Source organism: Shewanella sp. MBTL60-007 (assembly GCF_019654915.1).
Taxonomy (GTDB): domain Bacteria; phylum Pseudomonadota; class Gammaproteobacteria; order Enterobacterales; family Shewanellaceae; genus Shewanella.
Map to the genome: position 1 here is coordinate 1 of NZ_BPET01000023.1, position 57671 is coordinate 57671.

55 protein-coding genes and 1 riboswitch (1 of these 56 running past the window's edge) are annotated in these 57671 nt (G+C 46.5%); of the genes, 44 read left to right on the forward strand and 11 right to left on the reverse strand.

The window, feature by feature from the left end; all coding sequences use genetic code 11:
* Nucleotides 1-48 precede the first annotated feature (48 nt).
* The 3 genes from K5Q92_RS10260 to K5Q92_RS10270 form a co-directional block, all read right to left on the reverse strand.
* Entirely contained in the window at nucleotides 49-789 is a 741-nt protein-coding gene (locus K5Q92_RS10260) for a sulfite exporter TauE/SafE family protein (protein ID WP_220768910.1), read from the reverse strand.
* A gap of 240 nt (nucleotides 790-1029) precedes the next feature.
* Nucleotides 1030-1662: a DUF3157 family protein gene (locus K5Q92_RS10265; RefSeq protein ID WP_220768911.1), complete on the reverse strand. Its 633-nt coding sequence runs from the start codon at nucleotides 1660-1662 to the stop codon at nucleotides 1030-1032.
* Nucleotides 1663-1930: 268 nt separating this feature from the next.
* Nucleotides 1931-2467 (reverse strand): porin family protein, encoded by a 537-nt coding sequence (locus K5Q92_RS10270; RefSeq protein ID WP_220768974.1) that lies wholly within the window; start codon nucleotides 2465-2467, stop codon nucleotides 1931-1933.
* 193 nt (nucleotides 2468-2660) lie between these two features.
* Here K5Q92_RS10270 and K5Q92_RS10275 point away from each other — a divergent pair, with 193 nt between their 5' ends.
* On the forward strand, nucleotides 2661-3914 hold the full coding sequence (locus K5Q92_RS10275) for a mechanosensitive ion channel family protein (RefSeq protein ID WP_220768912.1): 1254 nt from the start codon (nucleotides 2661-2663) through the stop codon (nucleotides 3912-3914).
* Between the two features lie 108 nt (nucleotides 3915-4022).
* Here the strand turns inward: K5Q92_RS10275 and K5Q92_RS10280 are convergent, their stop codons facing one another.
* Together K5Q92_RS10280 and K5Q92_RS10285 are read right to left on the reverse strand one after the other, a co-directional pair.
* The gene (locus K5Q92_RS10280; protein WP_220768913.1) at nucleotides 4023-4649 is read right to left on the reverse strand and encodes a LysE family translocator; all 627 of its coding nucleotides are present in this window, start codon (nucleotides 4647-4649) and stop codon (nucleotides 4023-4025) included.
* Nucleotides 4650-4713: 64 nt separating this feature from the next.
* A complete protein-coding gene (locus K5Q92_RS10285) occupies nucleotides 4714-5265 on the reverse strand; it encodes a lysophospholipid acyltransferase family protein (protein WP_220768914.1) in 552 nt (183 codons plus the stop codon).
* 141 nt (nucleotides 5266-5406) lie between these two features.
* Here K5Q92_RS10285 and K5Q92_RS10290 point away from each other — a divergent pair, with 141 nt between their 5' ends.
* On the forward strand, nucleotides 5407-5829 hold the full coding sequence (locus K5Q92_RS10290) for an SgcJ/EcaC family oxidoreductase (protein WP_220768915.1): 423 nt from the start codon (nucleotides 5407-5409) through the stop codon (nucleotides 5827-5829).
* Nucleotides 5830-5946: 117 nt separating this feature from the next.
* Here K5Q92_RS10290 and K5Q92_RS10295 read toward each other — a convergent pair whose 3' ends face one another.
* Both K5Q92_RS10295 and K5Q92_RS10300 read right to left on the reverse strand, forming a co-directional pair.
* Nucleotides 5947-6717 (reverse strand): NRDE family protein, encoded by a 771-nt coding sequence (locus K5Q92_RS10295; RefSeq protein ID WP_220768916.1) that lies wholly within the window; start codon nucleotides 6715-6717, stop codon nucleotides 5947-5949.
* A gap of 86 nt (nucleotides 6718-6803) precedes the next feature.
* Nucleotides 6804-8432 carry a metal transporter gene (locus K5Q92_RS10300; RefSeq protein WP_220768917.1) on the reverse strand — a complete coding sequence of 543 codons (1629 nt, stop codon included), beginning with the start codon at nucleotides 8430-8432 and terminating at the stop codon, nucleotides 6804-6806.
* A 217-nt stretch (nucleotides 8433-8649) separates the two neighbouring features.
* Between K5Q92_RS10300 and K5Q92_RS10305 the strand changes: the two genes are divergently transcribed.
* The 4 genes from K5Q92_RS10305 (at nucleotide 8650) to K5Q92_RS10320 (ending at nucleotide 14841) form a co-directional block, all read left to right on the forward strand.
* On the forward strand, nucleotides 8650-9246 hold the full coding sequence (locus K5Q92_RS10305; RefSeq protein WP_220768918.1) for a YhgN family NAAT transporter: 597 nt from the start codon (nucleotides 8650-8652) through the stop codon (nucleotides 9244-9246).
* Nucleotides 9247-9421: 175 nt separating this feature from the next.
* Nucleotides 9422-11593, forward strand: a complete 2172-nt coding sequence (locus K5Q92_RS10310; protein WP_220768919.1) for a trehalase family glycosidase — start codon at nucleotides 9422-9424, stop codon at nucleotides 11591-11593.
* Nucleotides 11594-11729: 136 nt separating this feature from the next.
* Complete coding sequence (locus tag K5Q92_RS10315) at nucleotides 11730-12032, forward strand: hypothetical protein (RefSeq protein ID WP_220768920.1); 303 nt, start codon at nucleotides 11730-11732, stop codon at nucleotides 12030-12032.
* A gap of 1 nt (nucleotide 12033) precedes the next feature.
* Entirely contained in the window at nucleotides 12034-14841 is a 2808-nt protein-coding gene (locus tag K5Q92_RS10320; protein WP_220768921.1) for an immune inhibitor A domain-containing protein, read from the forward strand.
* 92 nt (nucleotides 14842-14933) lie between these two features.
* On the opposite strand, the gene K5Q92_RS10325 is transcribed toward K5Q92_RS10320, so the two are convergent.
* Nucleotides 14934-15491, reverse strand: a complete 558-nt coding sequence (locus K5Q92_RS10325) for a chorismate lyase (protein ID WP_220768922.1) — start codon at nucleotides 15489-15491, stop codon at nucleotides 14934-14936.
* A 159-nt stretch (nucleotides 15492-15650) separates the two neighbouring features.
* Between K5Q92_RS10325 and K5Q92_RS10330 the strand changes: the two genes are divergently transcribed.
* Both K5Q92_RS10330 and rlmF read left to right on the forward strand, forming a co-directional pair.
* Complete coding sequence (locus tag K5Q92_RS10330) at nucleotides 15651-16052, forward strand: flagellar basal body-associated protein FliL (protein WP_220768923.1); 402 nt, start codon at nucleotides 15651-15653, stop codon at nucleotides 16050-16052.
* Between the two features lie 38 nt (nucleotides 16053-16090).
* Nucleotides 16091-17197 (forward strand): 23S rRNA (adenine(1618)-N(6))-methyltransferase RlmF, encoded by a 1107-nt coding sequence (gene rlmF / locus K5Q92_RS10335; protein ID WP_374758449.1) that lies wholly within the window; start codon nucleotides 16091-16093, stop codon nucleotides 17195-17197.
* A gap of 116 nt (nucleotides 17198-17313) precedes the next feature.
* Here the strand turns inward: rlmF and K5Q92_RS10340 are convergent, their stop codons facing one another.
* Both K5Q92_RS10340 and K5Q92_RS10345 read right to left on the reverse strand, forming a co-directional pair.
* Complete coding sequence (locus K5Q92_RS10340) at nucleotides 17314-18219, reverse strand: helix-turn-helix transcriptional regulator (protein WP_220768925.1); 906 nt, start codon at nucleotides 18217-18219, stop codon at nucleotides 17314-17316.
* Between the two features lie 44 nt (nucleotides 18220-18263).
* Complete coding sequence (locus tag K5Q92_RS10345) at nucleotides 18264-19106, reverse strand: formate dehydrogenase accessory sulfurtransferase FdhD (protein WP_220768926.1); 843 nt, start codon at nucleotides 19104-19106, stop codon at nucleotides 18264-18266.
* A gap of 284 nt (nucleotides 19107-19390) precedes the next feature.
* On the opposite strand from K5Q92_RS10345, the gene K5Q92_RS10350 reads away from it, so the two are divergent.
* The 21 genes from K5Q92_RS10350 (at nucleotide 19391) to K5Q92_RS10450 (ending at nucleotide 44336) form a co-directional block, all read left to right on the forward strand.
* Entirely contained in the window at nucleotides 19391-19858 is a 468-nt protein-coding gene (locus tag K5Q92_RS10350) for a DUF3305 domain-containing protein (RefSeq protein ID WP_220768927.1), read from the forward strand.
* Nucleotides 19855-20502 (forward strand): DUF3306 domain-containing protein, encoded by a 648-nt coding sequence (locus K5Q92_RS10355; RefSeq protein WP_220768928.1) that lies wholly within the window; start codon nucleotides 19855-19857, stop codon nucleotides 20500-20502. The genes K5Q92_RS10350 and K5Q92_RS10355 overlap by 4 nt, the downstream gene beginning before the upstream one ends.
* A 144-nt stretch (nucleotides 20503-20646) precedes the next feature.
* Nucleotides 20647-22326 carry a 4Fe-4S binding protein gene (locus K5Q92_RS10360; RefSeq protein WP_220768929.1) on the forward strand — a complete coding sequence of 560 codons (1680 nt, stop codon included), beginning with the start codon at nucleotides 20647-20649 and terminating at the stop codon, nucleotides 22324-22326.
* A gap of 10 nt (nucleotides 22327-22336) precedes the next feature.
* Nucleotides 22337-23011: a molecular chaperone gene (locus K5Q92_RS10365; RefSeq protein WP_220768930.1), complete on the forward strand. Its 675-nt coding sequence runs from the start codon at nucleotides 22337-22339 to the stop codon at nucleotides 23009-23011.
* Nucleotides 23012-23183: 172 nt separating this feature from the next.
* Entirely contained in the window at nucleotides 23184-23384 is a 201-nt protein-coding gene (locus K5Q92_RS10370) for a twin-arginine translocation signal domain-containing protein (protein WP_012157326.1), read from the forward strand.
* Nucleotides 23385-23399: 15 nt separating this feature from the next.
* Complete coding sequence (locus K5Q92_RS10375; protein ID WP_220768931.1) at nucleotides 23400-26249, forward strand: formate dehydrogenase subunit alpha; 2850 nt, start codon at nucleotides 23400-23402, stop codon at nucleotides 26247-26249.
* 26 nt (nucleotides 26250-26275) lie between these two features.
* A complete protein-coding gene (gene fdh3B, locus K5Q92_RS10380; protein WP_220768932.1) occupies nucleotides 26276-26863 on the forward strand; it encodes a formate dehydrogenase FDH3 subunit beta in 588 nt (195 codons plus the stop codon).
* Nucleotides 26864-26916: 53 nt separating this feature from the next.
* Nucleotides 26917-27924 (forward strand): formate dehydrogenase subunit gamma, encoded by a 1008-nt coding sequence (locus K5Q92_RS10385; protein WP_220768933.1) that lies wholly within the window; start codon nucleotides 26917-26919, stop codon nucleotides 27922-27924.
* Between the two features lie 535 nt (nucleotides 27925-28459).
* Nucleotides 28460-28657, forward strand: a complete 198-nt coding sequence (locus K5Q92_RS10390) for a twin-arginine translocation signal domain-containing protein (protein ID WP_220768934.1) — start codon at nucleotides 28460-28462, stop codon at nucleotides 28655-28657.
* An 18-nt stretch (nucleotides 28658-28675) separates the two neighbouring features.
* On the forward strand, nucleotides 28676-31531 hold the full coding sequence (locus tag K5Q92_RS10395) for a formate dehydrogenase subunit alpha (protein ID WP_220768935.1): 2856 nt from the start codon (nucleotides 28676-28678) through the stop codon (nucleotides 31529-31531).
* A 29-nt stretch (nucleotides 31532-31560) separates the two neighbouring features.
* The gene (fdh3B, locus tag K5Q92_RS10400; RefSeq protein ID WP_220768936.1) at nucleotides 31561-32130 is read left to right on the forward strand and encodes a formate dehydrogenase FDH3 subunit beta; all 570 of its coding nucleotides are present in this window, start codon (nucleotides 31561-31563) and stop codon (nucleotides 32128-32130) included.
* Between the two features lie 80 nt (nucleotides 32131-32210).
* The gene (locus tag K5Q92_RS10405) at nucleotides 32211-33194 is read left to right on the forward strand and encodes a formate dehydrogenase subunit gamma (protein WP_220768937.1); all 984 of its coding nucleotides are present in this window, start codon (nucleotides 32211-32213) and stop codon (nucleotides 33192-33194) included.
* 819 nt (nucleotides 33195-34013) lie between these two features.
* A complete protein-coding gene (locus tag K5Q92_RS10410) occupies nucleotides 34014-34211 on the forward strand; it encodes a twin-arginine translocation signal domain-containing protein (protein ID WP_220768938.1) in 198 nt (65 codons plus the stop codon).
* A gap of 18 nt (nucleotides 34212-34229) precedes the next feature.
* Nucleotides 34230-37103, forward strand: a complete 2874-nt coding sequence (locus tag K5Q92_RS10415; protein WP_220768939.1) for a formate dehydrogenase subunit alpha — start codon at nucleotides 34230-34232, stop codon at nucleotides 37101-37103.
* A gap of 29 nt (nucleotides 37104-37132) precedes the next feature.
* Nucleotides 37133-37702, forward strand: coding sequence for a formate dehydrogenase FDH3 subunit beta (fdh3B, locus tag K5Q92_RS10420; protein ID WP_220768940.1), 570 nt, complete (start codon nucleotides 37133-37135; stop codon nucleotides 37700-37702).
* A gap of 75 nt (nucleotides 37703-37777) precedes the next feature.
* A complete protein-coding gene (locus K5Q92_RS10425; RefSeq protein WP_220768941.1) occupies nucleotides 37778-38761 on the forward strand; it encodes a formate dehydrogenase subunit gamma in 984 nt (327 codons plus the stop codon).
* Nucleotides 38762-39020: 259 nt separating this feature from the next.
* Nucleotides 39021-40349: a coproporphyrinogen III oxidase family protein gene (locus K5Q92_RS10430; RefSeq protein WP_220768942.1), complete on the forward strand. Its 1329-nt coding sequence runs from the start codon at nucleotides 39021-39023 to the stop codon at nucleotides 40347-40349.
* Between the two features lie 234 nt (nucleotides 40350-40583).
* A complete protein-coding gene (locus K5Q92_RS10435; protein ID WP_220768943.1) occupies nucleotides 40584-41426 on the forward strand; it encodes a PfkB family carbohydrate kinase in 843 nt (280 codons plus the stop codon).
* A gap of 275 nt (nucleotides 41427-41701) precedes the next feature.
* Nucleotides 41702-43159 (forward strand): sensor domain-containing diguanylate cyclase, encoded by a 1458-nt coding sequence (locus tag K5Q92_RS10440; RefSeq protein ID WP_220768944.1) that lies wholly within the window; start codon nucleotides 41702-41704, stop codon nucleotides 43157-43159.
* Between the two features lie 99 nt (nucleotides 43160-43258).
* The gene (locus tag K5Q92_RS10445; protein ID WP_220768945.1) at nucleotides 43259-43954 is read left to right on the forward strand and encodes an MOSC domain-containing protein; all 696 of its coding nucleotides are present in this window, start codon (nucleotides 43259-43261) and stop codon (nucleotides 43952-43954) included.
* 31 nt (nucleotides 43955-43985) lie between these two features.
* A complete protein-coding gene (locus tag K5Q92_RS10450; protein ID WP_220768946.1) occupies nucleotides 43986-44336 on the forward strand; it encodes a DUF4870 domain-containing protein in 351 nt (116 codons plus the stop codon).
* A 140-nt stretch (nucleotides 44337-44476) separates the two neighbouring features.
* Here the strand turns inward: K5Q92_RS10450 and K5Q92_RS10455 are convergent, their stop codons facing one another.
* On the reverse strand, nucleotides 44477-46126 hold the full coding sequence (locus K5Q92_RS10455; RefSeq protein ID WP_220768947.1) for an electron transfer flavoprotein-ubiquinone oxidoreductase: 1650 nt from the start codon (nucleotides 46124-46126) through the stop codon (nucleotides 44477-44479).
* A gap of 256 nt (nucleotides 46127-46382) precedes the next feature.
* A riboswitch (molybdenum cofactor riboswitch) is annotated at nucleotides 46383-46519 on the forward strand.
* On the opposite strand from K5Q92_RS10455, the gene moaA reads away from it, so the two are divergent.
* From moaA to K5Q92_RS10530, 15 genes are all read left to right on the forward strand, one after another.
* Nucleotides 46507-47487: a GTP 3',8-cyclase MoaA gene (gene moaA, locus K5Q92_RS10460; protein ID WP_220768948.1), complete on the forward strand. Its 981-nt coding sequence runs from the start codon at nucleotides 46507-46509 to the stop codon at nucleotides 47485-47487. (Overlaps the previous riboswitch by 13 nt.)
* Before the next feature lie 82 nt (nucleotides 47488-47569).
* Nucleotides 47570-48094: a molybdenum cofactor biosynthesis protein B gene (moaB, locus tag K5Q92_RS10465; RefSeq protein ID WP_220768949.1), complete on the forward strand. Its 525-nt coding sequence runs from the start codon at nucleotides 47570-47572 to the stop codon at nucleotides 48092-48094.
* A gap of 86 nt (nucleotides 48095-48180) precedes the next feature.
* On the forward strand, nucleotides 48181-48657 hold the full coding sequence (gene moaC / locus K5Q92_RS10470; RefSeq protein ID WP_202287363.1) for a cyclic pyranopterin monophosphate synthase MoaC: 477 nt from the start codon (nucleotides 48181-48183) through the stop codon (nucleotides 48655-48657).
* Nucleotides 48658-48665: 8 nt separating this feature from the next.
* Nucleotides 48666-48917, forward strand: coding sequence for a molybdopterin synthase sulfur carrier subunit (gene moaD / locus K5Q92_RS10475; protein ID WP_202722920.1), 252 nt, complete (start codon nucleotides 48666-48668; stop codon nucleotides 48915-48917).
* Between the two features lies 1 nt (nucleotide 48918).
* A complete protein-coding gene (moaE, locus tag K5Q92_RS10480; RefSeq protein WP_220768950.1) occupies nucleotides 48919-49371 on the forward strand; it encodes a molybdopterin synthase catalytic subunit MoaE in 453 nt (150 codons plus the stop codon).
* 33 nt (nucleotides 49372-49404) lie between these two features.
* Nucleotides 49405-50184, forward strand: a complete 780-nt coding sequence (modA, locus tag K5Q92_RS10485; protein WP_220768951.1) for a molybdate ABC transporter substrate-binding protein — start codon at nucleotides 49405-49407, stop codon at nucleotides 50182-50184.
* Entirely contained in the window at nucleotides 50184-50864 is a 681-nt protein-coding gene (gene modB, locus K5Q92_RS10490) for a molybdate ABC transporter permease subunit (RefSeq protein WP_220768952.1), read from the forward strand. Before modA ends, modB begins: the two co-directional genes overlap by 1 nt.
* The gene (locus K5Q92_RS10495) at nucleotides 50845-51951 is read left to right on the forward strand and encodes an ABC transporter ATP-binding protein (RefSeq protein ID WP_220768953.1); all 1107 of its coding nucleotides are present in this window, start codon (nucleotides 50845-50847) and stop codon (nucleotides 51949-51951) included. The genes modB and K5Q92_RS10495 overlap by 20 nt, the downstream gene beginning before the upstream one ends.
* A 130-nt stretch (nucleotides 51952-52081) precedes the next feature.
* Nucleotides 52082-52432: a NirD/YgiW/YdeI family stress tolerance protein gene (locus K5Q92_RS10500; RefSeq protein WP_220768954.1), complete on the forward strand. Its 351-nt coding sequence runs from the start codon at nucleotides 52082-52084 to the stop codon at nucleotides 52430-52432.
* 42 nt (nucleotides 52433-52474) lie between these two features.
* Complete coding sequence (locus K5Q92_RS10505) at nucleotides 52475-52996, forward strand: hypothetical protein (protein WP_220768955.1); 522 nt, start codon at nucleotides 52475-52477, stop codon at nucleotides 52994-52996.
* A gap of 3 nt (nucleotides 52997-52999) precedes the next feature.
* Nucleotides 53000-53677, forward strand: coding sequence for a response regulator transcription factor (locus K5Q92_RS10510; protein WP_012275265.1), 678 nt, complete (start codon nucleotides 53000-53002; stop codon nucleotides 53675-53677).
* Between the two features lie 82 nt (nucleotides 53678-53759).
* Nucleotides 53760-54983 (forward strand): HAMP domain-containing sensor histidine kinase, encoded by a 1224-nt coding sequence (locus K5Q92_RS10515; protein WP_220768975.1) that lies wholly within the window; start codon nucleotides 53760-53762, stop codon nucleotides 54981-54983.
* Nucleotides 54984-55032: 49 nt separating this feature from the next.
* Nucleotides 55033-55707, forward strand: a complete 675-nt coding sequence (locus tag K5Q92_RS10520; RefSeq protein WP_220768976.1) for a TIGR01621 family pseudouridine synthase — start codon at nucleotides 55033-55035, stop codon at nucleotides 55705-55707.
* A gap of 197 nt (nucleotides 55708-55904) precedes the next feature.
* Complete coding sequence (gene coaD, locus K5Q92_RS10525; RefSeq protein ID WP_220768956.1) at nucleotides 55905-56384, forward strand: pantetheine-phosphate adenylyltransferase; 480 nt, start codon at nucleotides 55905-55907, stop codon at nucleotides 56382-56384.
* 6 nt (nucleotides 56385-56390) lie between these two features.
* Nucleotides 56391-57671: the 5' portion of a capsule assembly Wzi family protein gene (locus tag K5Q92_RS10530; protein WP_220768957.1), read on the forward strand. The gene runs 219 nt beyond the window's last position; only the first 1281 of its 1500 coding nucleotides appear in the window; its start codon is at nucleotides 56391-56393; its stop codon lies beyond the right edge, outside the window.

Sequence of the window (57671 nt, forward strand, 5' to 3'; positions counted from 1 at the left end):
TTAATTTTACTGTTTGCTTTTAATTGTTATTAACTTAAAGGCTTTGCTTTATATATTTATTAAGATGTTTATTCCGCTGCCAAATAAAACGACCAGAGTGATCTTTTTAAATAAGTTTGGATTGATGAACTTAGAAATATAATCTCCAAAAAATGCGCCGATAAAGGTTGCAGGAATTAGCATCATGGCTGTTTTAAGTGTTTGTGTTTCAATTCCAACAACGGAAGCTTGTAAGCCCAAAGCCACAATGTAAGACAGGGTAGAGCAAGTGATTACCGTGGCTCGGATTTGGTCTTTCGACAGTACGCTACGTGTTAGGTATGCTACGACCACTGGGCCTGGCATTGCCATTGCGCTAGCCATGACACCAGACATGGTGCCTACTCCGAAGCAGGAGCCTTTACCCATGCTAGCAGGAGTCGTTTCATGTCCTTTATGAGATTTAATCATCTCTAAGATGGTTTGGACGGTAATCGCCAGAATAAGTAGGGCGACAGAAACTTTAAGTGCGGTAAGATCGAAGTTACTAAAAATAATGATTCCGATAGGGTAACCAAGGGCGCAACCTAGCATTATTTTTTTAACTAGTTCCATGGGCGCTATCTTGCGAATTTTAACCCAGTGAACAAGCGACATGGCTAAGGTTAATATAATGACAATTTGAACGGCTGAATTAGATTGCAATAAAATAAGTAAGAAGCTGACGCCAATTAATCCAAATCCAAATCCAGTTGCAGCTTGTAATGCTGCTGCGAAAAACACTGTCATTAATAATAATGAGAGTTCCATGAAATAACCAAAGTAATATATTTAATCTATGAGTGGATTATATGTTTAGTCCCCCTATTTGGGTCAATTGACTAAATAGTCCTCAGCTATAACTAAATGTTATGCTGGAAACTAGGCGAGGTTAGGTTTATTGAAAAAAGGCGAGCTAGAGCGATATATTTTTTGTTTTTACAAGATGCTTAAATGAAAAAAGCCGCAAAGGTAGGACCCTTACGGCTTTGTTTAACTTATTTTTTGAGGTTACATGCGTGAGTCCATCTCACCCATTTTTAAGCTCATTAACTGTTTTGTCCATTGAGCCTTGTCGATGCCTTCAATCCAGAATATGCGGCTATCGCGGGTTTGGCCTTTACGCAGATAGGTGTCAGGCATTCTGAATATCGCCTGCCAGACTTTCACTTTCTCTTTGGACATTAGCGCGCCAGAGTCGGCAAATAAGCTGATCTCTAGCTCGATCATCACATAATGTTCGGGGCTGTTGCTATTTAGTTCGAAGGTCAGTCCCAGACGACCATCTTCATCCCACTGACTATTTAGCAGGCTGACTTTTACGCCCCCCTTAGCCGTCGACTTTAGCAGTGCCGATTGGGCGATAGCATTAGCAGTTAGTGTTTCTGTAGTTGCTTGCTCTGCTGTGGTTACTGCAGTGCTGTCAGTCGCAGTAACTGCGCCGACCGTTGCCGGTAGGGTGACTGGCACTGCTGTGTCGGGCTTGTTTTGGCTCTCAAGGATCACATACTCCCAGGTGAAGTCATCGTTTAGTTTAACGGTTGCACCATTTTCTAGGGTTACCCGCGCCACCTCTTCGGCGAGGGCTGGGATAGAAAACATCAGTAACGCGATAGTGGCGTAGGTTCGCAGAGCTTTATACATGGCAATTAACCTATTTAAGTTGATTGCCCTAGCATAGACAAAGAATTACTCGATTCATACTCATGCTGATAAATATGTGATCTTTCGGTGCGCTAATTCAATGCCTTATAGAGAAATTCTATGGAGTAAGCGGATAAGATGGAGTAGCCGATACTGGCTACGAAATAGAGCAGACTCGGTGGCTGGTAATAGTGAGTGATAGCCTGCGCCTCCCATAAGGCGCATAGTGGTCAGCTAGGCTGACTGGAACCTCTTATCAAATAGCAGGTTACATCGAGTAGCCAATGCTGATCACGGCAGATTCAGTAGCAGAGTTATAGCCTGCGCCTAGCATAAGGTGTTTGCCTATAACGTAACGTAGGCCGACTTCGGCTCCCCAGCTAGTATCTTTTTCAGTTTCCCAAACGGGTTCTGCGCCAACAACATAGGGGACGATATTGGTGGTTGAGGAGTACTCGGTAGTATAGGCAGCTGCGCCACCATAAAGGCTTAAATCACGAGTAAGACTGTAGCTAATACCAAAGCGCCACAGTGAGTCTTGGGTATAAGCTTCTCCCGGCGGCTCAACATATACGTCCTCTTTTTTACTCTGGGCATAGCCTATGTAGTAGCCCCAATCGGCGTAGTCGCGGTCATAATGACGGGGAGCCAAGGTGATACCGTACATATCTTCTGCGGCTGGTATATAGTCTACAGTTATAGCCATAACTGGGGCTGGCTTAGTGTCGGCTTCTAGATTGAAGTCATTTGCTATGACGCTGTGAGGGCTTAGCGCAATTAAGCTGGCTATCAAGTATCGAGTCATCATCGCCTCAATTTAATGGCTAACAGATGCTAGAGATTGTTCTAAAACTTTGGTTTACAGTCAACCAACAGTGCTAAAATGACTGATATAATAGCGTTTTGTAGCGTTAATGTTTCTACCTTAGTGTATTTGTGTTGGGGTGGTTTTAACGTATTGGTTGCTTATTTGAGCGCTTAAGAATTGGAGAATAGCTTTGGATCAGGAATTACGGGCTGTGATTGCTCAGTGGTTAACTAATATGGGTATAGACACTCAGCCGTCTGATGGTGTTTCGAGTGCAATTATGCTGTTTGCGTGTTTTGTGGTGGCCTTTATTGGTTATTACTTTGTGAAGCGCGGTGTTGTGACCACAATGAATCTAGTGATCCAGCGTTCCAAAGCCCACTGGGATGACATCTTCATGCGTCATCAAGTATTGGAGAAGATGGCGATACTGGTGCCTATTCTGATCTTAAATATTTTGATGCCCCTAGCGTTAACAGATCACAAGCTTCTTAGCAGCCTGACCGACCGTCTCCTCGACGTCACTATTGTGGTGTTATTTATCCGCGCCATATACAGCGCCCTAGACGCCGCCAATGAGATCGCGGATTACAACTTGGTCAGCCGTAGATTACCTATAAAGAGCTTTGTACAGCTGGCGAAGCTGTTCATGTTTTTTGTCGCCATTATCATCTCAATATCGGTTCTAGCCGACCAATCTCCGATCTACTTTCTTAGTGGTTTAGGTGTTGCGACCGGTTTAGTGATGTTGGTATTTAGAGATACCATCTTAGGCTTTGTGGCTGGGATCCAACTAGCGGCCAATCGCATGGTGAGCCCAGGAGACTGGATCGAGATGGATAACTATGGCGCAAATGGTACTGTCGAGGAGGTGTCATTAACTACGGTTAAGGTGCGCAACTTTGACCAAACCTTGACTATGCTGCCTGCCTATTCCTTAACTTCAGGTTCTTTTAGAAACTGGCGTGGCATGTCAGAATCTGGCGGCCGTAGAATTAAGCGTGCACTACAGATCGATATTCAATCGGTGCGATTTTTAACTGAAGAAGATATGCATAGTTTAAGCAAGATCAATTGTCTTAAGGACTATTTCTCTGCAAAATCGGCGGAGATCATTACATATAACGCCCAAGTTGAAGATGCGGAGATGTATGTGAATAGTCGCCACCTAACGAATTTAGGTACTTTTAGGGCCTATGTTCAAGAGTATCTGCAGCGGCATGATAAGATCCGCAAAGATATGACCTTGATGGTGCGTCAGCTTGCGCCCACAGAGTTGGGAGTGCCCCTTGAGCTGTATATCTTTACAAACGATACCCGCTGGGAATTCTACGAGGGGATCCAAGCCGATATCTTCGACCATTTGTTTGCCATATTGCCAGAGTTTGGCCTAAGGGTATTTCAAGGTCCGACAGGAGCGGATGTACGCAGCTTGAAACACTAGTGCGGAGTCAGCTATACAGCAAAAAGCCAGCTTTCAAGCTGGCTTTTTGATTTTCTCCCCTAAACCACCAATTTCAGAAGGTGAATCTTTACTTTCAAACCTCGCAAACTAGTTTTCGCGGCTGACTAAGATGGCAGCTAGAGCCACAAATACCCCACCACTGGTCCTATCGAACCAATGTAGCTTATTGCTGGATTTCAATGTAGGGGCAAGCACATTGGCCATGCTGGCGTAGATCATCACGAAGCTGAAATCTACCACGGCCCAAGTTGCAGCCAAGATGACGAGCTGTGGCCCTTGAGGCGCAGTGATGTCGATAAATTGTGGAAACAGAGCGGCAAAAAATAGCAGATCCTTGGGATTGCTGATCCCGACGAGAAAAGCTTGTTTAAATAGCTGCTTTGGCGTGCCTTTACCTTCGGTGGTTTTTAGATCTAGTCCTTTGCCATCGCCTTTAGTGAGGAGTAATTTGATGCCTAGAAATAGTAGGTATGCCGCACCACACCATTTCAATACCGTAAAGCCATATTCAGTGGCACTTAGCAGTGCCCCTAGGCCTGCTGCAGAGGCCATCATCAGTAGCAGTGCCGATGTTACGCTACCAAATGCTGTTGCGATGCTACGGCTCTTACCGTAGTGAATGCCGTGGCCCATAGACAATACGGCCATGGTGCCGGGAGAGACCGCAATCAACAAGATGGCGAATAGGTAGAGTAACCAGGTATCGAAGCTCATAGATTTTATACAATTTGGGATGTCTGGCTGCACTATAGCCGCCAGACATTATTTAGGCAATAAGCTAGGGGGTATAGTCAGGAATAGCCTTTGGATGACGGCCTTGAATTGAGCGATAAAAATCAACTATCTCATTCATCTCTTGTCGAATGTCGCCAGTGGGGAGTTTTCCTTCGGCGATCACTATGGTTTTTTTCCCGAAATCGAGCCCCACGGTAATGATCGGTACCTGAGCTTTATTGGCAATATGATAAAAGCCTGTTTTCCAGCGAGATACTGGACTACGGGTCCCCTCTGGTGCCAAGGCTAGGCAGAAATTGGGGTCGGCTTTAAATAGCTCGGCCACAGCATCGACCAGATTATTACTTTTGCGTCTATCGACTGGGGTTCCGCCAATGGCTTTGAAAAACCAGCCCCAAGGGGGAATAAACAGTTGATGTTTACCTAGAAAGTTCACTTTAGCACCAAGCGCGCCGCGAGCGATAACCCCTATGATGAAGTCCCAGTTACTGGTATGTGGCGCAACAATGGCAATAAATTGTTTATTTTTTGGCAGCTCGCCGGATATTTTCCAGCCGATGAGTTTTAGCAGCCCTTTCCAAAATAGTTGAAACATATAACGAAAACCTTCCGGCCTTTTTTATGAGTATTGATGTTTTCTGCGGCTTTAGCCAATCATTTGCTAGGATTGGTGACAAGACGTCAGTGAGATATTTGAGTTATAGTACACCTAATAAAGCCCGATCGGAGAGAGGCAATGTTTAAAAAAGGAATCAGTGTCTTATTGTTGTGCATGGCATTTAACGTAAATGCTGTACCAACCGATGATATTGCTAATATTTTGGCTGAACAGCAAGCTGCATGGAATCGCGGTGACTTAGATGCTTATATGCAGGGTTATTGGAATGATGACAAGATGCGTTTCGTCTCCAATGGTAAATTTCGCTACGGTTGGGAGAAGACCTTAGCCGCCTATAAGAAGCATTACCCCGATAAAGCGACCCTAGGCACGCTGACTTTCACCATTAAAGAGATCAAGATGCTCAGCAACTATGCAGCGGTTGTTGTCGGTCGTTGGTCACTGGAGCGCACCAAAGATAACCCGAATGGCGTGTTTACGTTATTGGTCGAGAAAATCGATGATCGTTGGGTGATCACCCACGACCACACCTCTGATTAGCCTTTAAGGAGAAAGTTATGGTTTTTCTTATCCCCGCAGTAGTGTTGGCTGCAGGTTCACTTTATCTGATCAAGCACGCTAAAAAATAAGATTAATATGGGCGCTGTGTGAGTCTGTTTACTCACTTGCTGCAATCGTAAACTCATCGCGACCTAAGTTGCGCCCCTTACCGTCATATCTCACCTCAGTGAAGTGTATCTTGCCCTGTTTGTCTTTAAGGATGATGCTGGTTGAACGAGTGCCATATTCTTCATGCCTAATGTAGATTGAAGATAGATGCCGCTCCCACTCTAAACTCACCCCTGTCTGGGGCAGCTCCTCATCCGGTGCTTGGGTGTTATCTGTCATGATGCCGAGCAGAACATCGATATCGGGACTCGTATTGTCGGCAATATGCTGCTCGATCGCTAACGTACCGCGGGCCATTTTGGGCCAAATATCATCGAGTGCACCATTGCTGATGGAGTGAAACCCTGGGCTAAGTCGGGTGAGTGTCTGACTACGGCTATTGAAACACTGAAGCAGTTCTTCATCGCCAAAGAGTAAATTAAATGGGTTGTAGAAACGGCTATGGAGTTGTAACCAATCATGATCGATTGCATCGTCTTCTAAGGCTTTTAATACTAGCTCACCGCGGCTTCTCATATCATTTTGGTTGAGCTCTGGCGCTCGGATATTGGTCAAGCCTGCTATCTTGCCTAGTTGATTCACACCTAGCCAGGTACCACCGGCTTCTAGATCTTTTCCGGCTAATAGTGTGTTGGACTTATTTGAGGTTGGCCAAAAATGAGCGGCTTCAGTGGGGCGATGATGAAACTCATCGCGATTGGCGCAGATGATTAACGGAAATTGTGGGTGAGTCTGCAACGCGACAAATAGGATGCACATAAACATAGCTCATATCTAAGTCATGGATACAGGGTAATGCCCATGACTTAGAAAAGCTAGCCAGAGTCGATTAGACGAAGCAGCCGTTAATGGTGGTGCTTATGGTCATGCCCATGCTTATGGCTCTTTTCATGACTGTTTACTGGCTCATTGCTACTATCTGGCCCATGGTTGTGATCGTCACCATGGGGGTGTCCGTGGTCATGATTATGAGCTTTGGGGTTAAGCAGCATGAGTCGGCTTAAGAATTTACGAGGGCCAAGGCGAAGTAAGCTGGTAGCGAATAAGATAGCCACAATTACTAGGCAGAAGCTGTTGAGTGTGGCGGGTAAATGAACCATGGCTTGCCATTTAGGGTGCAGTAACTCAATTGCTCCAAGTAATGCAATTAGCAGGGCAAACAGGCTAGTTCTTTGGCTCCAGTTCATCATTTTTAGCTGGGCCAAGTTAAATATTGGTGCGGCGATTAACGGTAAGATCACCGCCGTGGTTGTCCAGCCACTGTAAGCTAAAGATAAGGACAATACCGCTGCGCCGAGATTACAAAAGCGCATTGGCAGGAATACCAACAACAGCACGATGACTTGTACCAGTGGGCTTGAAAGTGGCACCGCTGGGTGACCAATCAGGTTAGCTAACACTAAACTTAGCAAGATCCATGGTGCACTGCGGTCAACGAGGTGAGCGAAGCCAAAGCGCCAAGCGGATTTGGGCAGCTCATCATGGGGATCGGTAGGCTCGACATTGCAGCGAGTGAGCTGCCAACCAATAATCGCGACAGAGACCGCTTGGATCAGGGCGAACATGGGGCCAAGCAGTAAGCCGGTAATGATGATTGCCTCTGGTCCAAGCAATCGCTGTAACCAAAGTTTACCCAGTTGGTCGTTGTGGGGCGTGAGTCCATAGTGGAAGCGCAGGCTCGCCACGGCATAGCTCAGTAATAAAACGGGCGCGATAGTCAGCATCCAGTCGAGTAGATGCTCGGTTGAGTGGCTATGGCTGTGGTGATGGTCGTGGCCACCAGAGTCCATCATTAGCAGTAAAAATAGCAGGGCGATACCGAGTAAACTGCCGATCCCGGCTTGGTATTCATACTTACCTTGTTTGTCGGCTACTGGTGTGCCATGGGGTTGATGTAACACCACATGTAGAATGGATCCGGTAACAAACGCTTGTAAGTAAACTGTATTTTCAAGGCTTAAATGAGACAGCAGCTGCTCTCCGGCAAAGTAACCCACGGAGGTTAATAGCATCATAGCTGCCAGAACTGCCATGGCCCAGCGTCCACCCACTTGTGGTTTTAGCAGCCACCAGATGGCCACGCCGACGGGCAGTCGATGCAGGATTATCCCCAGTGCGAGTAGAGGCGAGTTGCCGTCTTGTTGGGCTAATATCATCGCTCCACCATCTGTGATGGTGTGTAGTAGTAATCCGCCAATACCTAAGATTAAGGTGAGGTTGTGAGTGACTTCGGAGTATCGGTGGAATAACCGCTCACTCAGTGTCGGCCCCCAGATCCCGATAATCACAAATACAATCGCTAGAAATCCACCATGTTCTAATAGCTCTGGCAGAATATGAACCAACACTAGGCCGCCCAGAGACACGAATATAAATCCGTCTAGGCCTTTTTGTAACCCGTTGCCTGTCGAAAAGAATCGATAAAACAGTGGGCCTAATAATAGTGCTATGCAGCTAGCTAATAGATACAGCATGGATTTCCAATTTAAACCACGAGAGCGAAAAAAGCGCCATAGTATACCAGCCTTGTGGGTAATTAGCAGAGTACTGTGTTGAATTTACATTGATACGCAGTTGCCGTTAAATACACACTTTTTGTGAACAGGTATGGTGTTTGTTGACATTGGTTTGTTAATTTGTCGGTTAAGGTAATAGAATAGTATTTTTTACGGCAAATAGAAGCATTTATCTATGGATACTTTCTCAGCGGCAGTCATGTTGTTTCTCATTATGGATCCACTTGGTAATTTGCCTATATTTGCCTCTATATTGCGCCATATCGAGCCGAAGAAGCGCCGTCGCGTGCTGATCCGTGAGCTAATGTTTGCCCTAGTGATCATGATGTTGTTTCTGTTTGCAGGTGAGGCGATCCTTAACTTCCTTAATTTACGCACTGAGTCGGTGAGTATTGCCGGCGGTATTATTCTGTTCTTAATTGCGATTCGAATGATTTTCCCTCAGCCTGGTGGTGTGGTTGGCCTCGCTGCGGGTGAAGAGCCATTTATCGTGCCGATGGCCATTCCCTTGATGGCAGGTCCTTCGGTGTTGGCGGCGCTTATTTTACTGGCTCACACCGATAATGATCGCATGTTTGATTGGACCATAGCGCTAGTCTCTGCATGGGGAGCAAGTGCGGTGATCTTACTCTTCTATAAGGTCTTTACTAAGGTGTTAGGTGAGAAGGGGTTAACCGCAGTTGAGCGTTTGATGGGCATGGTACTGGTAATGATCTCGGTACAGATGTTCCTTGATGGAGTTGCCAACTATATCAGTCACACTGGGCTATAGGTATATAGATTAAAGCGCATCTTGTGATGAGCTTTGAGTTGCATCTGGCTAGCTGTTTGCGACGTTAACTAGCCTTGATGGCTTTTTTGGAGCGTGAGCTAAAATTAAACTCACTTGCAGAACAAATTTTAGCCTGTAATACTTGGGATATAATATTCAAAAATAACAATAACTCATGCTAACTTGTCTTCTATTGTGTGCCGCTAGCTTTTCTTCGCTCGATTCTACTGATTATCAGAACCTACTGCCTTACCAAGGTACGCCGACTTCGATGGAGCAGCGTGATAGTAAGGGTAATCTTACTATTGGCTCAGTGTATACCGATCAGGGGGCTTGGCATGGCTTCCACTTGCCCGATAATGCGGATTATTATGGCAGTTTTACTGGCCCATTGTTTATTGCTCAAGAATACAGTTTGCACTTGAGCGACAGTTTGCAACGCTTGCAGTTGATCGATGTAGATAAAGATGAATTTGTCGCATTAGATAGTGCGAGTCGCATCGAGATCTATAGCAGACCTGACGCCTTGGTGCAGACGTTTACTTGGTCCGATTTTCAGCTTAACTTGACCCTGAGTTATAGTGATAATCGTACGGCGGTGATTCATACAGAGCTGATTAACCTCTCCCCGAAAGCACAAACCTGGCAGCTGGTTTGGCATGGCACTCCCTTTAACTCGCACCCATCGTTGCCGGATTACAGCCTTATTAAGCAGGCAGAAGTAACTGCTAATCACATCAGTTGGCAACTCAAACCGATAATGGATACTTGGCGAATTCAGCTGGCCGATGCCGAGTATGAGCTGTGGTTCGATACCGATATGAAGATCATCCTCAATGAGCAATCGGGTTATCGTGCCTTTGCCGAGCCCGTGACTCTGGTGGCTGGGCAGAAACATACCTTGGTATCGGCGCAGCGATACTTTCATACTCAGGCCGAGCGCGGCGCGCATCAGGCACCCGACTGGGACAAGGTTGGCGATCTGGTCACTGATAATCGTGCTAAGTGGCAAGCCAGACTAGATAGAGCAATAGTAGGAGGCGATAAAAGTGCTCGCCAACTCGCCGTTAAGAGCATGATGACTCTGCTGCACAATTGGCGGAGCCCGGCAGGTGCGCTGCAACATGATGCGATTACGCCTTCGATTACCTACAAGTGGTTTAACGGTGTATGGGCCTGGGATACTTGGAAGCAAGCGGTTGCCTTGGCTCGGTTTGATCCAGAATTAGCCAAGTCGAATGTGCTGGCGATGTTTGATTATCAATTTACAAGCCAAGATCCGCTGCGTCCACAAGATGCGGGTAACCTACCCGATGCGATTTTCTACAATAAAAATACCGATCGAGGCGGTGAAGGAGGGAACTGGAATGAACGCAACGGCAAGCCCCCGTTGGCTGCTTGGGCGGTATGGCAGATCTACCAACAGGATAAAGATGCTGCCTTTCTTAAGGTCATGTATCCCAAATTGGTAGACTACCACCTGTGGTGGTATCGCAACCGTGACAACAATGATAATGGTTTGGCTGAATATGGTGCCAACCTTCACCCTATGCACCTCAATCAAGATGGCTCGGTTAATCTAGAGGCGGTGATCGAGGCTGCTGCGTGGGAGTCGGGTATGGATAATGCGCCTAGATTCGATGTGGATAGCGGCCTAGATGTGTGGCAAAACCGCCAAGGGGGGCAACTCGTCGGGTATTCGGTCTCACAAGAATCGGTCGATCTTAATGCCTACCTCTATGCTGAGAAACGCTTCCTGCAGCAGATGGCCGAAGTGCTAGCAGATACAAGTGCCGAGCAGAAATGGGATGTGGAGGCCACTCGACTCGCTAAGCAGATCCAGATGCAGATGTATGATCCTGAATCAGGATTTTTCTATGATATTCGCTATACCGCAACAGGGAGTGAGTTGATGCTCAAGCAGGGCAAAGGCGTTGAGGGCTGGATCCCGCTTTGGGCTGGAGCAGCGAGTGAGGCTCAAGCCAAAATCATCATAGAGCGTCACTTAAATGCTGGGCAATTTGGCACCTTAATTCCGTTTCCCACTGTGAGCGCCGATAGCCCGAATTTTGCGGCAGCTAAGTATTGGCGAGGCCCTGTGTGGTTAGATCAGGCATTATTCGGCCTGCAGGGAGTTGAGCGATACGGTTATCACGATGAAGCTCGACACTTGGCACTGCAACTGGTGAATCAGGGAGAGGGGATTCTTGGTCAGAGTCCAATCCGTGAGAATTATAATCCGTTAACCGGAGAGGGGTTGCATTGCACCAATTTTAGCTGGTCAGCTTCTGTGTTAATGCTTATATATCAGTCATGGCTAGCCGATATGAATGATAATGAATCATAGCTATTTGACCGTTAACTATATAAAAAATAGTTGATATGTCTATAAACTTAAAAAGAGCCACCTAAATATATTAATTTAACTGTTAACGTATTGCTATTGTTGTTATTGTTTTGTGTTCAGCAGTGTTGGGTGGCCTATGAAAGTTTCTCTCCTAGTTTTTAGTTTTCTTAGTTTTGTGTTTGTCTCGGCGTGCAATAGCCGGTCTCAAGAAATTGAGCAGCAGTCTATTACTATCGATAATCACAATGATGTTCCTCGTAAGCATCTCCTATGTAGTTCAACTCCCCCTATCCAAGATACGACTAAGCTTAAGGCTAGCCTTAAAGAGCGAGGGCTCATTACCGAGCAGATGACTGAAGCGGAAGCTGATCAAATTGTTGTTGAGTATATCCGTCAGCGTCAGAAGGCGTTCCAAGAGTGTAAGAAAGGAGGTCAGTAGTATGACAAAACGACTAACAACCACGCTTTGTGCTGCTTTTGCTGCTGCGGTAATCTTTCTCCCTTCACTCTCCATAGCAGCCCCGATTACAGGCGGTACGACTGCCGATGCCAATATTATCAATAAAGAGCAGGTCTTATATTGGCTCATTAAACGCGGTGAACTTTCGGCTAATGCAACTGAATTTGAAAAAGAGCAGGCGATAGCGGAATTTACTAAGAGAGCTTACGGCGTTAAGAAGCTGCCATTAATGCAGGCGCAGCAGCAAAGAAAGCAGTTGCTGCAAGTGAGAAAACGCACTCAATCGATGAGTGATGTGACTCCACAGGCGAAGAGTTTTACTAATAAGACAGTAAAAGTACTTACGGTACTTATCGATTTCCCCGATCTCCCCTATAACGACAACGGTTTAAGCAGTAGCGATACTCAAATGTTCTACAACGATTACTCGGTTGAACACTATCGCTCACTGCTGTTTTCTGAAGTCGGTTATGACGGGCCGCAAGGTCAAACCCTGATGACAGGGTATCAATATTATCAAGCCGAATCCGGAGGCAGCTTCTTCTTTACCGGTGACGTAAAAGGTTGGTATCGAGCCGCGAATAACGCAGCTGTTTACGGTGGCAATGATCCCGATGACTATGATAACGATAGAGGCGTTTCTGATCTGGTTAAAGAAGCTGTCATAGCAGCAGTTAACGACATGAGTGCTGCTGAGTTAGCCAGTTACGATATTGAAGATCCTTTCGACCTAAACAATAACGGCGTAACAAATGAAGCCGATGGCATTATCGATCATGTGATGATCTTCCATTCAAGTATCGGCGAAGAAGCGGGGGGCGGCATGTTAGGTGCTGACGCTATCTGGTCCCATCGATCCTTTGTCGATGGCGGCATTTACACGCTGCCGGGAACCGAAATTAAGCTTTCTGGTTATACGATTCAGCCTATCGATGCCGCACTGGGTGTGTGTGTACATGAGTTTGGCCACGATCTGGGACTGCCCGATGAATATGATACGACACAGTTGGGCAAAGGCGCTCCAGTTGGCTTCTGGTCTGTTATGGCTAGTGGTAGTTGGGCGGGCTCGCTTGCTGGCTCACAGCCGACAGGTTTTAGTCCTTATGCCCGCTCTTACTTGCAGACTATTTATGGCGGAAACTGGGTGACAGAGCAGAGTGTACAGCTCGATTCGCTTTCCTCCTCTGGGCTCGATATTGATCTTGCTGAGGCGGTCAACCATGATCAGGTCAACCAAATTTCTATTCCTATTCCGGCTATTGAGGTCGACTTTAAGGAACCCTATAGCGGTGAGTATCAGTATTACTCAGATCAAGGTGACATGATCAACCATGCCATGTCATTTGATGTTGATCTGCCCGCAGCAACATCGCTGAGTTTAACCATGCGAGCACACTGGAATATTGAGCAAGATTACGATTATGCTCAGGTGATGGTAGACGGTATTGCTATTGCGGGGCATTACACTAAGGCGAGTAACTCGATTAATAATGAACGTAACATTATTACTGGTAAGTCTAGCGACTTGGCTGGCGCTGAAGGCACAGATGCTTGGGTGAATCTCCTATTTGATATAAGCCCTTACGCAGGACGAAATGTTCAGATCTCGATACGTTATGTGACGGATCAAGCTGTAGGTGATTATGGGATAGTGGTCGATGACATCGTGATTTTGCTCGACAATACCGATACGGTATTTTTCGATGGTGCAGAGCAAGAGGCCAATGTTGCATATGCAGGGTTTGTTCGGGTAACGAATAAGCGTCCCGGTAAAGATCGTCGCTATCTGGTGCAGTTAAGAAGTCAGCAAGGGGTCGACAAGGGGCTAGGGTCTCGCTCCTATGATCCTGGTGTCGTACTTTGGTTTGAAAACTTGGAGTACAGCAACAATGAAGTAAATAACCATCCGGGCTATAGTTTAATCGGCGTGGTGGATGCGGATCAGAACTTAATCGCGACTAACGACTCCAGTGTTCAGGTAAGAGACGCCGCTTTTAGTCTCTTTAACCAGTCGAGTTACTTTAATGACAATCATTTAAACTCAGTCAAACTGTTTGATGATGCTAATGATTACAGTGCCCCGCTGCAACCGGAATCGGGGATGATTTTGCCTGAGTTAGGTTTAACTATGGAGGTGATGAGTCAGTCGAGTGATAGCAGTAGTGCTAGGGTGCAGTTCAGGTATAGCGGTCAGACACCTCCCGAGTCTGGTACATTGAATGCAACGATCAGTTATAGCCAGCAGGGACGAGAAGTAAACTTTTCGGCAGATGTGAGCGGAGGGGATGGTAATTACAGCTATGCTTGGGATTTTGGTACTCAAGATGGACTGAGTACAGAAGCTGCTCCAAGTTACACTTATGCTAGCGGTGGTAATTACTTGGTGTCGCTCACGATAACCGACGGTAATGGAGAGAGCTTTACCAATAGTGTTAACCTGGTGATAGGCGCGGTTATTGTGGCCGATTTCACTCAAAGCATAACTAATCTGCAGGTTAGATTTATCAATCAGTCGAGCGGCGGAGATGGGGAGCTTAGCTATCTATGGGAATTTGATGATGGCAATAGCAGCTCGGCAGCTTCTCCAACGCATACCTACGCCAGTGCAGGTAGTTACAGCGTGACTCTAACGGTTACCGATGCCGCAGGAGAGCAAGCGCAAAAAACTACCACTGTCAGCGTAAAAGAGGCTGTGGCCAGTGGCGGAGGCTCGTCGAGTGGAGGTAGCCTAGGTTGGGGAGTTCTGCTGATGTTGGGCGTGTTGGGTTTATATCGCCGCAGAGCTTAACTGATATTTAATCTTTAAAAACGCCCTAGGACGGGCGTTTTTTTATGGCTTGTACGCTAATAACCTAAGAGAACGGGCTCCGTTGTGGTCAATTATAACTTAGCAATAGCCTGTTGAGCGGCAGGTAGAAAGACTTCGCTTACGATCAACTGTTCGCTCTCATATTGGAAGTAGCGGCGCCGCCCCCACAACTCTTGGCTTACATCTTGTTGCAGTGACTCCGCGAGTTTGGCGATCTTGCTACAGGCTGCGAAGTGCGCCACTTCGATTCGTCCTGGAGTAAACTCGTCTTGAGAGTAGAGCAGCTCGCCTAAGGGTCTAACACCTAAGCCAAGGAATTCTTGTTGTTTCTTTTCTAGCAGGCGTCCGGGAATTAAAGTTCTAGCGAACACCCATGGGGTGCCATCGAGTATGAGTAACACCTCTCTAACCCAGATGTTTTCACTGCCGAGAGTCTCTTCTTCGGCTGAAACTAAGTTATCTTCTCCGAGTACCTTGACTTCAAAGTGAGTACATTGTTGTCTAAGCTTTTTTGTTAGGCTACAAGTGCTTAGCAGCCAATCCTTAAAAGGTGGCGTAGGTAAGTTTGTGGTTTGTTCAGGTGAAAGCCATTGGATTGATTCACCATAAGGGAAGCTTAACCTAGTCATAGTCGTCTAATTCTCGGTACAATACAGCAAACCGAAGCAGTCTAACACGCCCTAGCCGTTGCAGATAGATATTGTCAGATTTGGCTGTAGCTGATGGCGTTAACGTACATGGAATGAGAGCGCATCTCATCGAATATCGACTAAGGAGTAAGTTAAAAGATGAATAAACTAATAGCCGTATTGCTTATTACGCTCTGCAGTAGCTTTAATGCATTTGCTGCCGATAGTAAGCCACTCGAAGAATACGCTTATTATGGCTTTGAGCCTGAGATCGTCACTAACTATATCTCCAACAGAAAGAAACTGGGTTACGTTAGGCTTAGCGTCGAGCTGATGGTTAAAAAGCCTGAGCAATTAGTTAGCTTAGAGAGACACGATCCTTTGCTTAGGGCGGCAATTGTCGAGATCTTAGGTAACCAGACAGAAGATAAGGTGAAATCTTTGACTGGCAAAGAGGAGATCCGTCGTCAGTGCTATGAAAAAGTTAATCAGCTTCTGGAGCAAGAGACGGGTGAGCCGCTGGTGGTAAACCTACTTTTCACTAAATATTTATATGACTAATTGCAGAGCCAAATACCGCAGGTGCTTGCATTTTTTCTCTGGTGCCAACGGTATTAAAAATGATTAAAAGTAATAATGGAAAAGGGTTAAAACCTCAAAAGTCACAGGTTGCTAAGGTTAAGTCTGCTGGCAAGAGCAAGACTCAAAACTCCGCTCAAGCTAAGAGTCAGTTTAGTAAGTCTTTGCATCCGCGTAACCTCCATAACACTGGCTATGATTTTCCAGCCTTGGTGGCCGCATATCCTAGATTGAAAACTTTTGTTAAGCCAAATCCCTATGGCAACTTATCGATTGATTTTGCCGATCCAATCGCAGTCAAAATGCTAAATGCAGCGCTGTTAAAGCTGCACTATGGCGTTGATAAGTGGGATATCCCTGAGGGCTTTCTATGCCCACCCATTCCGGGGAGAGCTGATTATATCCACTATGTGGCCGATCTACTCGCGGTTAAGAAAACCAGTAAGAAGCGAGTGCCTAAAGGGCCTAGGGTTCGAGCGTTAGATATCGGTACTGGAGCGAATGTTATCTATCCGCTGCTGGGTATACAGTCCTATGGTTGGAACTTTGTTGGCAGTGATGTCGACCCATTGTCAATTGCTAATGCGCAGCAGATTTTTGCCAGTAACCCAGTTATTGCAGAGAGGTTCAAATCTCGACTACAAACTAACGCTAACCATGTATTTCATGGGGTGATTGAGCCAAACGAACGCTTCGATCTGACCCTTTGTAACCCGCCATTTCATGCATCCATGGCTGAAGCGAGTGAGGGCGCTGCACGTAAGCTTAAAAACTTAGCAGCGAATCGGGCAAAGTCATCCCAGATAAAGACTGCCTTGGCTAAAACTGATACCACTCTCAACTTCGGTGGCCAGAAAGCCGAGTTATGGTGTGAGGGGGGCGAGCAGCAATTTCTGCGAACCATGATCCGTGAGAGCTATGATTTTGCTAGCCAGTGTTTGTGGTTTACCACCTTAGTGTCTAAAAAGGAAAACCTGCAACCGGCAAAAGCCTTGCTGGCTCAGGTAAAGGCGGTTGAGGTGAAAGAGATAGAGATGCACCAGGGCAATAAGATCACCCGAGTGTTGGCTTGGACCTTCCTTAAACCTGCGCAAAGAGAGCTTTGGCAGCAATACCGGGACGCATAAAATTAAAAAAGCCGATGACAACATCATCGGCTTTTCTATTTCCTACTTCTATCCGGCTAATATACCGAGAGAGATGGCAAATGGTGTCTCTGTATCAGACCCGCCTGCTTATAAGGCTACTGGCCATTCCAGAGCAATTTACCGCAATCTGTTAAATCGTAACCACCTAGGGTTGCAGCAAGCTGCTGTGTTTGTGGTTCGGCAAGCAGGTTAAACAGCCTTTGTAGCTGGCGTCTAAAGTAGATCCCCTGTGGCATCACGAAGTCAAAAGACTCAGTTACCAAAGGTACGAAACTCAAGCCGCTCTCAAGTGCGACAGACTGACAGCCAAAACCGATATCGGCATTGTTGCGGGCAATATAGCCAGCGAGTTCGCGCTCGCTTTGGGCGACAATGCTCGAATTCAGTTCTTCGAAAGTGGCGCCTTGCTTCATTAGCCACTGCTCAAGGTGTTGTTGGCTCCCCGCTCCCGCTTGTCGAGCCACCCAACGCCAAGATTGTTGCGACACTTTGTCCAACTCTTGGCAACGGTGATGCATCTCTGGGCGCATCATTAGACCCTGTTTACGGGTATAACCATGAACCATGACCCATTGTTGGTGGTTAGCATAACCTTGCAATAGCGCCGGGTGACGGACGCTGCGCTCTTCTACGCTGCCCCAATGTAACGTACAGACATCGGCGTAGCCACGAGACAATAAGTCTAAGCCGAGGCGTGAGCCAGTAGAGCTATAACTGATAAGTTCACTCTTACCGACCTGAGACATCATTCTCGCTACAAGCATGGACAGCAGAGGATCATCACTACCTGTGATATGCATACGGTCTGATAGCATGCCACTGTGGCAAGAGTCCATGACCCATCTGTCGATCAAGATCTTGGGAAACAGCCATTTACCCGTAATTTTGGTCGCAGGAAGAATACGATCATTGGCCATTGAGTAGACTTTCTTTTCATTGAGATCTAGGTACTCTGATACCTGTTTGGCGCTCATATAGATCAGTTCAGTCGGCTCAGTCATTATTAATCCCCGTGGAGCTTACAATACTTGTAGTTGGTTTTTTTTTAAGAAAGTGCATCAAATTCAACATTTTCTGCGCCATTGTAGATTAAGAAGTGACGGCCTTTTGCTCGGGCAATCATGGTTATTCCGAGCTTTTGTGCAAGCTCTAGTCCCATCTGAGTCGCGCCACTACGTGATAACACGACGGGGATCCCCATCTTAGCGACTTTAATCACCATCTCGGAGGTTAGTCGGCCCGTGGTGTAGAACAATTTATTGTTGCCATTGTCTTGGTTGAGCCACATTTCACCGGCTAAGGTATCAACGGCGTTATGACGTCCCACATCTTCAACAAAACCCACTATTTGGTCGTCTTGGCATAGACCACAACCATGCACTGCACCTGCATTCTTGTAGGTTTCGTTATAGGCGCTGATGTTCTTTAGTAAGCTGTAGATCATGCTTTGCTTTAACTGTGGCGTAGGTAGAGTAATGTCATCGAGTCCAGTCATAAAGTCGCCGTAAACCGTGCCTTGACCACAACCTGTGGTGACGGTTTTCTCTGACAACTTCTCTTCTAAGTTTTCAACTTTTTCGCTGGTTAGGATAGCGGCTGAGTTTACATCCCAGTCAACGATGACTGATTCTAACTTGCTGATATCAGAGATAAAGCCTTGGTTTTTGAGGTATCCAAGTGATAATGCTTCGGCGCGTGCACCTAGCGTCATTAAGGTCACGATAGGTTGCCAGTTCAGGTAAACCGTTAATGGTCGCTCGCAAGCGATAAATTTATCGACTGTCTCACCATTTTCGTTGGTTGCAGTTACGGCAATCGTAAGTGGCACATTGGTATCGGTTTTAATCAACTTAGGATTGCTTTTATATGCAGTCATATGGCTCATCATCTGTTAAAAGGAAATAAATGCGTTTACTACTAAGCAATATCCATACCTAATTTTAGGGTGGTGAAATTTAGTGGTAGATCACATTTCCAAGGGGTTAGTCGTCCATTTATGTCCTATCGACAATTGCTATTTAGACAAAATGTCCTAGTCTTTGCTGGGAATAGTTGATCTAGTTCAAACTATTTTGTCGATAATGTATGGCACATAAATTGCTTTATTCTGGGGGAGTATTTATTTAGTGGGCCTGCCATATTGGCAGCCACCTCAGGCAAGACGGAGAGTGAATGCAACATACCGAAAGCCAATGGCCAATGTACGTTTCCCTTAAGAAGATAGAGAAACAAGTCGGAAGATGGACCTCTGTACAGTGGGAGGTAGATCAGATGCTTCCTGCTACCCACGCCGCACCTGAGGGTGCCTACCTAGTGTTACTGGAGCTACATAAAGATGAGCGTGGCAGCTACCGTATCAATATCGATATGGATAACGCCATGTTGTACATCGTCTGTGATGAAACAGAAGAGGGTGAGTGGAAGCCAGTTGCTATTTCTGCTGATCAAAATGTCGCAGCAGGTTGTTTAGAAGCCGACACCCCTGTATTGAACATCCCTATGCCTAAGGCGATCGCCTGTTGGATCGAGGCCTTTATCACCCGTCACGGTGAAGTTGAAATTTGCGCTCACCGCCGCAAACACGTTAACCGTCGTAAGAATGAAGGTCCTAGCACCGATCATGTGGCGGATAGATTATGAGTGGCTTCTTATCCCGTTGGAATTTGCGCAAGCAAAAGGTAGAAGCTGAGGGCGAAGCTAATGTCGCGGCCGAAGAAGCGGCGCAGAAACAAGCACAAGAGCAAGCCCTAGCTGAACAAAAGCAAGCAGAAGCCGAGTTAGCCTCACAGACAGAATCCACCACAGTTGTTGATGACGCTGGCGTAGAAAAACCGGCAGACAAGATGTTAACTGCCGAGGACCTGCCTGATCCTGAAAAGATTGAAGTTGGCGGCAGTTTTGCCAGCTTTATGGGGGCTAACGTTGATCCTGCAGCGAAGGCTGCGGCATTAAAGGCGCTATGGAAGCAACCTCATTATAGTGAGATCGATGGCTTACTTGAGTATGCGCTCGATTACAGTAACCAACCTAAGTTAACTCCCGATGTATCGGCAGAGTTAGCTAAAAAAGTTTTCCGTCATATCGTCAAAGATGAAGATGATGAAAAGGAAGCACAAGAGGGAGTCGAGGCTGTATCAGATGAGATGATTGCCGCTGAGAATTCCGGTCAAACCGAACGCCTTAATGATGCTGATTCTGTGTCGGACATTTTGGACGGCCATAAAAATGACTTGTCCCAAAATGAACCAGAAAGCAGCGACGTTTCCAATAATAACGTTGTTTAACGTCACTATAGAGTGTTTTTAATTCCACAAATTTGGTATGTGAATTGCTGTATTAGGACTAATTAAAAGCTGGCGCTAATAAAAAGCGGTTAAAAGCAGCGACACTAATATAGAAGCAGCCAAAGAACTGTTCAGGAACGCAATGTGAGCAATAGTGAAACACAGGTTGGACTCAAAGAGGTTCGACAGAAGGTCCTTGCTGGGACTCAGGTGATTCAAAACCTGATCCCGCCGACCGTTAGCTACACCACCGAAGGTAACGTTCTCGTTATCGGGCCAGAAGATTTGGCACGTTTAGCGGCTGATAAGTTATCTAACATGGGGCAGTGTGCCATTTTGGCCAATGAGCCTATCACTAGCCAAGACGAAGCCCACTTGGAAAAAGTAATGACTGCCGCAGAAAATGTGGAAAGTTATTATAACAAACTTATTGAAATCAAAGGTTTCTTAGGTCAATTCCAAGTTAAGGTTGAGCATGACAGTGGCAGTGCTGAACTAAGTACGGTTGCTATTCGCAAAGCCCACTTCGACTTAATTCTCGATCTAAGCATGAGCCCTTGCATCAACCTTGAAATGCTACCGCCTGGTTATTTCTACGTGGGTCAAGATCAAGCTAAGTTGGATGAAGCATTAGAGCAACTTCCAGATCTTATTGGCTCATTCGATAAGCCGCGCTACGTTAAAGTGAACAGCGAAATTTGTGCTCATTATCGTAATGGTAATGAGGGCTGCACCCGCTGTTTAAATTTCTGTCCAGCGGATGCGATTGCTAGCGTAGAAAAGAAAATCGAAATCGACCCTTACCTATGTCACGGTGCTGGTAGCTGTACTAATGCGTGCCCAACTGGTGCGATTAGCTATGATCTTCCGACTCCGCAAGCCATGCACACATATCTGCAAAAGCTAGTCACTAGTTTCCGCTCTCAGGCGCAAACTGCACCAGTTATTCTTTTCCATGATATGGGTAAAGGTGCACAGTTGGTGACTGATGCATTAGCCGGTGAGATCATTCCTATTGAACTGGAAGAGATCACAGTTGCGAGCATGGATCACTGGATGTCTGCATTGGCATGGGGTGCTCGTCAGGTATTGATTCTGCAAACAGATGCCACTGCGCCAACACTCACACAGATGTTGCAGGGTGAACTAGCATTAGCCAACGATATTCTCGATGAGATGGGCCAACCACAGCGTATTAGTGTTATCACTGAAGCGCACTTAACAGAAGTGGGTGCTAAGGATCTTTCTGAGCTGCTTATTACCAGTGCTAGCTGGCCAGTCATTGTTCCTGCTGAATTTGCGGCAACGACCAAGCGTGAAACGATTTACAACGCAATCGATCACCTAAATGAGCAGGCTGCATCAGTCGATACTTGTCTTTCTCAAAGTAATATTCCATATGGCCGAGTGAGCGTTAACACCGAGAACTGTACCTTGTGTATGTCTTGTGTGTCGACCTGTCCAACGATGGCATTGACCGACGGTGGCGATCTACCAGCTCTCAATTTTGTTGAACAAGATTGTGTACAGTGTGGGCTCTGTGAGACAGCCTGTCCTGAGAAAGTCATCAGCTTAACGCCTCAGGTGAATCTTGATAAAGCTGCACGTCAGACGCGTCAAACCTTACATGAGGAAGCTCCTTTCGAATGTATTACTTGCGGCACGCCGTTCGCGACACAATCTATGGTGAAACGGATGTTAGATGTCGTGGGTACCCACAGTGCCTTTAGCGCTAACACAGACCGCTTAAAAATGTGTGGTGACTGTCGAGTCAAAGACATGTTTGAAGACATTCTTCAAGATCCTGAAAAGCAACTGCGATAAGAGTTTAACTATGACCGAATTTGTAAGAGAAGTTTCAGAAAACGATCAGTTAAGAGCCGATATTTATCAGTTGCTAGCTGCATTATTGCGTCGTCAACCAAGCCCTGAGCTGCTTGCGTTCTTGTCAGGCTTAGAGATTGATGCCGATGATGACAGCGATATGACTAAAGCTTGGGTGGGTCTAAAGTTGGCCGCTCAGCAGTTTAGTGATGAACAGCTTGAAGATGAGTATTTCAACATTTTCCTAGGTGTGGGCAGTGGTGAAATCTTGCCATACGGCAGCTGGTTTATGACAGGTTCATTGATGGACAAGCCATTAGCCTTGCTGCGTAACGACCTGATGCAGCTTGGTTTTGAGCGTGAAGAAGACGTTAAAGAGCCTGAAGATCACGTGGCTGCGCTGTGTGAAGTGATGGGAACCTTGATCTTAGAGGCACCAGGCTATCGTCAGCTCGCTTTCTATCAGCGCCACATGGGCAGCTGGATTGAACGTTTCTGCGATAACTTAGCTAAGGCGCCAAGTGCTGCGTTTTATGCAACGGTAGCGCAGTTGGCAAAGGCATTTTTCGTTATCGAAGCTAAAGAGTTTGAACAATTGAGTTTAGACATTCCTGTTAACTGCCCAGGCAGTGAAGCAGAAAAGTCGGAAAAGATTGAGCCTTCTACCAATGAGTTAGCGTCTTAATCGCTATCGGTAGAGGTTTAGATTTATGTCAGTTCAGCGTTTGTGGTTAATCGATAGGCCTGAGCTGACATAGACAAAACAGGGGGTCTTTTTAACAAGGATCCAATAAGAACTGGATAGAGAGTTGAACTTTAACTTCCTATCTTAATTTCAGTAAATCTAAGGAGACACTATGAAGAAGCAAGCTTCCGACATGGGCCGTCGTCAATTGCTTAAGGCTTTGGCAATCGGCGGTGCGGCTGGCGCAGTTGCAACTGCCAGTGGACAAGCTCTTGCTGCACAGCCAGAAATCGCACCTAAAGCGAAAAAAGGCAGCGGTTACCAAGAGTCTGACCATGTTCGTAGTTATTACGACACATTGCGCAGTAAATAATTAAAGGAGAGTGTGATGCGATTAACCCGCAAAACAGACCAAGCTGCTACAAGCAACAAGGCAGTCTTAGGTTTAAACCGTCGCCAATTCCTCAAGTCCGCGAGCCTCGCGACAGGCGGTATTGCAGCGGCATCGATGCTAGGCGCAGGAATGATGCGCAAAGCCGAAGCAAAAGATATTCCCCACGACACCCCCACCGAAACTAAACGTACTATCTGTTCTCACTGTTCTGTAGGCTGCGGTGTTTATGCCGAAGTCCAAAATGGCGTATGGACAGGCCAAGAACCTGCATTCGATCACCCATTTAACGCGGGTGGACACTGTGCAAAAGGTGCGGCTCTACGTGAGCATGGACACGGTGAAAAGCGTCTTAAGTATCCAATGAAGTTAGAAGGCGGCAAGTGGAAGCGTCTTTCATGGGATCAAGCGATTGAAGAAGTTGGCCAAAAAGCACTAGATATCCGTAAAGAATCGGGTCCTGACTCTATATTCTTCATGGGTAGTGCAAAGTTCTCTAACGAACAAGCTTATATGTACCGCAAATTTGCGGCAATGTGGGGCACGAACAACGTCGACCACTCTGCACGTATTTGTCACTCTACCACTGTAGCCGGTGTTGCAAACACTTGGGGCTATGGTGCGCAAACCAACTCTTTCAACGATATTCGCAATGCTAAGGCGATGATGTTCATCGGCTCAAACCCTTGTGAAGCTCACCCAGTTTCGATGCAACATATTCTGGAAGGTAAAGAGCGCGGCGCGAAGATTATCGTTGTCGACCCTCGTTTCACCCGAACTGCAGCTAAGTCTGACGAGTTCGTGCATATTCGTCCTGGTACGGATATTCCTTTCATTTATGGTCTGCTTTGGCACATTTTTGAGAACGGCTGGGAAGATCAAACCTTCATCGATCAACGTGTTTACGGTATGGAACGTATCCGTGAAGAGGTGAAGAAATACCCTCCTGCTGAAGTTGCCAACATTGTCGGCGCAACTGAAGAGCAAATGTACCGCGTAGCTAAGCTATTGGCTGAAACTAAGCCGGGGACAATTGTTTGGTGTATGGGTGGTACTCAGCACCACGTAGGTAATGCCAACACACGTGCTTACTGTATCTTACAGCTAGCCCTAGGTAACATGGGTGTATCAGGTGGTGGTACTAACATCTTCCGTGGCCACGATAACGTACAGGGCGCGACTGACTTCGGTCTATTGTTCGATACGCTACCGGGTTATTACGGTCTTAAGACTGGTTCTTGGAAGCATTGGTGCAACGTTTGGGATTTGGATTACGAATGGGTTAAGAGCCGCTTCGACCAAGAGCCACGTTTAGGTCAAGATCCTATGACCTCGACTGGTATCCCATGTTCACGTTGGCATGATGGTGTACTGGAAGATAAGTCTAAGATTGCCCAGAAAGATAACATCCATATGGCATTCTTCTGGGGCCAGTCGGTTAACACCGAAACCCGTGGTCGTGAAGTGCGTGAAGCATTGAACAAGATGAAGACGGTTGTTGTTGTGGACCCGTTCCCAACAATGGCGGGTGTGATGCATGAGCGTACCGATGGCGTTTACCTGCTACCAGCATGTACTCAGTTTGAAACTTACGGTTCTGTATCGGCTTCAAACCGTTCACTTCAGTGGCGTACAAGGGTTATTGAACCTCTGTTCGAGTCTAAGCCTGACCATGTGATCATGTACAAGCTTGCCAAGAAGTGGGGCATCGATAAAGAGTTCCTCAAGCATATTAAGGTTAATGGTGATGAGCCATTGATTGAAGATATCACTCGTGAATACAACCGTGGTATGTGGACTATTGGTTACACAGGTCAAAGCCCTGAGCGTTTGAAGATGCACCAAGAAAACTGGGGCACATTCGATATTAAATCGCTTGAAGCACCGGGCGGCCCTGCTAAAGGTGAGACATATGGTCTACCTTGGCCATGTTGGGGTACGCCAGAGATGAAGCACCCTGGTACTCAGATCCTGTATCGTACAGGCCGTGAAGTTAAGTACGGTGGTGGTAACTTCCGTGCACGTTATGGTGTTGAACATAACGGCGTTAACATTTTGGCTGAAGGCTCTTACTCTAAGGGCAGTGAAATCAAAGACGGTTATCCAGAATTTACCGACAAGATGCTTAAGCAGCTTGGCTGGTGGGATGACCTTACAGCAGAAGAGAAAGCGGCTGCTGAAGGTAAAAACTGGAAAACAGATATCTCTGGTGGTATTCAGCGTGTGGCTATTGCACATGGTTGTATCCCATACGGTAACGCGAAAGCGCGTTGTATCGTTTGGAACTTCCCTGATGATATCCCACTGCACCGTGAGCCACTATACACACCTCGTCGTGATTTGGTTGCTAAGTACCCAACTTACGAAGACCGTATGGTTGCCCGCCTTCCTACCCTGTATAAGACAATTCAGGATCAGGATTTCAGTAAAGGTTTCCCATTAATCATTACGACTGGCCGTTTGGTTGAGTACGAAGGTGGTGGTGAAGAAACACGTTCTAACCCATGGCTTGCTGAACTACAGCAAGAGATGTTTATCGAGATCAACCCAGCAGATGCTGCCGATCGCGGTATTCGTGATGGTGACGACGTATTCGTTCATAGTCCAGAAGGTGCGAAAATCACCGTTAAGGCTATGGTCATTCCACGAGTTGTACCGGGCGAATGTTTCATGCCATATCACTTCGCGGGTGTATTCGAAGGCAAGAGCCTAGAGAAGAACTACCCAGAAGGCACGGTTCCTTACGTAATTGGCGAAGCTGCTAATACGGTAATGACCTATGGTTATGATGTTGTGACTCAGATGCAAGAGACGAAAGTGAGCTTGTGTCAGGTCAGTAAAGCCTAATTAACTTGATGAGGAGATAAGCCATTATGGCAGTCATGAAATTCCTATGTGACACCAAGCGCTGCATCGAGTGTAACGGTTGCGTCACAGCATGTAAAAACGAAAACGCCTCAGCCATTGGCTGGGGGATCCAGCGCCGTCGCGTGGTTACACTAAATGATGGTGAGCCGGGTGAAGCGTCAATCTCAGTGGCATGTATGCACTGTACAGATGCACCTTGTATGGCAGTTTGTCCTGCAGACTGTTTCTACCGTACTGAAGACGGCATCGTATTACACAACAAAGAAACTTGTATTGGTTGTGGTTACTGCTTCTATGCTTGTCCTTTCGGAGCGCCTCAGTTCCCTAAGAAAACGGCATTTGGTAGTCGCGGTAAGATGGATAAGTGTACTTTCTGTGCTGGTGGTCCAGAGCCTGATTTCTCTGAAGCAGAGCGCAAGTTATACGGTGCAAACCGTATTGCTGAAGGCAAGCTACCTATGTGTGCAGAGCTTTGTGCGACTAAAGCGCTATTAGCGGGTGATGCTGAAGTTGTTTCAAACATCTTCCGTGAGCGCTCGGCCGCACGAGGTGCTCCTGGAGCTATCTGGGGCTACACCCCAACAACTGGCTAGTTTGGCTGAATAGGACTGTGGGTTTCGGCCCGCAGTCCAATAAAGGAGTGAGTATGTTTATGAAATCACTGCGCAGCCTGTTTGCATTGCTAGTTATTCCGTTGATATTTTCAATGGGGTTGGGACATAGTGCTTCAGCAATGGCTGCGGATGACCAAACGAGTCAGCAACAAGCTGCAACCAATGACGCCGATCTATGGCGCGCGGTTAAGGCGGGTGACTCAGGTTACACAGTAGCCAAAGGCATTGAGACTGGTGTGCTAATCAATGTAGTGGGTAATGAAGGAAAGGATGTTCGCAATGAGTATTTAACTCCCGTGATGGGAATTACTGTTGTGGGTGTTTTTGCTGCATTTCTATTTTTCTATTTAGTCAATGGTCCCTCTAAATTGGGCAAAGGCTTTTCCGGAAAAATGGTGCTACGTTGGTCAAAAGCTGATCTATGGATCCACTGGGTATTAGCAACCTCTTGTTTGGCGCTGATCTTCACTGGTCTTAACATCATGTTAGGCAAACACATATTGCAGCCTTATATCGGAGAGGGCCTGTGGGCTGGACTGATTTACGGCAGCAAGACAATACACGATTGGGTCGGGCCGATATTTATCGTGTCTTGGATCCTGTGCGTTGTGAAGTGGATGCCGATGCAGACCTTCAAGATGTATGACTTAAAGTGGTTCCTGGTGGTTGGTGGTTACGTCAACTTTGGACCATTTAAAGGTAAGCATCCTGATAGTGGATTTGCTAACGCCGGTGAAAAGATGTGGTTTTGGAGCTTAACCATTTTTGGTTTGTTTATCGCCGCATCGGGTTTAATGCTTGTACTACCAGGTTTAGATCTGCCGCGTGAAGCTTCGATGGCAGCACTGTTAATCCATGCTATTAGCGCGATTATCATTATCGCATTTACTATCGTTCATATTTGGATGGCAACGGTATTAAGTGAAGGTGGTATGGAGTGTATGGTATCGGGTTACTGCGATGAAAACTGGGCTATCCAGCATCACAATCTTTGGTACGATGAATTGAAAGAGAGTAATAGTATCGTCTATAAAGACTAATACTTACTTAGCTATCAAGTAAAAAATGCCTCGACTTAGTCGGGGCATTTTTATTTCTGAAGCTAGGTAACAACTTACCGCAGATCTAATCAAATCGCTATAGCCATGCTGGCCTCTTAAAATGCAATTTGTATAAAAAAACGTCTTTTAATGATGTAAATGTTAATAATTGGCATTAGTAAAATAAACAGCAGTAATGGATTGTAATTGTTACATTTTTGATAACGAGGTCTGATGTTTATTTTGGGTGTTTTTTGTACTTTCTTATATCTTAGCTTCAGTAAATACGCACAGCTTAACAGTTTTGCCAAAATTCTGGTTAAAGTAGAAATTTAACCGGATTCAGATCAATTTTTTACATACTGAAATTCTTTATATTACTCGGGCTATTTTGTTGGATATCCCTAATAAATAAATGCTTTTCACATTTTAAACATCTGCTTAACAAGAGTTTGGTTTACATTGTGGACGGTAGTGTTATTAGGTTTATCTTAAATTTTTATAACCAGAGTATTCCTTTCTACCAGGAGTAAAAATGAAGAAGCAACAGCCTGATCTGAACCGCAGATCTTTGCTGAAAGCACTGACTATTGGTGGCACTGCAAGTGTCGCTATCGCCGCCACTGGCGTAAGTGTTGCTCAAGCAAGTGAAAGTAAAGTCAGAACAACCAATGACAATGGCTATCATGAAACTGCTCACATTCGCAGTTATTACAATAGCTTACGCGGCTAGTTTAGGAGAAGTAAAGCGATGAAGTTAACTCGCAAATCCAACGCGGCACCAACCGTAGAGAAAAAAACTCTAGGTCTTAGCCGTCGTCAATTTATGAAGCAAGCAGGTATCACATCTGGTGGTATTGCAGCGGCTTCTTTGTTGGGCACTGGCATGATGCGTCGCGCAGAAGCCAAAGATATCCCACATGATGCACCAACTGAAATCAAGCGTACTGTATGTAGCGCTTGTGCGGTAGGTTGTGGTCTATACGCTGAAGTACAAAATGGCGTTTGGACAGGTCAAGAGCCAGCTTTCGATCACCCATTCAATGCCGGCGGTCACTGTGCTAAAGGTGCTGCACTACGTGAACATGGTCATGGTGAGAAGCGTCTTAAGTACCCAATGAAGCTTGTTGATGGCAAGTGGAAAAAATTATCTTGGGAGCAAGCTTTCAACGAAGTTGGCGACCAGATGCAGAGCATTCGTAAAGAATCGGGTCCAGACTCAGTTTACTTCATGGGTAGCGCTAAGTTCTCGAACGAAGGCTGCTACATGTACCGTAAATTTGCGGCAATGTGGGGCACGAACAACGTCGACCACTCTGCACGTATTTGTCACTCTACCACTGTAGCCGGTGTTGCTAACACTTGGGGTTACGGTGCGCAAACTAACTCTTTCAACGATATCCAGAATGCAAATGCAATCTTCTTCATCGGGTCAAACCCTGCTGAAGCGCATCCTGTTGCAATGCAGCATATCTTGATCGCTAAAGAGAAAAACAACGCTAAGATTATCGTGGTTGATCCACGTTTCTCTCGTACTGCAGCTCATGCAGATCTTCACTGTGGCCTACGTCCAGGTACAGATATTCCATTTATCTACGGTATGCTATGGCACATCTTCGAAAACGGTTGGGAAGATAAAACATTTATCGAACAACGTGTATTCGAAATGGATACTATCCGTGAGGAAGTGAAGAAGTTCCCACCGAAAGAAGTCGCTAACATTACAGGTTGTAGCGAAGAAGAAGTTTACCAAGCGGCTAAGTTAATGGCGGAAAACCGTCCAGGTACTGTTGTTTGGTGTATGGGTGGTACTCAGCATCACGTCGGTAACGCGAACACTCGTGCGTACTGTATCCTTCAACTAGCCCTTGGTAACATGGGTGTGTCTGGTGGCGGTACTAACATTTTCCGTGGTCACGACAACGTACAGGGTGCGACAGACTTAGGTCTACTATTCGATACGCTACCAGGCTACTACGGTCTTAAGACCGGCTCTTGGAAGCACTGGTGTAACGTTTGGGACTTGGACTACGATTGGGTTAAAGCGCGTTTCGACCAAAACTCATACCTAGGCCGTATTCCAATGAACACCCCTGGTATTCCTTGTTCACGTTGGCACGATGGTGTTTTAGAAACACCTGAGAAATTAGCGCAGAAAGACCGTGTTCGCATGGCATTCTTCTGGGGCCAATCAGTTAACACTGAAACTCGTCAGAACGATGTTCGTGATGCACTAGACAAGATGGACACTGTAGTTGTTGTGGATCCTTTCCCAACAATGGCGGGTGTTATGCACCGTCGTAAGAATGGTGTTTACCTTCTACCAGCTGCAACTCAGTTCGAAACTCAAGGCTCTGTGTCTAACTCAGGTCGTAGCCAGCAGTGGCGCGAGCAGGTTATTCAGCCTTTATTCGAATCTAAGACTGACCTTGAGATCATGTACCGTCTATCTCAAAAGCTTGGTTTTGCAGACGAATATACTAAGCGTATCGCTAAAGATGCCAACGACGTTCTCGTTATCGAAGACGTGACTCGCGAAATCAACCGCGGTATGTGGACAATTGGTATGTCAGGTCAAAGCCCTGAGCGTATCAAGCAGCACACCATGAACTGGGGCACATTCAGCAACAAGACACTTGAAGCTGCAGGCGGTCCTGCTAAAGGTGATACCTACGGTCTACCTTGGCCATGTTGGGGTACACCAGAACAGAAGCATCCTGGTACTCAGATCCTTTATAACACAAACAAACACGTACTTGAGGGTGGCGGTAACTTCCGTGCTCGTTACGGTGTTGAGTATAAAGGTAAGAACCTGCTTGCTGAAGGCAGCTACTCTAAAGGCGCTGAAATCCAAGACGGTTACCCTGAGTTCACCGCTGACATGCTTAAGCAATTGGGCTGGTGGGATGACCTAACAGCAGCTGAAAAAGCGGAAGCTGAAGGTAAGAACTGGAAGACCGATATCTCTGGTGGTATCCAACGTGTGGCTATGAAGCACGGTTGTATCCCATTCGGTAACGCTAAGGCACGTTGTATTGTTTGGACATTCCCAGACGAAGTACCTGTTCACCGTGAACCGCTATACACGCCACGTCGTGATCTTGTGTCTAAGTACCCAACTTACGCAGACATGCAAGTACACCGTCTACCAACGTTGTACAAGACTATTCAAGACAATGACAACACAGATAAGTACCCATTAGGTTTGACTTCTGGTCGTCTAGTTGAGTACGAAGGTGGTGGTGAAGAATCGCGTTCAAACCCTTGGCTTGCTGAGCTTCAACAAGAGATGTTTGTTGAAATCAACCCTGCTGATGCGGCTGATCGTGGTATTCGTGACGGCGACACTGTATGGCTAGAAGGTGCTGAAGGTGGTCGTATTAAGATCAAGGCAATGGTCACTCCACGCGTTAAGCCTGGTGTAACTTGGATGCCTTACCACTTCGCGGGTGAAATGCACGGCGAAAGCTTAGCACCTAACTACCCAGAAGGTACTGTTCCTTATGTTATCGGTGAATCAGCTAACACTGCATTGACTTATGGTTATGACCCTGTGACTCAGATGCAGGAAACCAAAGCATCGCTATGTCAGATCACTAAAGCCTAAGTGCAGAATTAGCTAGGAGAATTGCCAGAATGGCTACAATGAAATTTTTATGTGATACCAAGCGCTGCATCGAGTGTAACGGTTGTGTCACAGCATGTAAGAACGAAAACGACTCTGCTCTAGAGTGGGGAATTCAACGTCGTCGCGTAGTGACTATCAATGATGGTGAGAAAGGCGAAGCGTCTATCTCAGTAGCTTGTATGCACTGTAGCGATGCACCTTGTATGGCAGTTTGCCCAGCAAACTGTTTCTACAAGACAGAAGATGGCATCGTGCTTCACGACAAAGATACTTGTATCGGTTGTGGTTACTGTCTATATGCTTGCCCATTTGGCGCGCCACAGTTCCCTAAATCAGGTGCGTTCGGTGCTCGCGGTAAGATGGATAAGTGTACTTTCTGTGCAGGCGGCCCAGAAGAGAACTTCTCTGATGCAGAGCGTCAGAAGTACGGTGCAAACCGTATTGCTGAAGGTAAGCTACCTATGTGTGCTGAGTTGTGTGCAACTAAGTCACTACTAGCGGGTGATGCAGAGGTTATCTCTAATATCTTCCGTGAGCGTGTTGCATACCGTGGTTCTAAAAACGCAGTTTGGGGTTAATCAACTTAGGTTGACTAACTTCTAACGTACCCTGAGTGGCTCATTTGCTTGAGTCACTCAGTGGTAAAAGAGGACGTATTATGAACAAATGGTTAAAACACATAGGCGTGGCAATTGCACTGTTATTTAGTGTGTCTGTATTTGCCCACGATGCCCCTAAAGTGGGTGACACTAATGAAGTGAGTAATGGCCAGATCTGGGCTCAGCTAAAAGCTGGCGAAGACGGCTACACGACTTCAAAGAGTGAGTTCCATGGTCAAGCGATCAACACGTATGATCTACGTGTACTTGATTTGCGTAGTGATATTCTTGCTCCAGCGATGATGACAGCTCTTTTCGGCATGATCATCATTTTTGTACTGTTTATCAAAGTGAACGGCATCTCTAAGCTTCACGGTGGATTTTCAGGCAAGCTGGTATATCGCTGGTCTAAGTTTGATGTATCGATTCACTGGCTAGGGGCTATTCCTTGTCTGTTATTAATCCTGACGGGCTTAACGCTGCTTGCTGGACGTTTCTTCTTCCAGCCGTACATAGGCGAAGGCTTCTGGGCTGGTTTAGTTAACGCTGCGAAGCAGATCCACGACATCATGGCGATCCCGTTCATGATTGGTTGGGCGCTAATGACAGTGCTTTGGGCTAAGAACCAGCTACCAAAGATGTATGACCTCAAGTGGATGATGGTTGTTGGTGGTTACATCAACTTCGGTCCATTCAAAGGTAAGCACCCAGATGCAGGTTTTGCAAACGCTGGTGAGAAGCTATGGTTCTGGACTTTCGCTGCTTTCGGTCTAGTTATTTCAGCATCGGGTATGCTGCTGCTATTCCCGAACTTGTTTGAGCCAAGCCGCACGCTAAGCCTAGTGGCGCTAGTTCTTCACTCAGTGAGTGCTATCATCATTACTGCTTTCTCAATCGTGCATATCTTCATGGCAACGATTATGTCTGAAGGTGGTATGGAGTGTATGGTTTCTGGTTACTGTGATGAAACATGGGCAAGCCAGCACCATAACCTTTGGTTTGATGAGATCAAAGAGAACGGTACCCTTAAGTACAAAGATTAATGCTAACTGCATTATCGCCTAAAAAATGCCTCGACTAAGTCGGGGCATTTTTTTGCTTAAAACTTTATAGTAATCAATATACCAAGCAATATCGCAAGTTGAGTATGCGACTACTTGCAAAGCTCTCCTGTACTGAAGATAGCTGACCTAAATGCTCCGCTATTCTGAATCGTTTTTGGCTGCCTACTTCTGCATTAAATAGCTTTATCAAGTATGTGATTAGCGGGTTAACAGCGCAGTTGTCACGGCATTGCCCAGAGCGATTTCCATGCTCTGTAGCCCGTATTATTTTCACTTAAGTTAAACGCTGTTAAGAGTTTGCACCGTTCAGCTTTTACTTACTTTAGTTAAGTCTTATTTTGTCACCAAAAAACAACAAACCTACACCATAAAGTAGCTATATTCGCTTTTATTACTCGATAATGGCGGTTTAGTGGAAACAGGTGTTAATACTTGGTGTTAATGATCTAAACTTGTATAAGTTACTGACTATTGGTTTATTTTTGTTGTTTTTATTTGTGTTTAAGGCGGAATTATTTGGGGTTGAGCGTTAGTTTGTCTTTTAAAATATGCTTTAGTTAACGTTTTTATTCTGATTTCTTTAAAATTGGATGTTTTATCAGATTTGTATCAACTTTTTGGCATTTGAAATTCTTTATATTACGGCGGCTATATTGGGGGTAGCTCTAATAAATATACACTTTTTACAATGTTAAGTGCTTGATTAACAGGCGGTTAACCTGCGTTGCAAGTCGTAGCGTTATTGGATCTATCTTAAGTGTTTATAAACGAAACTATTCCTTCCTACTAGGAGTGAAAATGAAGAAGCAACAGCCTGATCTGAACCGCAGATCTTTGCTGAAAGCACTGACTATCGGTGGCACCGCAAGTGTCGCTATCGCCGCTACTGGCGTAAGTGTTGCTCAAGCAAGTGAAAGTAAAGTTAGCACAAATAATGACAACGGCTATCATGAAACTGCACATATCCGCAGTTATTACAATAGCTTACGCGGCTAGTCTAGGAGAAGTAAAGCGATGAAGTTAACTCGCAAATCTAACGCGGCACCTACTGTAGAGAAAAAGACTCTAGGTATTAGCCGTCGTCAGTTTATGAAGCAAGCCGGTATCACTTCTGGTGGTATTGCAGCAGCTTCTTTATTGGGCACAGGCATGATGCGTAAAGCTGAAGCCAAGGTTCAAACTGTTGCGCACGATGCACCAACAGAAATCAAGCGTACAGTATGTAGTGCTTGTGCGGTAGGTTGTGGTTTATACGCTGAAGTTCAAAATGGTGTCTGGACAGGTCAAGAGCCTGCATTCGACCATCCATTCAACTCTGGCGGTCACTGTGCTAAAGGCGCGAGCCTGCGTTACCACACGCATTCTTATAAGCGTGTTAAGTACCCAATGAAGCTTGAAGGCGGTAAGTGGAAGAAGCTTTCATGGGAGCAGGCTGTATCTGAAATCGGTGACAAGATGCTTGAGATCAATCAAACATCAGGTCCAGACTCAGTTTACTTCATGGGTAGTGCTAAGTTCTCAAACGAAGGTGCATACATGTACCGTAAGTTTGCGGCTATGTGGGGTACAAACAACGTTGACCATTCAGCGCGTATCTGTCACTCAACTACTGTTGCTGGTGTTGCGAACACTTGGGGTTATGGTGCACAAACCAACTCTTTCAACGATATTCGTAACGCAAAAAATATCTTCCTGATTGGGGCAAACCCAGCAGAGGCGCATCCTGTTGCGATGCAGCACATTCTTATCGCTAAAGAGCGCGGTGCGACTATTACTGTTGCTGATCCACGTTTCTCTCGCACTATGGCTCACGCCGATATTCACCTACCATTACGTCCTGGTACCGATATTCCTTTGGTTTACGGTCTAATGTGGCACATTTTCGAAAATGGTTGGGAAGATAAAGAATTCATCCGTACACGTGCTTATGGCATGGACAAGATCCGTGAAGAAGCTGCACGTTGGACTCCTGAAGAAGTTGAAAACGTCACTGGCGTATCTCGCGATGCAGTTTATGCAGCTGCGAAGCAAATGGCGACTAACCGTCCAGGTACTGTAATTTGGTGTATGGGTGGTACTCAGCATCACGTTGGTAACGCTAACACGCGTATGTACTCTATCCTGCAGCTAGTGCTAGGTAACATGGGTGTGTCTGGTGGTGGTACTAACATTTTCCGTGGCCATGACAACGTTCAAGGCGCAACGGACATGGGTCTGCTATTCGATAACTTACCAGGCTACTACGGCGTTGGTGAAGGCGCATGGCACCACTGGTCTCGCGTATGGGATCTACCATATGAATCAGTTAAAGCACGTTTCGACCAAAAGTCTTACTTAGGTCGTAGCCCAATGACAACACCAGGTATGCCATGTTCTCGCTGGCAAGATGGTGTGTTAGAAGCGAAAGACAAACTTGCTCAAAAAGATAACCTACGTCTAGCATTCTTCTGGGGTCAGTCAATCAACACTGAAACTCGTCAGATGGAAGTACGTGATGCATTGGACAAGTTAGAAACAGTCGTAGTTGTTGACCCGTATCCAACAATGGCGGGTGTTATGCACCGTCGTAAAGATGGCGTTTACTTGCTACCTGCTGCGACTCAGTTTGAGTGTGAGGGTTCAGTAAACAACTCTGGCCGTAGTGCACAGTGGCGTCAACAGGTTGTTGAGCCAATGTTCGAGTCTAAGAATGACCTAGAAATCATGTACCGCTTAGCGAAGCATGTAGGTATTGCTGACACATGGACCAAGCATATCAAGGTTAATGGCAACATGCCTGATCCTGATGACATCATGCGTGAATACGCTAAAGGTATGCGTTCAATCGGTTACACAGGTTGGAGCCCAGAGCGTATCCGTGCTCACACCATGAACTGGGGTGATTTCTCTTCAGAAACACTAGAAGCACCAGGTGGCGTGAATAAGGGGGAAACTTACGGTCTACCTTGGCCATGTTGGGGTACTCCAGAGCAGAAGCATCCAGGTTCACAGATTCTATACCGCACAGGTATGAACGTTAACCAAGGTGGTGGTAACTTCCGTGCTCGTTTCGGTGTTGAGCATGAAGGCGTTAGCATTCTAGCTGAAGATTCAGCTTCTGTTGGTGCTGATATCCAAGATGGTTACCCACAATTCGATGACAAGATGTTGAAGCAACTTGGCTGGTGGGATGAGCTAACAGCTGAAGAGAAAGCACTAGCTGAAAACCGTACTTGGTCTACTGACTTAGGCGGCGGTATCGTACGTGTTGCGCTAGCACACAACATGGTGCCATACGGTAACGCTAAAGCACGTTGTCGCGTTTGGACTTTCCCAGACGAAGTGCCTGTTCACCGTGAGCCAATCTACACTTCACGTCGTGATCTAATTGAGAAGTACCCAACTCATAACGACATGCAAGTACACCGTCTACCAACGTTATTCAAGACGTTGCAAGACAAAGTGATCTCTGACGATCTAGATAAGAAGTACCCACTAATCGTAACTTCTGGCCGTTTGGTTGAGTACGAAGGTGGTGGTGAAGAATCGCGTTCTTGCCCATGGCTTGCTGAGCTTCAGCAAGAGATGTTCATCGAAATTAACCCAGCAGACGCTGCTGATCGCGGTCTACGTGACGGTGATGACGTTTGGGTTGAAGGCGCTGAAGGTGGTCGTATCCTAATTAAGGCGATGGTAACTCCACGCGTTAAGCCAGGTGTGACTTGGATGCCTTATCACTTTGCGGGTGTTATGCATGGTGAAGATCTGCAATACCCAGAATCGGGTGGCATTAGCACTAAACCTTACATTGTTGGTGAGTCAGCAAACACGGTAATGACTTATGGTTATGACCCTGTGACTCAGATGCAGGAAACTAAAGCATCACTTTGTCAGATTGCTAAAGCATAATTGCAGTATTCGCTAGGAGAATTGCCAGAATGGCTACAATGAAATTTTTATGTGATACCAAGCGCTGCATCGAGTGTAACGGTTGTGTCACAGCTTGTAAGAACGAAAACGACTCTGCTCTAGAGTGGGGAATTCAACGTCGTCGCGTAGTGACTATCAATGATGGTGAGAAAGGCGAAGCGTCTATCTCAGTAGCATGTATGCACTGTAGCGATGCACCTTGTATGGCAGTTTGCCCAGCAAACTGTTTCTACAAGACAGAAGATGGCATCGTACTTCACGACAAAGATACTTGTATCGGTTGTGGTTACTGCCTATACGCTTGCCCATTCGGCGCACCTCAGTTCCCTAAAAAGGGTGCGTTTGGTGCTCGTGGCGTTATGGACAAGTGTACTTTCTGTGCAGGCGGCCCAGAAGAGAACTTCTCTGATGCAGAGCGTCAGAAGTACGGTGCAAACCGTATTGCTGAAGGTAAGCTACCTATGTGTGCTGAGTTGTGTGCAACTAAGTCACTACTAGCGGGTGACGCAGAAGTTGTTTCTGCAATCTTCCGTGAGCGTGTTGCATACCGTGGTTCTAACAAAAATGTTTGGGGCTAAGCCTTAGACATTGAGTTAGTCCATAATCGCTGCAAGCTGTCTACCTTAGGTGGCTTGCAGCAATCAGGAGTTGATATGAACAAATGGTTCAAACACATAGGCGTGGCAATTGCACTGTTCTTCAGTGTATCTGTATTTGCCCATGCTACTGACAAAGTGGGTGACACGATTGAAGTTAATAACGGCCAAGTCTGGGCTCAGCTAAAGGCTGGCGAAGAGGGACGTACAACTTCAACAAGTGAGTTCCACGGTCAAGCGATTAACACGTATGACCTACGTGTTCTTGACTTGCGTAGTGATATTCTTGCTCCAGCGATGATGGCAGCCCTTTTTGGCATGATTATCATCTTTGTACTGTTTATCAAAGTGAACGGCATCTCTAAGCTTCATGGCGGTTTCTCTGGTAAGCTGGTATATCGCTGGTCTAAGTTTGATGTATCGATTCACTGGCTAGGTGCGATTCCTTGCCTACTATTGATTCTGACAGGCTTAACCCTGCTTGCAGGACGTTTCTTCTTCCAGCCGTACATAGGTGAAGGCTTCTGGGCTGGCCTAGTTAACGGTGCGAAGCAGATCCACGACATCATGGCAATTCCGTTCATGATTGGTTGGGCGCTAATGACAGTGCTTTGGGCTAAGAACCAGCTACCAAAGATGTACGACCTTAAGTGGATGATGGTTGTTGGTGGTTACATCAACTTCGGCCCATTCAAAGGTAAGCACCCAGATGCAGGTTTTGCTAACGCTGGTGAGAAGCTATGGTTCTGGACTTTCGCAGCTTTTGGTCTAGTTGTTTCGGCATCAGGTATGCTGCTGCTATTCCCGAACTTGTTCGAGCCTAGCCGTACACTAAGCCTAGTGGCACTAATTCTTCACTCTGTTGCAGCTATCATCATCACTGCTTTCTCAATCGTACATATCTTCATGGCAACGATTATGTCTGAAGGTGGTATGGAGTGTATGGTTTCTGGTTACTGTGATGAAACATGGGCAAGCCAGCACCATAACCTTTGGTTCGATGAGATCAAAGAGAACGGTACCCTTAAGTATAAAGAGTAATCCTCTCTACACTTAAACCCTAAGCACCTCAGCTATTCGTAGTTGGGGTGTTTTTATATCTGGAGTCGCTTGTATGTTTTATGCGCAATCGCTAAAGTATGACCCGCTTAACAAAAAAACCTACATTTCATTGATAGGAAACGCTAAGTTATAACCTAATCACGTTTTGTGCTTATTTAAAGTGCTAATTTTGCTCTCCGCTAGTGCATTCCAATTTTCCGATTCTTTTGTAATTAGCATTCTTCTTATAGGAATTTTTATGTCTTCAATTATTTTGCCTGAAATTGCTCAACCATATAACGCCAATATCACCACACCGAACTGGATGATTAGCGGTATGGAAAAGGTGATGCAATTTTATGTAGACCGCAATTTAAGACTGGACACGGTTTCGGCTGAGATGATGCCAAATCCAATTGAAGGCAAGAAGTACATGTTGTATGCGCATGTTCCCTTCTGTCATACCCTATGCTCATTCTGTACTTTCCACCGTTTCCTCTTTAAAGAGGATAAAGCGCGCGCTTATTTCATCTCTCTGCGTAAAGAGATGGAGATGGTTAAGGCCTTAGGTTATGACTTTGAGTCTATGTATATCGGTGGTGGCACTACAACCGTATTGGAAGATGAGCTTGCCCGCACTATCGAGCACGCTAAGAAGCTGTTCCCGAGCATTAAAGAGGTGTCGTGCGAGTCAGACCCTCAGCACTTAGATAGCCCAGGATTTAAGCAACTAGAAGGCTTAGTGGATCGTATGTCTATCGGCGTGCAGAGCTTTAACGATGACATTCTGACCATGACAGATCGCATTGAGAAGTTCGGCTCAGGACAGCAGACTTTCGATAAGATCATGGCGGCTAAAGAGCTGTTCCCGATCATCAACGTTGACCTTATTTTTGGCTTCCGTGGTCAGACTGATGAAGTGATCCAGCACGATTTGGATATGGCTTCTAAGCTTGATCCACGCCAAATCACTACCTATCCGTTGATGATCACTCACCAGACTCGTAAGAGCGTAAAGGGTAAGCTGGCTGCACCACATGGCGATATGACGCGTCAGTACCGCCAAATCCTAAACAGTTTGAATGGGCAGTATAACCAGCTATCTGCATGGGCATTTGGTAAGGCGAACAACGAAGGCTTCGATGAATACGTTATCGATTATGACGAGTATTTAGGGGTGGGTTCTGGCTCGTTTAGCTTCCTAAATGACACTCTGTATGTGAATACCTTCTCACTACGTAAGTACCAGGAGCGCATTGCAAATGGTCAGATGGGTGTCGATCAGCAGAAGAATTATGGTCGTAAGGAAGTGATGCAGTATCGCTTCTTACTGGGCATGTTCTCAGGTCGCCTGTCGCGCAAGTATTTCCGAGATACCTTCGGTGTGAACCTCGATACCGCCTTGTTTAAAGAGATGACATCGATGAAAGCCATAGGCGCCATCAAGAATGACCCAACCGATCCTGACAAGCTGATCGTCACCGATAACGGTAAGATGATGGGACTATTGATGATGAAAGAGTTCTATTCGGGTATGGATAACGTTCGTGCTCAGCTACGTAAGCCACTTAAAGCTTGCGATATGTAATATTAACAAGGAGAGGGAGCTTATAGCTCCCTCTTTGCTTTATAAAGCCTTTCTGTAAGCCTGTTTCTTATTTCCTGCCGTTAATCTACCTGTATCAAAGCCGTCTCAACAACCGTGAGAATAAAAAACGACATACAACGAAATCATCCGCTTAAACCTATGCTCTAGTTATAGCTTGGAAGACGCAGGTAAATCTCATACTATCAATCTACTTGTCTTTCTTTTTGAGCAGATATGGCGAATATATTACTGGTAGCAAACCTCAATTGTGATCGTATTTTTTTGCTTAACCACCCTATTAAAACTGGCGGCCGATTTCATTATAAAGATGGTGGTCAGCGCTTAGGAGGTGGTGGCGCCAATACAGGCATTGGTCTCGTCTGGGCTGGGCATCAGGTATCTTTAGTCACTGAGGTTGGCCGCGATGATATAGGAGACTGGTTAATCGCCGAGGCTAGCACTCAAGGGGTTAACTGCAGCCTGATCCAACGCCGTGCAGGCAACACCTGTGAGATGTTGTTGATGATGACGCCGGACGGTGAGCGAACCATCATTAGACCCGAGCGCCCCAAGTTCGAATTGCCATTACCACCAAACTGGCAAGATGTGGATGCTCTCTATATTAATTCTTCAACCGAAGGCGCGGCGAGTTGGTCTAAGACCGCTATGGTTCACTGCTTGGTGGTGGCACAGTTAGCCAAGGATGAGCGAGCGCGTCCCTGCCATGTGCTTATCGCATCTTTGAGTGATATGCAGGGCCGATGTGAAGGAGACCGTTGGACGTTTGCTAAAACCATAGCTGGCGATAACCTTAGGTACTTCGTGGTTACTGACGGTGAGAAGGGCGCGATGCTATACAGCGATGCTGGATGTGAGCATGTTGCGGCTGTGCCTAGCCAAGTCGTTGACACCACGGGAGCTGGTGACGCATATGCAGCAGGGCTGATCCATGGCTTAGTGAGTCAAAAAGATATTATCGAGTCTATGCATGAGGCGGCTGTTTGGTCAGGGTTTGCGGTGTCTTGTGATAGCTCGATTCCAGGAAAAGCCCTCAAAAGCTATTTAGCCCCAGAGTAGGCTTTGTCATGGCAACGTCATCTTTGTGACACACTAGTTTCATCTACGCGACTTAGGATATCAGTCAGATAATCTCTGAATGTAGAACTTCCATTCCTAAGTAGTACTCTTCGCCTCGCCTCTCCAGCGGGGCTTTTTTATTTGATGCATTTAAATTGCGACAATCCGCTAAAAGTCGGTGCGACCTGCAAAGTTTTTCGTTATTATTCACAAAAAATTAACAAGTTTTTTGTGTGCAGCTCCGCAATGGTTAGTTGATGTGACTGAGGCTAAGTATGGGTAATAGAGTTTGGAACGGTAAAAGGCGCTTTATATGGATTCTTTCTCTATTGCTACTAATGGCTTTTGCGGTGACAAGTGGTATCAGTTATCAAGTTGCCCATGACTCTTTAAGTGAGCAGATTGAAGAAAATAATTTGCCACTGACAAGCGATAATATTTACTCGGAAATTCAGCAAGATCTGCTTAGACCGATTTTTATCTCCTCATTAATGGCGCAGGATACCTTTGTCAGGGACTGGACTATTAATCATGAACAGACTCCAGAGAAGCTGATCCGTTATCTCAAGGAGATCCAAGACAAATACGCCACTGTTACCAGCTTTTTTGTCTCCGAAGCCTCACGTAAGTATTACCACTCTACCGGTGTCTTAAAGCAAATAGAAGATATTGACCCCGATGATGCCTGGTATTTTCGTGTCCGTTCTCTGCCCAAGCATGAGCACTATGAGGTGAATATCGATCCCGATACCGCAGATCAAAATCGCACCGTTATTTACGTTAACTACAAGGTGTATGATTTCGATGGCAACTTTATTGGTGTGACAGGGGTTGGTCTGGCGGTCGAAAGCGTTAAGCGTCTGATAGAGCTTTATCAGGCTCGATATAACCGCAGTGTCTATTTTAGCGATAGGCAAGGCAATATTACCTTACACAGTAAGCAATATAGTGGCGGGGCTAGCTTGCAGCTCAGCCCAGGCCTCGAAAACCTCGCAACCCGAATTCTTACCAGTCCAAGCGCTTCGTTCTCCTATCAAAAGGCAGGGGAAACAGTCTATTTAAATAGTCGCTTAGTGTCAGAGTTCAAATGGTACTTAATTGTTGAACAGCAGGAAGCGAGAGCAGAACAAAAGTTACTGACGACCTTCTGGGCCAATATCGCCTTAAGTCTATTTATCACCCTTGGGATTTTATTTATCGCCAATATGACGCTAGGTAAATATCAACGCAAATTAGAGTTAATGGCTTCAACGGATAAGCTGACGGGAGTGGCGAATAGACAAGCCTTTGAGGAGTATTTTGCTCGGTCGTTGGCTCAATCTGTATTAGAAAGTACACCAATGTCGGTGTTGCTGCTCGATATAGACCATTTTAAGAGGGTCAATGACTCCCACGGCCATAATATCGGTGATTTAGTTATCCAAACCCTAAGTCAGCAACTTAAAGCTCTGTTAAGAAGCGATGATCTCTTGTGTCGTTGGGGCGGCGAAGAGTTTTTAATCTTACTACCTGGGTGTGGCTTAAGTCAGGCTAGTGAGATTGCACAGAAGCTTAGAAAACAGGTTGAGGAGCGACAGCTGACCGTAAATGGCTGCGAGATCAGTGTCACCATAAGCTGCGGTGTGGCTGAGTGCCGAACATCGGAAAAGGTCGAAGAGCTGATAAATCGTGTCGATATCGCGCTCTATCAAGCAAAAGAGCAGGGGCGTAACCGGGTCGTTCTTTCCTATTAGCCCGTTAATTGTGGCGTAGACTCGAAGACTTGAGCTAGGGGAGTTTTTTCTTGGCGATGATGTTAGGATAGTTTTGGGTTTTCAACAGAGTAGGTATTGATGGCACCTCAAACACTGGTCGAACAGATCTCAGGCCTATACCACGGCGAAGTGATAGTGGATCTCGCGGGCGTAACCTCAGGGATTAATCATAAGCTTAGGGCTAATGAACTGAAAATCGGTATCCAAGCCGTTGTCGGAGATGCGCAAGCCGATCCTAAGCATCATGGCGGGCTAGATCGAGTGTTACATCATTTCCCACGGGAGCATTATGGCCAATATCGCCGCTGGGATTTAATGAGTCGTTTTAAAGATGCTCCTGCTATGGGGGAAAACATCAGTACTGTAGGACTAGATGAGACTCAGGTAAATATTGGCGATATCATCAAAATCGGTGAGGTGGAGCTGCAGGTAACCCAGCCGCGTTCGCCCTGCTTTAAACTCAATCTGCAGTTCGGTCATGATGACTTTGCCTTAGCTATGCAGCAAAGTGGCCGCTGCGGTTGGTTTTACCGAGTGCTAAAGTCTGGCACCATCTATGAGACTGACACCGTCCAGCTGCTTAAGCGCCTGAACGATATCAGTATCGCAGAGGCGATGCATATCTATTTCTTACCTGAATTTAATGCCGAGCAATACCAGCGTCTAGCCGATTGCGAAGGGCTAGCGGCGGCTTGGGTGAACAGCCTTAAGCGTCGCATTGAAAATAGGGTCATCGAAGACTGGCAGATGCGTTTGTATGGCCCAAAAAAATAACGGATTAGAGCAATTTCAAGGAGCGGAATGTATGACTAGAGATGAAAAGAATATGGGAGTATTGGTACACCTAGCGAGCTTTTCTGGTTACCTTATCCCATTCGGCAGTATTTTAGGCCCACTTATCGTTTGGCTAATGAAGCGCGATGAGTATGCATTTGTAGAAAGCTGTGGCCGAAACTGCCTGAATTTCAAAATCAGTATCATTATCTACTTTATTATCAGTGGAATATTAATGTTCGTTGGCGTGGGCTTTATTCTGTTCGGGCTGTTAGCTATCTTCGATATCATAGTGACCATTGTCGCTGCGATTAAGGCAAGTGACGGCGAGAGTTATAAATACCCATTAACGATAAACTTCATTAAGCCGAGAGTTTATTAATCTTTACCTAGATAATAATACCAATCAGTATAAGCCTTAAACAAAAATGCCTATTGGAAAGACCCGATAGGCATTTTTGTTTCCAGCCCTACGCCACCTTCTTCAGAAGGTGGCTCTACTTGGACTGGTTATACGCGCAATTACATATTGGGGTAGTTTGGTCCACCGCCGCCCTCAGGCGTTACCCAAGTGATATTCTGACTCGGGTCTTTAATATCACAGGTCTTACAGTGAATGCAGTTTTGGCCGTTAATGACAAACTTCTTCTCGCCGGCTTCCTCGACAATCTCATACACACCAGCAGGGCAGTAGCGCTGGGCGGGTTCATCATATTTCACTAGGTTTACCTCAATAGGGATGCGTGCATCTTTGAGGCGCAAGTGACATAGCTGATCTTCTTCATGGAAGGTGTTAGATAGATACACCGAAGAGAGCTTATCGAAGCTCAGCTTACCATCTGGCTTAGGGTAATCAATCTTGCTGTAAGCGCTCGATTCGGCCATCTGTGCATAGTCAGGCTTCTCGTCCCTAAGCGTGATAGGCAGCTTACCGTTAAACCAATTTTGATCGATATAGTTAAATGCACCACCTAGATAGGTGCCAAATTTGTGCATGGCAGGGCCGAAGTTGCGTGATGCATACAACTCCTCTTTGAGCCAGCTTTCATCGAATCTGTCTTGTAAGCAGTCCAGATCTTTACCCGGTTCGACACCAGCCATCATAGCTTGTGCTAGAGTCTCTGCTGCTAGCATGCCGCTCTTCATCGCTGTATGTGTGCCCTTGATCTTGGCAAAGTTAAGCGTGCCCGCATCGCAGCCGATAATCATACCGCCAGGGAAAGTGAGCTTTGGTAATGAATTGAGACCGCCTTTAGTGATGGCTCTTGCACCGTAAGCGATACGCTCACCGCCAGTGAGCGTCTTAGCGATAACGGGGTGCGTCTTATAGCGCTGGAACTCGTCAAATGGGCTCAGATGTGGGTTCTTATAGTTAAGATCAACAATGAGCCCCACTGCGATTTGATTGTTTTCTAGGTGATACATGAAGCCACCGCCTGAGGCTCCCTCGGTGAGTGGCCAACCGCCAGTGTGAACCACCTTACCAAGTTCATGTTGCTCACTGGGTACCGTCCAGATCTCTTTAAACCCTAGGCCGTAATGCTGCGCTGTTTTACCGTTATCGAGATGATATTTCTCAATAAGCTGTTTACCTAGGTGACCACGGCAACCTTCACCAAATACGGTATATTTGGCGTGTAGCTCCATGCCTGGCTCATAGCCATCTTTGGGCTGGCCGTCTTCGCCAACGCCCATGTCACCAATTTGAATGCCTTTGACACTGCCGTCTTCGTTAAACAGCAGTTCACTTGCAGGGAAACCAGGAAATACTTCGACACCTAACTCTTCGGCGCGCTCGGCGAGCCAGCGACAAAGGTTACCAACACTGATGATATAGTTGCCTTCGTTGTGCATGGTTTTAGGAATAAGTGCATTAGGTATCGCGCGCGCAGCAGTTGCGGAGCTGAGCATATGCATCTCATCGTGAGTCACGGCTGTGAGCAGGGGAGCATTCTTATCGCGCCAGTCATCAAAAAGTTCATCCAGCACCTTAGGTTCGAATACTGCACCAGACAAGATGTGTGCACCAACTTCGGAGCCTTTTTCAACGACGCAGACCGTGAGTTCCTGGCCAGTGTCTTGAGATATTTGCATTAAACGACATGCAGTAGCTAATCCAGAGGGCCCCGCGCCCACGATTACTACATCGAATTCCATCGATTCGCGTTCCATCAGATCACCTTTCCTTTTTATTCCCCCGATGACAATAGTGCCAATTGAATCAAGCAGACTATAAACGGGTGTTTTAATGTTATTGGTTCACCTTACCTTAAAATTGGATAAGGGCACAGCGTTTCCAAGCTTATGCTGCAGATATTTTAAGCATTTTTTGCCGTGATAACTGTCACAAAAACTTTATATGTGTCGATTTTTGACGGCAAATGTGGGGTTTTGGGTATGGTTTGTCACAAAAATACGCCTATAATCAAGGTTGACGGTTCTCCGAGCTTCTTACCCTACGTCGAGACAGATACGGGTTTTTAGCCGTGGCAATAACGCCACCGGGGTGAGAAAAGAAATGATCTCACCTCCCCTTACTTGGAAAGGTGATCATGTCCCAACTACAAGACAACTTTGGTCGACGGTTTCATTATCTGCGTATGTCAGTCACTGACGTATGTAATTTTAAGTGTACGTATTGTCTCCCCGATGGCTACCGCCCAGATGGCAAGCCTAAATTCCTCGATCTCAACGAAATCGAGCATTTGGTTTCGGCCTTCTCACAGGTCGGCACACAGAAGATCCGGATCACCGGTGGTGAGCCTTCACTGCGTAAAGATTTCACCGACATTATTCGTATCGTTAATGACAACGATAAGATCAAAACCATTGCGACGACGACCAACGGTTATCGTTTAGCTAAGCATGCTCAAGAGTGGTATGACGCAGGGTTAAGACGTATCAATATCTCGGTCGATAGTTTGGACCCTAAGATGTTCTACCAGATCACTGGTGAGAATAAGTTTGATGACGTGATGCGCGGCGTCGATGCCGCCCTAGAGGCAGGATTTGAGCGCGTTAAAATTAACGCCGTACTGCTTAAAGGCCTCAACGATAAAGACTTACCGCGATTTCTACACTGGATAAAACATACGCCAATCGATCTACGTTTTATCGAGCTGATGGAAACTGGCTTAGGCCACGATTATTTCAAGGCCCACCATCTAGCGGGCAACGATATCAAGTTACAGCTAGAACAGGCGGGTTGGCAGTTCGATACGCCAGCGGTTGACGATGGCCCTGCGCAAAACTTCAGTCATCAAGACTATCAAGGCCGCATCGGGCTTATCATGCCCTATGCAAAGAACTTCTGTGCCAGTTGCAACCGCCTACGTGTATCGGCAAAAGGGAAGCTGCATCTCTGTTTGTTCACTGAAAATGGTGTCGATCTGCGTGACCTGCTACAAACACCGGATCAACAAGCTGAGTTGATTGAGCGCTTACATGGTCAGCTTGCACAGAAGAAGCAGACACACTTCTTACATGACGGCATCACAGGTGTGACACAGCACCTCGCTTCTATCGGCGGCTAGTTAAACTCTGATCTGACGCAACTAAGTTGCGTCAGAAGCTAGGTATAATTATCGCTATGACTCGAATAAATAAGAGACCATAATGGGACACTGCACTCAAAGCCAGTTTACGGCGCTAAACATTGCTGTTTTAACCTTATCTGATACCCGTGATTTTGATTCGGATACATCGGGAGCTTTTCTTGAAAGCGCGTTGCTAGAGGCTGGGCATAAGCTTGCCGACCGTCAGATTATCAAAGATGATAAATACCAGATCCGTTCGGTGCTATCCCAATGGATCGCCTCCGATGACGTGCAGGTGATCATTACCACTGGCGGTACAGGCTTTACCGATCGGGACAATACCCCAGAAGCGGTTAAGCCATTGTTCGATAGAGATATCGAGGGCTTTGGTGAGCTTTTCCGTCATATTACTTATACCGAGCTTGGCACATCGACGGTGCAGTCTCGTGCTCTAGGTGGCATAGCCAATAAAACGGCTATCTTCTGTCTTCCAGGTTCCACAGGTGCGTGTAAGACAGGCTGGAATAAGCTGATTAAAGAACAACTTGATGCAACACATCGTCCTTGTAACTTTGTGATGCACGTGAAAAAAATCACCGAATAGGTCTCATCTAGACCGATTCTACGGTACTGTTTTGCGGTGCTGTTTTTAGGTACCTTGACTCAAATTTATAAAAAGGCGTAAACCCAATGACCAATGCTTTTACCCATATCAATGCAGATGGTAATGCTCACATGGTAGATGTGACAGATAAGTCTGTTACCGAGCGTGAGGCGCGAGCCGAAGCCTATATTGAGATGGCGAGTGAAACTCTAGAGATGATCATGAGTGGCAGTCATCATAAAGGTGATGTATTCGCGACAGCCCGCATTGCGGGTATTCAAGCGGCGAAGAAGACTTCCGACCTTATCCCACTTTGTCACCCTCTAATGCTGACTAAGGTTGAAGTTGAGCTAGAGGCGCAACCAGAGCATAACCGTGTATGGATCCGCAGTCTTTGTAAGCTATCGGGTAAGACAGGCGTTGAGATGGAAGCTTTAACCGCAGCTTCAACGGCCGCACTGACTATCTACGATATGTGTAAAGCGGTACAAAAAGATATGGTGATTTCTCAGGTGCGTCTACTGGAGAAACGTGGCGGTAAGTCAGGGCATTTTAAGGTATAGAGACCAATATGATTAACGTATTATTTTTCGCACAAATTAGAGAACTGCTTGGCACCGCTAGCGTAAAAGTTGAAGCCGGTGAACACACCCAAACTGCCGAAGGCCTACGTGCTACTTTAGCTGCGACCGATGACAAGTGGGCCAAGGTCATGGCATCTGATAAGCTGCTGGTGGCGGTTAATCAAACCATCAGTCAGTGGGATACACCCATTGTTGATGGTGATGAAGTGGCATTTTTCCCACCAGTAACTGGAGGTTAAGATGATCCGCGTTCAAACTGCAGATTTCAGTGTACCCGATGAGTATCAGCTAATTAGTCAAGATAACAGCGATGGCGCGGTAGTGACTTTTGTCGGTAAGGTGCGTGATTTTAACGACGGTAGCGCAGTTACCGACTTAACGCTTGAACACTATCCTGGCATGACAGAAGCGGTGCTAAATCAGATTGAAGCAGAAGCGCGCGAGCGTTGGCCGCTAAACAAGGTGACTATCATTCACCGCGTTGGTGCCATGGCGCTTGGTGAGCAGATCGTATTTATTGGCGTGACTAGTGCCCACCGTAAAGCGGCTTTCGCTGCTTGCGAATTTTTGATCGATTTTCTTAAGACAAAAGCACCGTTTTGGAAGTTAGAAGCGGGTGATAAAGGCGCAAATTGGGTGGAAGCCCGCGATGCCGACGAACAAGCTGCAAAGATGTGGGATCAAAAGGCGTAACTTGACGCCTTTTAATGCCAGGAGAACCGCTCAATGAAGTTTAGAGTAATGGTGCTTGCTCTATTGCTACCGTTTTTAGCAATGAGCAAAGGTGTGCTAGCGGCGCAAGATGTGCCAGCTATTGCGGCGGCATCGAGTATTAAGTTTGCCCTCGATGATATCGCTAAGCAGTTTACCCAAGAGACAGGCCGCAAGGTGCGGATCTCCTATGGTTCCTCAGGCAATTTTGTTGCCCAGATAAAGCATGGTGCCCCGTTCGAATTATTTCTATCGGCCGATGAGCGCTATATCAAGCAGCTAAGTCAAGCTAAACAGACGCCCGATGACGGTGTTGTGTATGCAGTGGGGTTGCTCGCGATTGCCGCGCCCAAGTCATCGCCATTAACCTTAGATCCTGACTTAAATGGGGTTAAGCGGTTGATGGACTCGAAGCAGTTAAAACGCTTTGCCATCGCTAACCCCGAACACGCCCCCTACGGCGAACGTGCCGAAGAGGTGCTGAAGAAGCTAGGACTGTGGCAAGATATTCAGCCAAACTTAGTCTTTGGTGAAAACGTGTCACAGGCGGCGCAATTTGCCGTGAGCGGCGCCACTCAAGGTGGCTTGGTTGCCCTATCATTAGCGGTGGCCAAACCTTTCAAGGCGCGAGCCAATTATGTGGTGATCCCACAAGAGTACTATACGCCATTGAGTCAGCGCATGGTGCTAACCCTGAAGGCGGGCGAAACCGCCAAGCTGTTTTATACCTATCTGCAATCTGAGGCCGCTCAGAGTGTATTTGCCGATTACGGCTTTGCGAGAGCGATGAATTAATGGATTGGGAAGCGTTACTGCTATCGATTAAGCTCAGTAGTGTGACTGTGCTTATTTTGATCCCGCTGGCGATTTTAGCGGGGCGTTTTCTGGCTTATCGCCATTTTCGTGGTAAGTCTTGGGTAGAAGCCTTAGTCATGGTGCCTTTGGTGCTGCCACCAACCGTTATCGGCTACTATTTGCTGGTAGGGCTCGGCAGTGAATCTTGGCTAGGTCGTATGTTAGAGCAACTACTTGGTCACCAATTGGTTTTTCACTTCTCAGGGCTGGTGGTCGCGTCCATCTTAGTCAATATTCCCTTTGCGATTCAGCCAATTCAGCGCGCCTTTGAAGCGGTGCCTGAAGATGTGCGCGATGCGGCTGCCTGCTGTGGTATGAGCCGCCTTAAGGTGCTGTTTAAGATTGAACTGCCTATGGTGTGGCCTGGCGTATTAACCGCCATGGTGCTCTGTTTCTCCCATGTATTGGGAGAATTTGGCGTGGTGCTGATGATGGGCGGTAATATTGCCGGGGAAACCAAGACAATCGCCATCTCGATATACGACAGTGTGCAGGCATTTGATTTTGCCAGTGCAGGTAATATGTCGTTGGTACTGCTGTTGTTTGCGATTACCGTATTGGCGTTAACGACCAGTTTGTCGCGCCGTGTTGGAGGTCAGCATGTTGCAAAGCGTCGCTGATCTATATTGCTGCATTAAGCAGAGCAAGCATATCAAGCTTGATGCTGAATTCAGCTGCAAGGCGGGAGAAGTATTAGCCGTTGTTGGTCCCTCTGGCGGCGGCAAATCGACCCTGCTGCGGATGATCGCTGGTCTGACACAGCCTGAAAATGGCGTGATCCGCTATGGTGATAAGCCTTGGTTTGATCGCGAGCAGAACATACAGCTAAGTCCTCAGCAGCGTCATTTAGGTTACGTTCCACAGCATTTTGGTCTGTTTCCTAATTTAACCGCCCTCGAAAACGTGGTGGCGGCGCTGGATCATATCCCTAAGGCTGAACGAGAGACGCGGGCAAAAGACTGGCTTGAGCGGGTCAATCTTCATGGCCTGCCAGACCGGCTTCCAGCACACCTTTCTGGCGGTCAACGTCAACGGGTGGCGCTGGCTAGAGCCTTGGCGCGAGAACCTTCGGTACTCCTGCTTGATGAGCCTTTTTCGGCTGTCGACAGGGAGACTCGTGAGCGTCTTTATCTTGAATTGGCTCGCCTGAAAGAGCAGCTAGCGATTCCAGTCATTATGGTGACCCACGATCTCAACGAAGCCTTACTATTAGCCGACAGCATGATCTTGATCAGCCAAGGTAAGATGCTGCAGCAAGGCCGGCCTCATGAAGTTTTGACCCGCCCGCGAGATGAAGCTGTTGCGAAACAGATGGGTCTGCGCAACATCTTCGATGCCCACGTGATCGCTCAGGAAGAGGAGCGACAGATCACTTGGCTTAAATTTGGTGAGCATCTGATCGCCAGTACTTATTTTGAAAGTCTAGATGTGGGTACTAAGGTGCGCTGGGTGATCCCCAATCAAGGGGTGCGCTTTAACTCGATTAAGAAGGGGCGTTTGTGTCGCAGCTTCAATAAACTCGATATTACTGTCGACTCTATGCTGGTCATGGGAGAGACGGTGCGAGTGCTGGCAAGTGTTGTTGGTGTGCAGCATAAGATCCATGCCGAAGTGCCACTGCATTTAGCCCAGAAACTGGAGTTGACAGTGGGCACACAAACGACTGTCGCGCTCAAATCTGAGCTCATCCATATACTGGAAAAGTAGCTTTTTTAGGTGGAGATTATCGGTGCTAATCTATGCTTTAAGCATATGATCAAAGTTTAATCTTTGCTCCATCTAGATGTTATAGACAATGACATAAACTAGGCTCATATATTGAGAGGAGTGCTATTTTATGTCTAAAAAATTAACGGGTTTAATCGTATTATCGGCGGTATTAACGCTTCCAGCTTTTGCTGCTTACAATGGCCCAGGCCCTGCAACTCAGGTTAAGACTGCGTCTGATGCGGCTAAAGCTAAAGATGACACTCCAGTCGAACTGACAGGTTATCTAGTGCAAAGCCTAGGTGATGAAAAGTACCTTTTCCGTGATGAAAGTGGTGATGTTGAGGTCGAGATCGATAATGCGCTTTGGCGTAATATTGAAGTATCGGATGACACCAAGGTGAAACTTGTCGGTGAAGTGGACGATGAGTGGCAAGGTATTGAAATAGAAATTGACAGTATGCGTCTGGTTTCTGAATAATCCTTTCAAAAAGTGGTTTAGCGTTTTATTTTCGGAGGAGCCATGGCTCGCTGGCTAGTTGGTTTGTTATTAGTATCTGGTAGCGCGTTTGCTGGACAAGGCTTGTATTCAATGATCTCTTCGGGAAACTATCCCTTGCCAACAGAGATGATGCAGCAGCTTGAGCAGATGAATGATGGCGTGATCTCCGAATTTGAAGCTGATATCGAAAATGGCGAATTGATTTATGAATTCAAGATGATCGATCCTCAGGCAAAAACCATCACAGAATATGAATACCGTGCGATAGATGGCAGTTTGAAAGAGCGGGAAGTAGGGCGTCTAAAGGGTGATGATAAAGATGAACTTGCTGGCGTACTTGTACTGCAACAAAATGGCCTATCGCTCTCGGAAATGTTGACCCTAGTGAATGAGGAAAATAGCGGCCATATTGTTAAGGCTGAAGTCGATAATGACCTAGGGATCAGTTATATAGAATTAGAGATCCTCGATGTCGATGGTAAACATCAGTTAGCCTTCGATATTGAAAACAAACAATTATTACCACTGCTCAAATGGGACTAGAACATGAAAATACTCATGGTTGAAGATGACGCGACTACCATCGAATATGTCGTAAAGGGATTTGTTGAGCAAGGGCACAATATAGAAACGGCAACAGACGGGCATCAAGGCTTACTGCTTGCGACCAGTATGAAGTACGACTTGATCATTTTGGATCGTATGTTACCACAGCTAGATGGTCTTAAACTGTTAGCGGCATTACGTGCCACTGGTAGCCAAACGCCAGTGTTAATCCTGTCTGCGCTAAGTCATGTTGATGAGCGTGTTAAGGGGCTGCGTGCGGGCGGTGATGACTACATGACTAAGCCTTTTGCCTTCTCTGAGCTGCTGGTACGCGCTGAAAAATTAATGCAGCGTGGTGAATCTCTGCCAACTATCACTGATCTCAATGTGGGTCCGCTGACCATAGAGTTGTTGACGCGCAAGGTGACACTTGATGGGCAGGAGATCTTGCTGCAACCTAAAGAGTTTCAGTTGCTTAAGTACCTAATGGAGCACGTAAACCAAGTGATTAGTCGTACGCTGCTATTTGAAGCTGTGTGGGATTATCATTTCGATCCGCGTACCAATGTCATCGATGTGCATATTGCCAAGCTAAGACGTAAGTTTGAAGAGCTAGGACACGGTGAGTTAATCGAAACTGTTCGAGGTGCTGGATATCGGCTACGCCAAGGGCATTAAGCCCTATCAGAGTAGTGCCTGGCGCATTACCATCATATTCTCAGCCCTAGTAACTGTCATCATTGGCACCTTGTTACTGGGAATGTATCGCCAGCTGATCAATGAGCAAGAGCATCAGCTGGACTTGCATCTCGATGCTGAAAAGACCCGCTATCAACAGATGGCGCTGACCTTGGATAGACGCAGCTTTGCGACTCAGGTACGCAGTGCCGATCCCAAAGTGACCTTGATTGTTTGGCGCAACTCCCTCGATCTTATCGGCTCATTGAGCATGATCCCTAAAGATATGCCTATGCTACCGGAAAAACGTGAGTTTCCGGTGTTTACCGGCGGTCCAGAGAAGCTACATATCTTAACTGGTGGTATGGTGATGACCCGTTATGGCCCTATGCTGATTGCCACTCGTGTCGACCAGCTTGGTGCCCTTATCGATAAATTTACCAATGCTGCTATTACCGCGCTGATGTTGACTCTAGTGTTGACGCTAGCCTTGGGCTATCTGTTTTCTAAAGCTATTTTGCGGCGCTTGGTGCAGTATAACCGCTTAAGCAAGCGCATTGAGCGTGGTCAATATTCGACGCGTCTGCCCGTGGGCTGGCGTGAAGATGAGTTTGATATGCTTGCGCGCCAGTTTAATGGTGTACTCGATGCGCTAGAGAAAAACCTTGCAGCAGTGCGTGGCGTGACCGATAACATCGCCCATGATCTGCGTACCCCGCTATCACATCTTCGTATAGGACTCGAACAATTACCGGCTAAGCCTAAAGAGGAGCTTGAAGAGAGCTGTGCGATCCTCACCGAAGAGCTAGATCATTGCCTAGCTACCTTTGATGCCATGCTGTCGCTGACTCGTATCGAAGAGGGACAGCAAACGCTGGAGCTGCAAGAGGTTAGCCTAATCGAACTTAGCCAAGATCTGTTTGAGATGGCCGAGGCGATGGCCGAGTTTAACGGTCAGTCACTCAAGCTCACCACAGGTGAAGAGTTCCAGCTCAGTGGTGATAAGTATCTGCTGTTCCAAGCCTTGTTTAACTTGGTCGATAATGCGATTAAGTATTCCGGTGAAGGTGCCACGATCAGTATTTCCCAGAATCGTAATGTCATCTCTATCCAAGACAATGGTCCTGGGATCCCCGAAGGGTCTCGTGAAAAGGTGTTCGAGCGTTTGGTGCGATTAGATCCTAGCCGTCATCACAAGGGGACAGGTTTAGGTTTGTCTATGGTGAAGGCGATTCTGTCGCGACATAATGCTAAAATAGCCCTAACTGATAATCAGCCTGGCCTAAAGGTGATTATTACCTTTTAGTCTAGCGATAGCTAAGCTGCTCTAGGGTAGCTTAGTGGAACCTTCATTTATGTATCGAGTCATTGCCGATGAGCGCGACTTTATTGTGATCAATAAGTCGGCCGAAGTGCATTTTCACAGCCAAGATGGCAGCGCTGGCGTTGTCGCTCAGGCCGAGGCCGATCTCGGCATTAAGCTCTACGCCGTACACAGGCTAGATACTATGACTTCGGGGCTGATCATCCTCGCTAAATCGAGCAGGGCTGCCGCAGAGTTTACCCGTATGTTTTCCGCGCATCTGGTGCAGAAATACTATCTTGCGCTAGCAAAGGGTAAACCAAAAAAGAAGCAGGGCTGGGTCATCGGCGATATGGCTAAGTCTCGTCGTAGCATGCATAAACTTCTACGTAGCACCGATAATCCGGCCATCACTCAGTTTTTCTCTCACTCGGTTGGCGAGGGGGAGCGACTGTATCTACTTAAACCCCACAGCGGTAAGACGCATCAGCTAAGAGTGGCCCTAGCTAGCATAGGTGTGCCGATCTTGGGTGATACCCTCTATGGTGGTGAGAGTGCCGATAGAGGCTATCTCCACGCCTACTGTTTACACTTTGATTATCAAGGACAAGAGCATCAATATACTGCTCTACCAAGTACTGGTGAGCATTTCCAAGATACTGGTGTTAGCCAGCAACTTGATGTTTGGCAGCAGCCCCATCAATTAACTTGGCCCAAGCTGAAATAGTCCACGACCACTTAACTGGGTTACCTTTTTGTTTTTCCGCCTCTGAGATAAGTTACCTTGTCGCTTATCTGGGCTTTTACATTCACAATTCCCTCAATAACGAGTAGGATAGGAAGCCTAAAAAGTCCATACTCTAGGACGATAAATTTCAAGGTAGTTCAGACTGCTAAGTAACAACTTTAAGGGTAGATTTTAACGTGCATAAGCGAGCCATATATCCTGGAACATTTGACCCAGTTACCAATGGTCATGCCGATTTGATTGAGCGTGCGGCAAATTTATTTGAGCATGTCATCATAGGCATTGCTGCCAACCCTTCTAAGCAGCCAAGATTTACCCTTGCTGAGCGAGTCGAATTACTCAAAACGGTTACTGCGCATTTAGATAATGTCGAGGTGGTGGGGTTTAGTGGCCTGCTGGTTGACTTTGCAAAGGAACAAAATGCCAGCGTGCTGGTCAGAGGCTTACGTGCGGTATCTGATTTCGAGTATGAATTTCAGCTAGCCAACATGAACCGTCGTCTGAGCCCAGAGCTTGAGAGCGTATTTTTAACGCCGGCGGAAGAGAACTCATTTATCTCATCGACCCTAGTGAAAGAAGTGGCGCTTCATGGGGGAGATGTGAGTCAGTTCGTTCATGTTGAAGTGGCAAATGCATTAACAAATAAGGCTAAATAGTTTTCCATGCTTAAGTTTATCCAGTTTCACAGGGTTAGATTCATAGCCATTCTAGCCTTAGCCTTTTCTGGGGGCAGCATTGCTGCGCCTTGGGTCGATACCTCCGATATCTACCTCAGAGCCGATATTCAAGCCCTAGCCGATGCGGGAGTCATTACCGTTCCGGTTAATACCTACCCCTTGATGTGGTCGGGTATTGGTGGCGACTTGGCTAAGGTCGAACCTTCGACATTAACGCCTGCATTAGTCGAGGCCTTTTCCCGTGTTAATTATTACTATCGCAATGCAGTCGATAATCGTGGCAATGTTAGTGTAAAGCTGGCGGCTGCGAGCGATCCTGCTCGTTTTCAGCACTTCGGCTCAGACTATCGCGAGCAGGGTGAGGCCAGCGCTTCTTACGAGTATTTAGGTGATAGGTTTGCCTATAAAGTTTCGGCATCGGCGAATTACGATCCTGCTGATGACGAAGAGTTTCGCTTCGATGATTCCTATCTTGCCATGGCGATGGGTAACTGGATGTTTACTTTCGGTGCCATCGAGCAGTGGTGGGGACCCGGTTTCGACTCATCGCTACATAAATCGAATAACGCTCGTCCAATGCCGTCACTCATGCTGAGCCGTAATAATGCTCAAGCTTTCGAGACACCTTGGTTGTCGTGGTTAGGTCCTTGGACATTTACCGCAGGGGTGAGCATGTTCGAAGAGGAGCGTTATGCTCCTCATACTCTTTTATGGAACTTCCGCGGATCGATTCGTCCTTTTAGGCAGTTAGAGATAGGCCTTTCTTGGACAACGCAGTTCTGTGGTGAAGGGCAAGAGTGTAGCTGGGAAAGCGCCTTTAAATCGATCACTGGCCAGCGAGATTGTCGCGCCGATAACGTCGATGAAGTGGGGTGCAGCAACTATGGCAACCAGATGGCTGGTTACGATATCCGCTTTAGTGATACTTGGTATAATGTTCCGTTCGGCGTGTATTACGAGAGAACCTGTGAAGATGCTAAGAGCTCTGCGCCATGGGATATCGTGGATTGTGGCTCGATGTTCGGTGCCGATACCCGTTTTAATCTAGATGGTCAGCAGTATAAGTTGTTCCTCGAATACACTGACACCATGGTGTTCTGTGGCGAAGATGAAAACAGCTTTAATTGTTTCTATGAGCATTCAACATATCGAAGTGGTTCCCGTTACTACGGTCGTGCCCTAGGCAGCACCTATGACAGCGATGCCAATGTGTATGTGCTTGGCTTGATTGGCCAGTTTGCCAATAGCAAAGGCTTTACCTCCTTG

What these genes read in the sequence shown, in the direction of transcription:
- K5Q92_RS10330 (WP_220768923.1), top strand. Translation starts at nt 15,651, where the DNA reads ATGAATAAACTAATAGCCGTATTGCTTATTACGCTCTGCAGTAGCTTT.
- K5Q92_RS10345 (WP_220768926.1), bottom strand. Translation starts at nt 19,106, where the DNA reads ATGATGAGCCATATGACTGCATATAAAAGCAATCCTAAGTTGATTAAA.
- moaB (WP_220768949.1), top strand. Translation starts at nt 47,570, where the DNA reads ATGGGACACTGCACTCAAAGCCAGTTTACGGCGCTAAACATTGCTGTT.
- moaE (WP_220768950.1), top strand. Translation starts at nt 48,919, where the DNA reads ATGATCCGCGTTCAAACTGCAGATTTCAGTGTACCCGATGAGTATCAG.
- K5Q92_RS10495 (WP_220768953.1), top strand. Translation starts at nt 50,845, where the DNA reads ATGTTGCAAAGCGTCGCTGATCTATATTGCTGCATTAAGCAGAGCAAG.
- K5Q92_RS10455 (WP_220768947.1), bottom strand. Translation starts at nt 46,126, where the DNA reads ATGGAACGCGAATCGATGGAATTCGATGTAGTAATCGTGGGCGCGGGG.
- K5Q92_RS10305 (WP_220768918.1), top strand. Translation starts at nt 8,650, where the DNA reads ATGGATACTTTCTCAGCGGCAGTCATGTTGTTTCTCATTATGGATCCA.
- K5Q92_RS10430 (WP_220768942.1), top strand. Translation starts at nt 39,021, where the DNA reads ATGTCTTCAATTATTTTGCCTGAAATTGCTCAACCATATAACGCCAAT.
- K5Q92_RS10260 (WP_220768910.1), bottom strand. Translation starts at nt 789, where the DNA reads ATGGAACTCTCATTATTATTAATGACAGTGTTTTTCGCAGCAGCATTA.
- K5Q92_RS10340 (WP_220768925.1), bottom strand. Translation starts at nt 18,219, where the DNA reads ATGACTGAGCCGACTGAACTGATCTATATGAGCGCCAAACAGGTATCA.
- K5Q92_RS10500 (WP_220768954.1), top strand. Translation starts at nt 52,082, where the DNA reads ATGTCTAAAAAATTAACGGGTTTAATCGTATTATCGGCGGTATTAACG.
- K5Q92_RS10440 (WP_220768944.1), top strand. Translation starts at nt 41,702, where the DNA reads ATGGGTAATAGAGTTTGGAACGGTAAAAGGCGCTTTATATGGATTCTT.
- K5Q92_RS10370 (WP_012157326.1), top strand. Translation starts at nt 23,184, where the DNA reads ATGAAGAAGCAAGCTTCCGACATGGGCCGTCGTCAATTGCTTAAGGCT.
- K5Q92_RS10450 (WP_220768946.1), top strand. Translation starts at nt 43,986, where the DNA reads ATGACTAGAGATGAAAAGAATATGGGAGTATTGGTACACCTAGCGAGC.
- K5Q92_RS10285 (WP_220768914.1), bottom strand. Translation starts at nt 5,265, where the DNA reads ATGTTTCAACTATTTTGGAAAGGGCTGCTAAAACTCATCGGCTGGAAA.
- moaC (WP_202287363.1), top strand. Translation starts at nt 48,181, where the DNA reads ATGACCAATGCTTTTACCCATATCAATGCAGATGGTAATGCTCACATG.
- K5Q92_RS10265 (WP_220768911.1), bottom strand. Translation starts at nt 1,662, where the DNA reads ATGTATAAAGCTCTGCGAACCTACGCCACTATCGCGTTACTGATGTTT.
- K5Q92_RS10320 (WP_220768921.1), top strand. Translation starts at nt 12,034, where the DNA reads ATGACAAAACGACTAACAACCACGCTTTGTGCTGCTTTTGCTGCTGCG.
- K5Q92_RS10290 (WP_220768915.1), top strand. Translation starts at nt 5,407, where the DNA reads ATGTTTAAAAAAGGAATCAGTGTCTTATTGTTGTGCATGGCATTTAAC.
- K5Q92_RS10375 (WP_220768931.1), top strand. Translation starts at nt 23,400, where the DNA reads ATGCGATTAACCCGCAAAACAGACCAAGCTGCTACAAGCAACAAGGCA.
- fdh3B (WP_220768936.1), top strand. Translation starts at nt 31,561, where the DNA reads ATGGCTACAATGAAATTTTTATGTGATACCAAGCGCTGCATCGAGTGT.
- K5Q92_RS10300 (WP_220768917.1), bottom strand. Translation starts at nt 8,432, where the DNA reads ATGCTGTATCTATTAGCTAGCTGCATAGCACTATTATTAGGCCCACTG.
- K5Q92_RS10315 (WP_220768920.1), top strand. Translation starts at nt 11,730, where the DNA reads ATGAAAGTTTCTCTCCTAGTTTTTAGTTTTCTTAGTTTTGTGTTTGTC.
- moaA (WP_220768948.1), top strand. Translation starts at nt 46,507, where the DNA reads ATGTCCCAACTACAAGACAACTTTGGTCGACGGTTTCATTATCTGCGT.
- K5Q92_RS10350 (WP_220768927.1), top strand. Translation starts at nt 19,391, where the DNA reads ATGCAACATACCGAAAGCCAATGGCCAATGTACGTTTCCCTTAAGAAG.
- K5Q92_RS10365 (WP_220768930.1), top strand. Translation starts at nt 22,337, where the DNA reads ATGACCGAATTTGTAAGAGAAGTTTCAGAAAACGATCAGTTAAGAGCC.
- fdh3B (WP_220768940.1), top strand. Translation starts at nt 37,133, where the DNA reads ATGGCTACAATGAAATTTTTATGTGATACCAAGCGCTGCATCGAGTGT.
- K5Q92_RS10410 (WP_220768938.1), top strand. Translation starts at nt 34,014, where the DNA reads ATGAAGAAGCAACAGCCTGATCTGAACCGCAGATCTTTGCTGAAAGCA.
- K5Q92_RS10515 (WP_220768975.1), top strand. Translation starts at nt 53,760, where the DNA reads ATGTATCGCCAGCTGATCAATGAGCAAGAGCATCAGCTGGACTTGCAT.
- K5Q92_RS10425 (WP_220768941.1), top strand. Translation starts at nt 37,778, where the DNA reads ATGAACAAATGGTTCAAACACATAGGCGTGGCAATTGCACTGTTCTTC.
- K5Q92_RS10270 (WP_220768974.1), bottom strand. Translation starts at nt 2,467, where the DNA reads ATGACTCGATACTTGATAGCCAGCTTAATTGCGCTAAGCCCTCACAGC.
- modB (WP_220768952.1), top strand. Translation starts at nt 50,184, where the DNA reads ATGGATTGGGAAGCGTTACTGCTATCGATTAAGCTCAGTAGTGTGACT.
- fdh3B (WP_220768932.1), top strand. Translation starts at nt 26,276, where the DNA reads ATGGCAGTCATGAAATTCCTATGTGACACCAAGCGCTGCATCGAGTGT.
- K5Q92_RS10280 (WP_220768913.1), bottom strand. Translation starts at nt 4,649, where the DNA reads ATGAGCTTCGATACCTGGTTACTCTACCTATTCGCCATCTTGTTGATT.
- K5Q92_RS10355 (WP_220768928.1), top strand. Translation starts at nt 19,855, where the DNA reads ATGAGTGGCTTCTTATCCCGTTGGAATTTGCGCAAGCAAAAGGTAGAA.
- K5Q92_RS10415 (WP_220768939.1), top strand. Translation starts at nt 34,230, where the DNA reads ATGAAGTTAACTCGCAAATCTAACGCGGCACCTACTGTAGAGAAAAAG.
- K5Q92_RS10435 (WP_220768943.1), top strand. Translation starts at nt 40,584, where the DNA reads ATGGCGAATATATTACTGGTAGCAAACCTCAATTGTGATCGTATTTTT.
- K5Q92_RS10390 (WP_220768934.1), top strand. Translation starts at nt 28,460, where the DNA reads ATGAAGAAGCAACAGCCTGATCTGAACCGCAGATCTTTGCTGAAAGCA.
- K5Q92_RS10325 (WP_220768922.1), bottom strand. Translation starts at nt 15,491, where the DNA reads ATGACTAGGTTAAGCTTCCCTTATGGTGAATCAATCCAATGGCTTTCA.
- moaD (WP_202722920.1), top strand. Translation starts at nt 48,666, where the DNA reads ATGATTAACGTATTATTTTTCGCACAAATTAGAGAACTGCTTGGCACC.
- K5Q92_RS10310 (WP_220768919.1), top strand. Translation starts at nt 9,422, where the DNA reads ATGCTAACTTGTCTTCTATTGTGTGCCGCTAGCTTTTCTTCGCTCGAT.
- K5Q92_RS10505 (WP_220768955.1), top strand. Translation starts at nt 52,475, where the DNA reads ATGGCTCGCTGGCTAGTTGGTTTGTTATTAGTATCTGGTAGCGCGTTT.
- K5Q92_RS10445 (WP_220768945.1), top strand. Translation starts at nt 43,259, where the DNA reads ATGGCACCTCAAACACTGGTCGAACAGATCTCAGGCCTATACCACGGC.
- K5Q92_RS10520 (WP_220768976.1), top strand. Translation starts at nt 55,033, where the DNA reads ATGTATCGAGTCATTGCCGATGAGCGCGACTTTATTGTGATCAATAAG.
- K5Q92_RS10405 (WP_220768937.1), top strand. Translation starts at nt 32,211, where the DNA reads ATGAACAAATGGTTAAAACACATAGGCGTGGCAATTGCACTGTTATTT.
- modA (WP_220768951.1), top strand. Translation starts at nt 49,405, where the DNA reads ATGAAGTTTAGAGTAATGGTGCTTGCTCTATTGCTACCGTTTTTAGCA.
- K5Q92_RS10510 (WP_012275265.1), top strand. Translation starts at nt 53,000, where the DNA reads ATGAAAATACTCATGGTTGAAGATGACGCGACTACCATCGAATATGTC.
- K5Q92_RS10395 (WP_220768935.1), top strand. Translation starts at nt 28,676, where the DNA reads ATGAAGTTAACTCGCAAATCCAACGCGGCACCAACCGTAGAGAAAAAA.
- K5Q92_RS10385 (WP_220768933.1), top strand. Translation starts at nt 26,917, where the DNA reads ATGTTTATGAAATCACTGCGCAGCCTGTTTGCATTGCTAGTTATTCCG.
- K5Q92_RS10295 (WP_220768916.1), bottom strand. Translation starts at nt 6,717, where the DNA reads ATGTGCATCCTATTTGTCGCGTTGCAGACTCACCCACAATTTCCGTTA.